This is a genomic window from Paraburkholderia sp. J7 (assembly GCF_905220155.1).
In the GTDB taxonomy this organism is placed as follows: domain Bacteria; phylum Pseudomonadota; class Gammaproteobacteria; order Burkholderiales; family Burkholderiaceae; genus Paraburkholderia.
The window spans coordinates 57672-114056 of record NZ_CAJMYZ010000010.1 but is presented as its reverse complement, the minus strand read 5'-3'; the positions used below and the strand labels follow the sequence as shown (position 1 = coordinate 114056).

Here is a 56385-nt window from a genome sequence, read left to right as displayed (position 1 = left end):
GTCGACGGGCACGACCGCGCTGTACGGCACCGGCCTCGACATGTCGAGCATGTTCCCGAAGCTGCTGAACCGCGTGCGTGCGACCATGCTGATCGGCACGCTCGCTATCGGCTTCATCTTCGTCGGCCGCTTCGCGTTCAATCTCGTGGAAAGCGTCTCGACGTTCTCCACGCTGATCTGCACGTTCAGCTGCCCGTGGATGGCGATCATGGTGATCGGCTTCCTCACGCGCCGCGGGCACTATCTCGCAGACGACCTTCAGGTCTTCAATCGCGGCGGCCGCGGCGGGCACTACTGGTTCACGCACGGCTGGAATCTGCGCGCGATGGGCGCCTGGTTGCCGGCGGCGTTCCTCGGTCTTTCGTTCGTGAATCTGCCGGGGCAATTCATCGGTCCGCTCGGCTCGCTGGCGGGTGGGCTCGATCTGAGCGTCCCGGTTTCGCTGGCAGTGGGCGGCATGATCTACGTCGTACTGCTCACGATCTTCCCCGAGCCGGACGCCGTGTATGGCCGGGAAGGGCGGCGCTTCGTGCGCGGCGGCGCGCGCGCTCATGTCGCTGCGCCGGTTCATGCGCCACGCAGGCACGAAGCGCAGACTGCCAGCGCGGTGCGCGAACTGCAGCGCAGCCCGGAGTACGCCGAGTAAGTCTGGAAGCACGGGTCGCTTCTTTGGCGGCCCGTGCGCGCAGACCGGGTAAGATCACGGCTTTTGCACACCGTGCAAGGAGACGATCTTGCTTCGTTCACTCGCAAGGGTCTGTGCCGGCGCAGTGCTCGTCGCCGTCGCGCTGAACCTTCCCGCCATTGGCGCAGAAGCCGAAACCGCGACCGGCAGCGACGCTCGAATACGCGAAGCCGCGCTCGCGTTCATGCGCGAGAACGGTATTCCCGGTCTCGCGATCGGGGTCGCCGTGAACGGCGCGGCGCGCTTCTACAACTTCGGCGTCGCGTCGAAGGAAACCGGCGCGCCCGTCACGAACGAAACGCTCTTCGAACTCGGGTCGATCAGCAAGACCTTCGCCGCAACGCTTGCCGGTTGGGCGCAGGTGAACGGCAAGCTCGCGCTCGATGCGCCGGTGAGCACGTATTTGCCCGGCATGCGCGGCACGCCGTTTGGCGCGCTTACGCTGATCAATCTCGGCACGCACACCGGTGGCGGCTTCCCGCTGCAGGTGCCCGAAGAAGTCACAAACGACGCGCAGCTGAAGGCGTGGCTCAAGGCATGGCGCCCGCGCTATCCGGCGGGCACGCAGCGCACCTATGCGAACCCGAGCATCGGCATGTTCGCGCGCATCACGGCGCAGCAGCTCGGCATGAGCTACGCAGACGCCGTGGAGAAAACACTCTTTCCGAAGCTAGGGCTGGCACATACGTTCATTCGTGTGCCCGACGGGGAGCGTGCCGCCTATGCGCAGGGCTACAACAGCAAGGATATGCCTGTGCGCCTGAACCCCGGCGTGCTCGCCGACGAAGCCTATGGCGTGAAATCGAATACGCGCGACATGCTGCGCTTTCTCGAAGCGAACATGGGCGAGGTCGAAGTGGAGCCGGAGTTGCAGCGCGCGCTGGAGGCCACGCATGTGGGCTATTTCCGCACGGGCCCGTACGTTCAGGACCTCGTATGGGAGCAGTACGCGCAGCCGGTGAGCCTGAATGATCTCGTGCAGGGCAACGCTAACTTCATGGTGCTGGAGGACAATCCGGCCACGGCGTTGATCCCGCCGCTGCCGCCGCAGGCCGATGTGTTGCTCGACAAGACGGGCGCGACCAACGGATTCGGCGGCTATCTCGCGTTCGAGCCCGCGCGCAAGACGGCCATCGTCATTCTTGCCAACCGCAATCACCCCACCGAATCGCGCGTGCGGTTTGCGTATCGCGTGCTGGAACTGGTGCAGGGCGCGCCTGCGCAGTGAGCCGCAGTGAGCGTGCGTGCGTGCGGCCTCAGGCCGAATCGCTCGTCGCCCGGGCGGCTCGGCTGGCGGGCGCATTCGTGCCGGTCACGGGCTCGTCGTTTGCGGGCAGCCCGCTCACCGCCGCCGTGAGCCCGCGACCACCCGGGTTGTTGCGCAGCGTGAACGTCAGGCCCTGACGCTGCGCGATGCGCGCCACGATCGACAGGCCAAGCCCGCTGCCGGTGCCCTGGGCATGATCGCCGCGAAAGAAGCGGTCGAGCACGCGTTCGAGATCGCCTTCGGGAATTCCGGGCCCGTTATCGATGACTTCGAAGCCGAGCGTGTCCTGCGAGCGCGTGAGCAGGAGATCGATCTTGCCGCCGGCTGGCGTGTAGCGGATCGCGTTGTCGAGCAGGTTGTTCAGCAGCGTGTTCAGTCCGTGCGCGTCGGCGCTCACGTTGCAGATGGACTCGGGTGTCACGGGCGGCCGCGATTCGAGGCCGAGGTCGATGCCTTTTTCCTCCGCGAGCAGCGAGAAGTCGCCGATGGCCTGCTCGCCCAGCCGCCGCAGGCTCACGATCGTGGCGGGCGCGCTCGCCTGCGCATCTTCGCGCGCGAGCGTGAGCAGTTGCTGCACGAGGCGTATCGTCCGGTTCAGGCGTGTTTGCATGCGCTCGAGCGTGCGCGGCTCGCCGTTGAGCGTGCCGTCGTGCAGCGCCGCCTGCCATTGCAGCTTGAGCGCGGCGAGCGGCGAGCGCAACTCGTGCGCAGCGTCGGCGATGAAGGTGCGCTGCGCCTGCGAGGCCGCATTCAAGCGGTCCAGCAGATCGTTGAGCGCGACGACGAGCGGGCGCAGCTCGACGGGCACCGAACCGTCGAGGCGCAACGGCTCCAGCGCATGAGCCGAGCGCGCAGCGAGCAGCGCCGACAGCGCGCGCACTGGCGCGAGCCCGCGCGTCACCACGAACAGCACGAGCACGATCGCCACCGGCACGAGCAGCGCGAGCGGCCACAACGTATGCAGCGCGAGGTGCAGCGCCAGCGAATCGCGCACGGAAATGGGCTGTGCGACCTGAACGAAGCGTTCCGGCTGCTCGATGCCGTACACGCGCCAATGCACTTCGTCGTCTTCGATCGTACGAAAGCCCGTGGACTGGCGCGGCAGGACAGGCGTTTCCTGCGAGCGGTAAATCAGCTTGCCTTCGCGGTCCCAGATCTGGATGAGAATGCGGTCGTCGGCGATCTCGTCGAAGCCGGGGCTGGACTGCTCGACCTCGCGCGCCGTTGCGACGTTCGCGGGCATGGAAAGCGCCACGGCATGCAGCTCGTAATCGAACAACTCGCCCGCTTCGTCGCGCGCGGTGTGAAAAATGCCGTAGCCCGCCACCAAGGAAGCGGCCGCGAAGCCGCAGATGAGCCAGCCCAGCAGGCGGCGGCGGATGGAATTCATTCCGGTCTCTTGAGCCGATAGCCCACGCCGCGCACGGTCACGATCTGGTCGGTGCCGATCTTGCGGCGCAAGCTGTGCACATGCACCTCGATCGCGTTGCTGCCGACTTCCTCGCCCCAGCCGTACATGCGCTCTTCGAGCTCGGCCTTCGTGAATACGCGCGCGGGCTGTTCGATAAGCACGCGCAGCAGCGCGAATTCGCGCGGCACGAGCGCGACGCTCTCGCCGTCTTTCGTCACTTCGTGCGCAGCGGGGTCGAGCGAGAGGCCGCTGTGCGTGTAGACCGGCTGCTTCTGGCCCGTGCGGCGGCGTAGCATGGCGCGCGTGCGGGCGGCCAGTTCGTCGAGATCGAAGGGCTTGATCAGGTAGTCGTCGGCGCCGGCGTCGAGCCCGGCGATGCGGTCCGTGACCGAGTCGCGCGCGGTCAGGATCAGCACGGCCGCTTCGCCGCCCTTGCGGCGATAGCCGTTGAGGACCTCGATGCCGTCTTTCTTCGGCAGCCCGAGGTCGAGCAGCACGAGGTCATAGACGTCGTTGTCGAGCGAAAGCTCGGCTTCCCGCCCGTCGCGCGCCCAGTCGACGGCATGACCCTCGCGGCGCATCGAGTCGAGCACCGTTTCGGCAATCATTTCATCGTCTTCCACCAGCAACAGGCGCATCGCTCGCTCCCCTTATTCCAGCCTTACATTGTCGCTCATCCCGGCTTAACCGGTGCTTAAGCGTCACGCGAGGGGAGCGCCCGGCAATCAGTCGAGGAGCTTCAGCACATCGTCGTAGAGCGCGCGCGGCACCTTCACGCCGTCGCGTTCGCTGCGCCCGCGCGCCTCGAACCGGCGCTGCGACGGCAAGCGCGCGCCCTGCGCGGTGATGGCGGCGAAGAGCCGCTCTGCACGCGCCTGGCCGGCTGCATAGCCGTCACCGCCAAAACGCCGCGGGTCGATCGCGATGACGAGCTCGCCGTGGCAAGGGCTCGCACCCGCGCCGCCGTCGAAGGCCTGCGACTCCATGCTCGTGAGGTCGCCGATCAGCGCGCCCGCAAGCAGCTCGATCATGGCCGCGAGCGCCGAGCCCTTGTGGCCGCCGAACGTTTGCATCGCGCCGTCCAGCGCGGCGCGCGCGTCGGTGGTGGGCTGGCCGTCGGAGTCGAGCGCCCAGTGCGGCGGAATGGGCTTGCCCTCGCGCGCGTGCAGTTCGATGTCGCCGCGCGCAATGGCGCTCGTGGCGAAGTCGAACACGAACGGCAGGCCGCCTTCGCGCGGCCACGCAAACGCGAGCGGATTCGTGCCGAACACGCCGCGCGTGCCGCCCGCCGGTGCAACCCAGCTATGGCTCGGGTTCATCGCGATGCCCACGAGTCCTTGTGCCGCGATGGCTTCGACCTCGGGCCACAGCGCCGAGAAGTGAAAGCAGTGGTTGATGGTCATCGCCGCGATGCCCTGGCTGCGCGCTTTCTGCGCGAGCGCGGGCAGGCCGGTTTCGAATGCGAGCAGCGAGAAGCCATAGTGCGCGTCCACGGCCAGCACGCCGGGCGCAATATCGCGCAGCGTGGGCTCGGCGCGCGCGTCGACCTTGCCGCTCTTGAGCGAACGCGCGCAAACGAGCAGACGATAAATGCCATGCGAGTGGCATTCGTCGCGCTGGCCTTGCGTGATGACGCGCGCGATTGCATCGGCATGCGCCTCGGACATGCCGTGCCGCAGCAGCACGTTGCGCGAGAGCGTGAAGACTTCGTCGAGCGTGAGGACGACCGGTTCGGGGGCGTCGTTCGTGACGGTGCTGGACATGGCATCCCGTGAAAAAAGACAAACCGGGCCAACGTGGCCCGGTTTCGGTGATCTGGAAAAAGCGCTGGAGAGAGGCGTGCTTACGTCAGTCTTATAGACCGACGTCCGGCAGGGCGGGGCGCGTCGCGAGCGCCTTCTCGACCACGGCCTTCACGTGCGCGAGCGCCTCGCCTTCGAGCGGCAGGCGCGGCGGCCGCGTGATCGCGCTGCCGCGGCCCACCAGCTCCTCGCACAGCTTGATGCACTGCACGAGGTCGGGGCGTGCGTCGAGGTGCAGCAGCGGCATGAACCAGCGATACAGCGCGAGCGCTTCGTCAAAGCGCTTTTGCTTCGCAAGACGGAAAAGCGTTTCGCCTTCCTTCGGGAACACGTTCGACATGCCCGAAACCCAGCCTTGCGCGCCCACGGCCACGCTTTCGACCACCACGTCGTCGAGGCCCGCGAACAGCACGAAGCGGTCGCCCACGGCATTGCGCAGATCGATGAAGCGGCGCGTATCGCCCGACGAATCCTTGAAGCAGACGATATTTTCGCAATCCTGAATAGCGATCAGGATGTCGGGCGTGACGTCGTTCTTGTAGATCGGCGGATTGTTGTAGACCATCACCGGCACGTCGGTGCTGGAGGCCACGGCGCGGAAATGCGCGGCCGTTTCGTGCGGCTTGGCGGAATACACGAGCGCCGGCATGACCATCACGCCGTCCACGCCCACGCGTGCCGCTTCCTTCACGGTTTGACGCGCGAACTCGGTGGTGAATTCGGCAATGCCCGCGATCACCGGCACCTTGCCGCCGGCGGCGTCGCGCGCGGCTTCGATCACGGCGATTTTTTCATGCGTCGCGAGCGAGGTGTTCTCGCCGACGGTGCCGCACACCACGAGGCCCGACACGCCGTCCTTGACGAGATTGCTCACCACCCGGTGCGTGGCGTCGATATCGACCGAGAAGTCCGCCTTGAACTGCGTGCTGACGGCGGGAAACACCCCGCTCCACTGGATAGCGCTCACTGTGACTCACTCCTTGAATGCGTAGCGGCTTGCGCCGCGGTACGTGTTGAATGTGAGTGCAGTATCGCTGTCCAAATCGTTTGGCGCTTGGGGCCTTTCGTGCTTCAAAAAGACGAAATCTGCATAGTCGGGCGTGGCCTGGGGAGAACCCTGGCCTGCACACGCGAGGCTTAGGCGCCGGGCGTCTGCGCGCTGGCGGGCGCTTGCAGCAACGCGCGATACTGGCTTGGCGTGACGCCCACGGTGGCCTTGAATTGCCGCGTGAACGCGCTGTGATCGTTATAGCCGCATTGCGTGGCGATGTCGGTGATGCTCAGGTCGCTCGCGAGCAAGACCGAAGCCGCGTCCAGGCGCGTTTTCAGCAGCATCTGGCGCGGCGTGAGGTGGAAGATCTTGTGGAAGTAGCGCTCGATCTGCGCGACCGACATGTTGATGAGCTTCGCCAGGTGCGCAAGCTTGAGCGGCTGCGCATAGTTGTCCTGGATGTACTTCGCGGCGACCGCGAGCCGCTGGTAAGCGGGATGCGTGCCTTCGGCGGCCTGCAGGTCGCGCGAAATGCCCGCCACGCCCAGCACGCGGCCGCGCGCGTCGTGCAGCGGGACTTTCGAGGTGAGGCACCAGCCCGGTTGCCGGCCCGGATACAGGTGCAGTTCGAGCTGGTCGATGAGACTGCTGTCCAGTCGCACGACGGCCTGGTCCTGCGCGGTGTAGCTGTGGCCGAAGCGGGACGGGAAAACCTGCTCGGCCGTCTTGCCGAGCAGCGCGCGTTTGTCCTTGAAGCCGCAGCGCGCGGCGAGCGTGGTGTTCGCGATCACGTAGCGCGCCTCGTCGTCCTTCACGAAGAACACCACGTCGGGCATGGCGTCGAACAACGGCTCGAGCATGGTGAAATGCGCGACCATCTGCGCAAACGTGGCGTTTTCGAGGGCGGCGGGCAGGACCAGTTCGGGCATCGCGTGGCGCTTGGGGCGGGATCGGCAGAAAACTCCATTGTGCCGATTTGCGCGCGGCCGCGCATCTGCAACAAAAAACGTGTGCGGTGCTTTTTCCGCGCTAAGGCGTCGTTTCCGCGTGCAGCAACGTGTCAATGCGCGCCGGCGAGAACGGCGGGCGCTGGCCGTTTTGCGGCCAGCCGAAGCAGAACGCCGCCGCTTCGCCGCAAATCTTGCCCTGGCAGGGGCCCATGCCGCAGCGCGTCTGCAGCTTGGCGTCGCGCCACGACGCATGGCGGGCAACGTCGCGATACGCGACGTCCTCGCACCGGCAAAACACGGTGTCGGGCTGCGGGAGCGCGCGCAACGCGGGAGCGAGTTCGAACGCCGCGTGCAGGCGCTCGGCGAAACGGCGGTAGCGTTCACGCTCGGCGAACAGCTGCCGGGCGTTCGTGTTGTCCCCGAGCGCGGCGTATGCGGCGATGCGGCCTTCCACCGCCGCGAGTTCCATGCCGCCCACGCCCGTGCATTCGCCAGCCGCGTAAATGGCTTCGGCGCAGGTCTGTTGCCATTCGTTCGCGGCGATGGCGGGAGCGTTGGCGTGGGTGTCCAACTTGCAACCGAGCGCTGCGCCAACGCCCGTATTGGGCACGAGGCCATAGGCGCACGCGAGCCGGTCGCAATCGACCAGTATTTCGTTGTTGCCGCGACGCACGCGCACCTGCGTCACGCGCGTAGTGCCGATTGCCTCGCTCACGTAGGCATCGCACCAGTACGGCGTGGCGCGCAGATCGAAGCGCATGCGAAGCGCCTGAGCGAGTTTCGCGGGCGTATGGACGAGGCCCGCCGCGAAGCGGCGCACCGCTTGCGGCGGCGCCTGTTCGACGATGGCGGCGATCGTCGCGCCATGCTGGCGCGCGGTCACGGCGGCGGCCCAGAGCAGCGGCCCGCTGCCTGCGATGACGATCCGCTCCCCGCGCACGGGCATGCCACCCTTGATGAGCGCCTGCAATCCGCCCGCGCCGGTGACGCCCGGCAAGGTCCAGCCGGGATAGGGCAAGAAGCGTTCGCGCGCGCCCGAGGCGACGATGAGCTTGTCGTAAGCGAGCGTGAGCGCCCGGTCGGGGCTTTCCGCGAGCAGTTGCCGCCCCGGCAGCGCTTGCACGATGCGGGTTCCGCTTAGCAGCGTGACGTTCGCGCGCGAGGCGAGGGTATCGAGCACGGCGCGCGCGGGGCCCGTGGCGCGATGGCCGGGACCCTGACGCCAGATCTGGCCGCCAGGCAGCGCATTGTCATCGACGATGCCTACGCGTTTGCCCGCCTCTGCGGCGACACGCGCGGCGTTCAACCCGGCCGGTCCGGCGCCAATGATCAGGATATCGAACTTCATGGCGCTGCATTCCCGGTGAGGACGTTCATGTCCGCGACACAAACCGTCTGGCATGCCAGTCGATGCGGCACGCCGTCGATGGTGACGCGGCATTCCTGGCAGATACCCATGCCGCACAACGGCCCGCGCAGCGCGCCGGTCACCGAACGCCGCGTGACGGTCGCGGCGTTTTCCACCTTTGCGGCAATTGCGATGGCTGCGGCCACCGAACTGCCCGCCGCGACGCTCACTTTGCGGCCGTCGATCGTCAACGTCGTACTGGTTTCAGACATGCACGGCCCCCTGGGCAGCGAAGCGCGCGGGGAGATACGGCGTCGCGTCGATCTCGGCGGGGCGTCCAAGCATTTGCGCGGCAATCAGCTTCGCGGTGCCGAGCGCTGTGGTGACGCCAAGGCCCTCGTGTCCGGTGGCGAGCCACGTGGACGGATGGCTGTCGTCATCGGCGAACGGGGCAGCGGGGCCGATCAGCGGCATGCCGTCGCTCGATGCCGGGCGAAAGCCCGTCCATGCACGAATCGCGTTGAGCGTGGGCAATTGCGGCAGATATTCGGCTGCGCGGCGCAGCATGCGCGCGAGAATCGCAGGCTCGACGGCGGGGTCCGTGCTGTCGAACTGGCGCGACGAGCCGATCAGCAATTGCCCGGTCGGCCGCGGCTGCACGTTGAACGCAACAGAGGTTCCGCTCGCGTTGTGCGCGCTCTTGATATAGCCGAGTTCGAGAATCTGATGGCGAATCGTGCGGGGGTAGCGGTCGGTAATGAGCAGGTGGCCCTTCTTGGCCTGCAGCGGCAGGCGCGGCAGTAAATCGAGCGCTTGCAGTCCGTTCGCGACCAGCACCGCGCCCGCGCCGATGACCTCGCCATCGGCGAGATGCACGCCCGCGCGGTCGATACGCGTGACTTGCGTTTGCGTGCGGCAAGTAATGCGCCCGCTAACCGGTTGTTCGAGCAACCATGTTGCTACGGCAGGCGCGTAGACCACGGCGTCGTTATCGACGATCATGCCGCCTACCAGGCCATGGCGCAGGCCCGGTTCGGCTTCGCGCAACTGTTGCGCGTCGAGCATCGAGCACGCCACGCCTTGCTGGTGCAGCGCCTGCTGGCGCGCTTGCGCGAGCGCCAGTTCCTCGTCGTCGGCTGCGACCCAAAGCGTGCCGCAGCGCAAGAACGCATGGCGCTCGTCGAGCTGCGGCGCGAGCGCGTGCCACAGCGCCAGCGACCACGCGCTCAGGGCGAATTCAGCAGGCGTGTCGTCCATCACGACTAGGTGGCCCATGCCGGCTGCTGTCACGCCGCCGCCCACGCCCGCGCGCTCGATCACGAGCACATTCAGGCCCTGCGCCGCGAGTTCATGCGCGCACGCCGCGCCCACGATGCCCGCGCCGATTACGACAACATCGACGACAACATCGTGTTGACCGCTCGAACCTTGCATCACGCGGGAATGCCCCACGCGAACGGATCGTCGTCGGCGAAAATCAGTTTGGACTCCGCGCTAATATGCGCGCTGCCGCGAATGCTCGGGCGCACATGGCCGGCGGGGAGTTCAGACGCGGTTTCATAGCTCGCCTCGAACACGCTGCCGATAATGCTTTCCTGGCGCCACTGCGCGCCGGGCGCGAGCGTGCCGTCTGCGGCGAGGCAGGCGACCTTCGCGCTCGTGCCGGTGCCGCACGGCGAACGGTCGTAGGCCTTGCCGGGACATAGCACGAAATTGCGGCTGTCGATGCCCGCAACGTCGGAGTGCGCGAAGAGTTCGATATGGTCGATCAACGCGCCGTCCGCGCCGGTGATGCCGTTCGCTTCGAGCGCCTGGCGCATGGCCCACGTGGCTTCGGTGAGCGCTTCGACGTTGCCCGCCTCGAGCGTGAGGTTGTGATCGGCGACGAGGAAGAACCAGTTGCCGCCCCAGGCGATGTCGCCATGCACTCGGCCGTAGCCCGGCACGTCGAGCGGCACGGCCTGGCGGTAGCGATACGCGGGCACGTTGTGCACGGTGACGCTGCCGTCGGCGTGCAGTTCGGCCTCGACGTTGCCCACCGGCGTTTCGATGCGATGCACGCCGGGCGCGATGCGCCCGAGATGCGCGAGCGACGCGATGAGGCCGATGGTGCCGTGCCCGCACATGCCGAGAAAGCCGACGTTGTTGAAGAAGATCACGCCGGCGGAGCAGGACGGATCATGCGGCTCGCACAGCAACGCGCCGACCATCACGTCCGAGCCGCGCGGCTCGTTGACGACGCCCGCGCGCACGCGGTCGAAGTCGCGACGGAAAGCGGCGAGGCGTTCGGCGAGCGGGCCGTGGCCCAACTCGGGGCCGCCTGCGATCACGAGGCGCGTAGGCTCGCCGCCCGTGTGGGAGTCGATAACGGTCAGGGTTTTCATGCCGACAATCGTAGGTCGCGCCATTTTGGCCGTCTTGCTCGAACGGCCCTTGCGCGGTGACGATTTCGGCATAGTGCGCCGCGTGTGAATGCGCGGCGCTCAGGGTGATCCCTGACGCATGCTTTCTTTAGTCTTTCAAGAGCGCCAGTTGCTCCAGCTGGCGCACCACTTCGGCGCGCAGGCGCGGCGGCATGTTCTGGTAGCCGAGCAGGTCGGAGATCCACAGGCCGTCCGCGGCGAGCCGGCAGATCATCAGGCGTGCGGCGGCTTCGAGCGGCAGCGGGTCGGGGCGCGTCCACTTGCGCATGGGCGCGGCGTAGCGCTCGCGAATCGCGGGGTCGGTCATCATCGCGGCCACCAGCACGCGCAGCACGTTGGTGCTGGCGGCGGGGCTTGTTTCGTCGATGGTCGTGTGCAAGTAGGCGCGCGCGGCGGCGCCGTGTTTTGGCGCGCCCTTTGCCTCGCCTTCTTCGATGCGCGCATGCATCTGCTGCTCGAATCGCTCCAGCGTCTGCTCGAAGAGCGCATCGAGCAAGCCCTGCTTGTTGGCGAAGTGATATTGCAACGCGCCCTTGGTCACGCCCGCGCGTTCGGCTACCGCGTCGAGCGTGACGGCAGGTACGCCCTGGTCGGTGGCGATATCGGAAGCCGCCTGCAGCAATTGCGCGCGCACCTGGGCCGGGGCTTTCTTGCGGCGCGTGCCGGCGGCTGGAGCGGCTTCCTCGCGTGGGGAAGGGGGCTTCGAGGCCGCGGGGGCTGATGGAGCCGCTGCGTCAGCCGCCTTCGCGCTGTGCCTTGTCGCGCGCGCGGGCGCCTTGACGGAGGAGTCTTTCATGGCGGCGATCATACCATTGCAGGCTTCGCGGCTAAACATTCCGTACGGATGGTATGATCCGCCGATGAAAAAAATCCCCCCGCCTTTTACCGCTTCCGCAGCCGCCATGGCGGCGCTCGACGCCTCGATCATTCGCGGCCGCGAAGCGCTCGTGCGACAGCAGGATGCCGATGGAAGCTGGTGCTTCGAACTCGAATCGGACGCCACGATCACCGCCGAATACATCCTCATGATGCATTTCATGGGCAAGATCGACGTGGTGCGTCAGGAGAAGATGGCGCGCTATCTGCGCGACATTCAGCGTCTGCAAACGCACGGCGCATGGGACCTCTACGTGGATGGTGCGCCCGATGTCTCGTGCAGCGTGAAGGCGTATTTCGCGTTGAAGGCGGCGGGGGACCCGGCGAGTGCGCCGCACATGGTGCGCGCGCGGGAAGCCATTTTGAAGCTCGGTGGCGCGGCGAAGTCGAATGTGTTTACGCGCATTCTCCTCGCCACCTTCGGTCAGGTGCCGTGGCGCGCCACGCCGTTCATGCCGATCGAATTCGTGCTGTTCCCGAAGTGGGTGCCCATTTCGATGTACAAGGTCGCCTATTGGGCGCGCACGACCATGGTGCCGCTGCTCGCGCTCTGTTCGCTGAAGGCGCGCGCGGCCAATCCTCATGATGTATCGATTGCCGAACTGTTCGTCACGCCGCCCGAAGAGGAGCGCGAATACTTTGCGCGCGGTAAGGGCATCCGCCGGTTCTTTCTCGCGGCTGATCGGGCGCTGCGCCATATCGAGCCGCTGCTGCCGCGCGCGCTGCGCCAGCGCGCCATGAAGCACGCCGAGGCCTGGTGCGCCGAGCGCATGAACGGCGAGGACGGCATGGGCGGCATCTTTCCGCCGATCGTCTACAGCTACCAGATGATGCAGGTGCTTGGGTATCCTGAAGATCATCCGCTGCGCCGCGATTGCGAGAATGCGCTGGAAAAGCTGCTCGTCGAGCGCCCGGACGGCAGCGTGTATTGCCAGCCGTGCCTTTCGCCGGTCTGGGACACGGCGTGGAGCACGATGGCGCTCGAGCAGGCGCGTACGGTCGTGCCCGCCGATCCGGCGTCGGCAACGATCACCGGGCACGAACTCGAGCAGCGCATTGCGCGCGCGTACGAGTGGCTCGCAGCGCGCCAGGTGGACGACGTGCGCGGCGACTGGATCGAGAACGCGCAGCCGGACACGCCGGTTGGCGGTTGGGCCTTCCAGTATGAGAACCCGTACTATCCCGACATCGACGACACGGCCGTGGTCGTCGCCATGCTCCATCGTCGTGGCCGCACGGAGGCCCGCAAAACGGGTGTGGACCCCTACGCGGCGCGCGTGACGCGAGCGCTCGACTGGATGCGCGGCCTGCAATCGCGCAACGGCGGCTTCGCCGCTTTCGACGCCGATTGCGACCGCCTCTATCTGAATGCGATTCCGTTCGCGGACCACGGCGCGTTGCTCGACCCGCCAACCGAAGACGTATCGGGCCGCGTACTGCTGTGCTTCGGCGTGACGGGCCGCACCGAAGACAAGGCGGCGCTCGCGCGCGCCATCGAGTACGTGAAGGCCACGCAGCACGCCGACGGCAGCTGGTGGGGCCGCTGGGGCACCAACTACATTTACGGCACCTGGAGCGTGCTGGCGGGCCTCGCGCTCGCAGGCGAGGACCCGACTCAGCCGTACATCGCACGCGCGCTCGCGTGGCTGCGCGCGCGCCAGCACGCCGACGGCGGCTGGGGCGAGACCAACGACAGCTATATCGACCCGCGCCTCGCCGGCACCAATGGCGGCGAAAGCACGTCGAATTTCACGGCATGGGCACTGCTCGCGCAAATGGCGTTCGGCGACTGGGAATCCGAATCGGTGCGGCGCGGCGTGGCGTATTTGCTATCCGTGCAGCAGGAGGACGGGTTCTGGTGGCATCGCTCGCATAATGCGCCGGGGTTCCCGCGTATCTACTACCTCAAGTATCACGGGTACACGGCGTATTTCCCGCTGTGGGCGCTGTCGCGCTACCGGCGGCTGGCGGGCAGTGCTGTCGAAGTGCGCGAAGTGGAAGAAGCCGCACTCGCATAGTGCATTCGACGCGGGGCGCAAGCGCCCCGCATTGCTGGCTTAACGTGACTTCGCCAGCGTAATCGTTTCGAACAACTCATAATTCCCGGTCGGCGTATGATCGGCGCCCGGCGCGTGATAGTAGTTCATCGTGATCGTCGTCTTGCCGCCGTGCGTGCCGGGATCGACGTCGAACACCGCAATGCCATAACCCGTGCCCGTATCGCGCTGCGCCGACCAGATCGCGTCTTCGAGCGCATCGGCAGTCGGGCGCGCGAAGGTCCCCGCGGTCGCGCCCGGCACCGGGTGGTTGGGCTTCGTGAACACCTGTGCCTGCGGATTGCCGTTGCCGGCATCCACGCCATACACGTCGAGCGGCGCGCTCGTGCCGCCGCCGCCGAGGATCAGGTGGATCGTGCCGTGGCTCGTGTCGAAGGTGTTGCCCGCGCCCTGGGCATGCGTGACGGGACGCGGCTGCAGCGTGTCGACGCTCACACCGGTCTTCGCGTCGACGCCCGCGTGATGATTGCAGCCGCGCACCGGGTAGCTGCGCTCGTAGTCGTGATCGTGGCCGCACACCACGAGATCCACGCCATAGCGGTCGAAGAGGGGCAGCCACGCTTCGCGTATGCCCTTGTCCGAGCCATTGCCGGTTTTCGACGAGCTGAGCGCGTCTTGGTGCATCTGCACCACGATCCAGTCGATATCGTCGTCGTGCTTCGCTTGCTTCAAGGTCTCTTCGAGCCAGCGCGTTTGCACGCCGTTGCTGTAACCGCGCACGTAGAACGACGAGCCGGGCTGGATGGGCGCGTTGCCCGTGCTCGCGGCGGGCACGAGCGGCGAGGGGCCGGCCACGAAGGCGGCGGCGTCCTGGTAGACCACGTCGTCGGCGTCGAGCGAGACGAACAGCACGTTGCTCACGCGAAAGCTGTACCAGCGGCCCGGAAAATGCGTGCCGTTATCGGGCAGCGTATAACGCGTGAGATACGAATTCAGGCCCTGTGCACCGTTGTAGAACTCGATCTCGTGATTGCCGGGGCACGGCATCCACGGACGGTTCGCCGCCGACGTCTGGTTGTTGTTGCCGAAGTCGCGCCACACATCGGTCTGGTGCGCGGGATTCAGGTTCGCGTAGCAGAGGTCGCCATTGAGCAGATGAAAAAGCGGCTGGAAGCGCTCCACGGCTTCCACGGCGAAGCGGCTTTGCGGCGACGAAAGCACCCAGCCGGTGTTCGGCGTGGCGAGGTCGCCGTAGCTCGTGAAGCGAAACGGCGCGCGGGCACGCGGCGCGGTGGCGAAGCTCGAACTGAACGGGCTGCTCGCGTGGCTGTCGTTGTCGGCGGTGACTTCGTAGCGGTAGGTCGTGGCCGGCTCGAGGCCGCGCAGCCGCGCGTGATACGTGAACACGACATTGCCCGTGAGCCCGTCGGTATAGGTGCGCTGAATCGCGTGCACGGTCTCGCGCTTGCCGCGATCGGCGCTGTAGATCACGCGCGGATTCGTGGAAGAGGCGAGCGATGCCCACGAAACGACGACTTCGCGCGTCGGGTCTTCGCCCCAGGTGAGGTGGATCTGCTCGGGCGTGCCGTCGGGTGTGGCGGCGTCGGCCTTCGCGCTGCCCGCAAACGCGCTGGCGGCGCTCGCAAAGCCGGAAGCGCCGGCAAGCTTCAGGAAGCCGCGGCGCGAGACACTGGCGCCGCTTTCGGTGGATGCATTCTCGGGGATGTCTTTTTTCGTCATGTCGTCTCGCCTTGGGAGCAGAAGGCGAAGCCTGCGCTAACGGACTTGCATGACTGACGCGCGCGGGCGCAAGCATCGCAGGGTGAGTGTCTGCGCAACGATGGCGCGCTTGCATGACCTGGCGATGACACCGCCCTTATTCTACGCAGCACAGCGGGCCGCGCTTTTCCCGCGCGGCCCGCTGCGACTTCTCGGTTAGCCGTTAAGCATGAGCTTAGAACTTCAGGCGCATCCCCGCCGCGACGACGGCTTGTGTATTGCTCGACGAAGCCGCGAGGTTATAGATCGACGCATTGCCGAGCACCGGAATGCCTTGCGCTCCGGAAACGCGCTGATACACGCCCTCCAGATACACATCGGTACGGCGGCTCAGCGCATAGTCGGCCTGGAGCATGAACTGGTTCCAGTGCGGCGACGCGTTGCCCTCTGCGCGACTGACCGAACCGTCCGTATAGGTATAGGACCCGCCCAGGCTCAGTTGCGGCGTGAGCGCGTAACGGCCGTTCAGTTCGAAGTTATTGAACGTCAGGTAGTCGGCGTCGAACGCGTTGAGCGAGCCGCCCTGGGCGATCTGCGTGGGTTCGGCAACCATCGTGCGCGTGAACACGAGGCCCACCTTGGCCGGCCCGATCGTATAGCTGCCGCCCGCGCCAAGCGTGCGGGTGCGCGCGGCCACGAACATCGGATCGTTGTCGGTGCCGCTGCCGGCGCTCAGCGCGCCGTTGGTGGTCGAGCCGGGCTCGTTGCCCTGGAAGTAGGCCACGGCCAGGTTGATCGGGCCGCCGTTCCACGAAGCGCCCATCGTGTAGGCGTTATTGTTCGAGAAGCCGCCGCCCTGGTTGCTGAACGCGTAGGCGCCTTCCACCTGGAAGCCCGCGTAGGTTGCGCTGCGGAACTTGACGGCGTTGTTCATGCGCACGTCGTTGTTGAGGTTGTCGTTGTCGAACGGGTGCATCGCGAGGTTGCCGCCGAAGCCGGAGCCCGTGGCCGACATGGGCGCGATCATGTCCACGAGCGCGTCGTACTGGCGCCCGAGTGTGAGCGTGCCGTACTGGTCGCTGCCTAGTCCCACCCACGCTTGCCGGCCGAACATATAGCCGCCGTTGGAGCCCTTGCCGTTGACGACCGAGAAGCCGTTCTCGAGGTCGAAGATCGCCTTGAGCCCGCCGCCCAGGTCTTCCGTGCCGCGCAGGCCCCAGCGGCTCGTGCTCACGTTGCCGGACTGCATGCCCCAGGTCGTGCCATGACCCGTGGAGGACTTCTGATTGCTGACGTAATCGAGGCCCGCATCGACCGTGCCGTACAGCGTAACGCTGCTTTGTGCGTGAGCGTTCGTGCAGGCGGCGGCCGCCGCGAGCGCGAGGATGTTCAACAACGCTTTTTTCATTTCGGTTCCGTAGAGAAGGAGAAATCTTCGTGTGTGGCGGAACCGGAAATTTAGGCGCGGGCAATGACGCAAACGTGTCGAAAATGGCCCTTAAAATGAAACTTCGTTTAGGTTCTTGATGCCTTCAGTTCATGGGGCGCGTTAGGTTTCAAATGATGGTTGATAATTCAACCAAATAGCAGAGAGCCGACGCTGACAGGCAGCCGGTCGAAATGACGCGTCAAGGCACTGAAAGGCTGACGTCAGACGATTTGACGATGGCAACGACCATCGCGCCGGCTTTCAGGCCGAGCTGGTCCAGAGTCCGGGTTTCGATGACGGAGGTGAAGATGCCCGCCGCCGTGGCGACATCGACCTCCGAATGCTCCGCTCCTCTGATGATGCCGACGATTCGGCCGGGGAACTGGTTGCGAACGCGGGACGCTGGAATATCCATGATTCGCAAACGTATGGAGGTTGGGTGGCGAAGCGCTGGACCATACCGCGCCGCCTGGCTTTCTGGAAATCAGGGTTTCCCGCAGCAGGGTAAGCTTATCGAAACTATCGGATTTCGTGATGGCTGGTATCCGGAATGCAAAGTTGAGTAGTCAATCACACAGGCCTACCATTTCTAGCGCATAGATGGCGTGCCGTGGCGGTTCCCGGACACCCGTCAGTCGTTATTGGAGGCCTCTAGTGGACCACGGCGCCCGAACTCAAGACGAAAAGCTGGAAATCAAGACCACGACCTGCTACATGTGCGCGTGCCGCTGTGGCATTCGCGTGCATCTGCGCGAAGGGGAAGTCCGTTATATCGATGGCAACCCCGAACATCCCTTGAACCAGGGGGTGATCTGCGCGAAAGGGTCGTCGGGCATCATGAAGCAGTATTCGCCGGCCCGCCTCACGCAGCCGCTCATGCGCAAGCAGGGTGCCGGGCGAGGCGAAGCGCAGTTCGAGCCCGTTTCGTGGGACGTGGCGCTCGAAACGATCGAGAAGCGCCTCGCCCATCTGCGGGCAACCGACCCCAAAAAGTTCGCGCTGTTCACCGGCCGCGACCAGATGCAGGCGCTCACCGGCCTTTTCGCCAGGCAGTTCGGCACCCCGAACTATGCCGCCCACGGCGGCTTTTGCTCCGCGAACATGGCCGCGGGCATGATCTACACCATGGGCGGATCGTTTTGGGAATTCGGCGGCCCGGACCTCGACCGCGCGAAACTTTTCATCATGATCGGCACGGCGGAGGATCACCACTCCAATCCGCTCAAGATCGCCATTTCGAAGTTCAAGCGTGCGGGCGGCCGCTTCATTGCGATCAACCCGATCCGCACCGGCTACGCGGCCATTGCCGACGAATGGGTGCCCATTCGTCCCGGTACGGACGGCGCGCTGTTCATGGCGCTGATCCACGAACTGATCGAGGCCGATGCGTACGATCACGAATTCGTCAAGCGCTTCACCAACGCGGGCGAACTGCTGGACATGCGCACGCAGAGCCACACGTTCGGCCTGTTCGTGAAGGACGCGAACCTCCCAGAGGGCAATCCGCTGTTCCCGCAAAACCATCTGTGGTGGGACGAGAACACCGGCCGTGCGGTGCAGCATCACACGCCCGGCGCGCAACCCGCGCTCGACGGCCGCTATGTGCTCGACGACGGCACGCCGGTGGCGCCTTCATTTGCGCTGCTGCGCGAGCGCTTCAAGGAGACGACGCCCGAATGGGCGCAGGAAATCACAGGCATCTCGGCCGACACGATCCGCCGCCTCGCGAGCGAGATGGCGCAAACGGCGCGCGACCACAAGATCACGCTGCCGATTGAGTGGACGGACGCCTGGGGCGTGAAGCACGAAAGCGTGACGGGCAACCCCATCGCTTTTCACGCCATGCGGGGGCTGGCCGCGCATTCGAACGGCTTTCAGTCGATCCGCGCGCTCGCCGTGCTGATGTCGCTGCTCGGCACGATCGACCGGCCCGGCGGCTTTCGTCACAAGTCGCCGTATCCGCGCGCGGTGCCGCCATCGGCCAAGCCGCCAAGCAGTCCGAACGATGTCAAGCCGAATACGCCGCTGCCGGCCGGGCCGCTCGGCTGGCCCGCGGCGCCGGGCGACCTCTTTATCGACGAAGCGGGCGAGCCGGTGCGTATCGACAAAGCCTTCTCGTGGGAATATCCGCTCGCGGTGCACGGCCTGATGCACAACGTCATCACGAACGCGTGGCGAGGCGACCCGTACCCCATCGACACCTTATTGATCTTCATGGCCAACATGGCGTGGAACTCGTCGATGAACACGAGCGAGGTCCGCAAGATGCTGACCGACCGCGGGCCGGACGGCGAGTACAAGATTCCGTTCCTCGTAGTGTGCGACGCGTTCCAGTCGGAAATGACGGCGTTCGCCGATCTGATCCTGCCCGACACGACCTACCTCGAGCGGCACGATGCGATGTCGATGCTCGACCGGCCGATTTCGGAGTTCGACGGGCCGGTGGATTCCGTGCGCGTGCCGGTGCTCGAGCGCACCGGCGAGTGCCGCCCGTTCCAGGAAGTGCTCGTCGAGTTGGGCAGCCGCCTGAAGCTGCCCGCATTCACGACGGCCGAAGGCAAGCGCAAGTACAAGGACTATCCGGACTTCATCGTCAACTTCCAGACCGCGCCTGATTCCGGCGTGGGCTTTTTGATTGGCTGGCGCGGGAAGGACGGCGACAAGGCGCTCGTGGGCGAACCCAATCCTCGCCAGTGGGAGGAATACGCGAAGCACAACTGCGTGTTCCATTACACGCTGCCGGAAGAACTTCAGTACATGCGCGGCGTCAATGGGCCTTACCTGCAATTCGCCGTGGAGAAGGGATTCCGGAAGTTCGCAGAACCCATCCTGATCCAACTCTATTCGGATGTCATGCAGAAGTTTCGCCTCGCCGCGCAGGGCAAGACGGATGCGCGCCAACCGCCCGAGCACTTGCGCGCGCGCGTTGAGCGCTATTTCGATCCGCTGCCTTTCTGGTATGCGCCGCTGGAACTCGCGACAACCGATCTCGAACGCTACCCGCTCGCGGCGGTCACGCAGCGCCCCATGGCGATGTATCACTCGTGGGATTCGCAAAATGCATGGCTGCGGCAGATTCACGGCGAGAACTACCTGTACGTGAATCCGCGTATGGCGCAGGAAAACGGCATCGAGGACGGTGGGTGGATCTACGTCGAATCGCAGTGGGGCAAGGTGCGCTGCATGGCGCGCTACAGCGAGGCGGTCGAGCCGGGCACGGTGTGGACGTGGAACGCCATTGGCAAGGCCGCCGGCGCATGGAATCTTGGCCCGGACGCCAATGAGTCGCAGCGCGGTTTCCTGCTCAATCACCTGATTACCGAAGAACTGCCTTTCGGCGACGGCCGGCGCGTTTCGAACTCGGACCCGATCACTGGGCAGGCCGCGTGGTACGACGTGCGTGTGCGTGTCTATCCGGCGGAGGCAGATGCCGACCACACACTGCCGCAATTCGCGCCGATGCAACCGCTGCCGGGTTCGACCAGCACGGTTGGCCGGATTCAGGCGTATTTCGCGGGCGGTGGCAAGTTTGCCGCGCGTTTGCGCAATGTTGTGACAGGCAAGTAAGGAGGAATCCGAAATGACGCAAATGGCGTTGGTGATCGACCTGAACGTCTGTGTGGGGTGCCACGCGTGCGTGACGAGCTGCAAGGAATGGAATACCTCGGGGCAGGCGGGGAGTCTTGCGGACGTGCGCCCCTACGGCGCGGACCCGTCCGGCACCTTCTTCAACCGCGTGCAGACCTATGAAGCCGGGGAGTTTCCGAATTCGGACACCATTCACTTCCCGAAATCGTGCCTGCACTGCGAGGACCCGCCGTGCGTGCCGGTTTGCCCCACGGGCGCGAGCTTCAAGCGCAAGGAAGACGGGCTCGTGCTCGTCGACTACGACAAGTGTATTGGCTGCAAGTATTGCTCCTGGGCCTGCCCGTATGGCGCGCGCGAACTGGACGAAGAGCGCAAGGAGATGACCAAGTGCACGCTGTGCGCGGACCGCATCTATAACGAGGCGCTGCCCGAGCGCGACCGCAAGCCCGCTTGCGTGCTCGCGTGCCCGACATCGGCGCGTATTTTCGGCGACATTCACGACCCCGAGTCGGATGCGTCCAAGGCGATTCAGGCGCGCGGCGGCTATCAGTTGATGCCCGAGTGGGGGACGAAGCCCTCGAACCATTATCTGCCGCGTGTGAAGACCGAAAGCAGTTGTGGCAGCGGTTCGTGCGGGTGCGGCGGTGGCGCATCGGCGGCGTCGCCGGTGAACATGCTCGAAGCCGGCGAGCCGATCAACCTCGCGAGCCTGGCGATCCGGCGCGGCACACCGGCCATGTCGCGCGATAAGCGACTCGACGCTCAACTGGATTCGGGCAAGCTGAATCTGGCCGCCTTTGCAACGCGAGTGAAGTCGCTATTCACGCGTGCGCGGCCGGTCGCGACGAAGGAGATTTGAATGAGACCCGCATTTTCGGTTGTTTTCCTGACCACGCTTTCAGGTGCGGGGCAAGGTCTGTTGATCGCGCTCTTTGGCGTCGAGTGGCTTGCGCGGATGCATCCCGAGTGGACGGCGTTGCAGGGAGTGCCGCAGCAGTTCTATATCTGCGGTGCGGGGCTCGCGGTTGCGCTCGGCGCGCTAGGGCTCTTCGCTTCGGTCTTCCATCTTGGGCACCCGGAGCGCGCGTGGCGCGCGATCGCCATGTGGCGCACTTCGTGGCTTTCGCGTGAGTGTCTCGCGCTGCCCGTGTTTCTCGCAACGACGTTCCTCTATGGTCTGGCGCATTGGATGCATGCACCGTGGTCGTTCACCATCGGCGCGATTGCCGCGCTTGCGAGCGTCAGCCTTTTTGTCTGCACGGCCATGATCTATGCGTGCCTGCGCTTTCTGCAGGAGTGGGCCACGCCGCTTACCCTGGTGAATTTCGTGCTGCTCGGCTGTGCCTCCGGCTTCACGATCGCAACCGCTAGTGCCGCGTGGCTTGCGCCCGGCGTCGTGCCGGGCCTCGGGTTCTCGGCAGGCGCGCTGATTGTGGTCGCCTGCGTGGCTCGCGTTGCCGCGCTCGCGCGCAATCAACGTTTGCATCCGCGTTCTACGTTGCAAAGCGCCACGGGCATCAAGGCCGGGAAAATCAGGCAGATTTCGCGCGGCTTTACGGCGAGCGCCTTCAATTTGCGCGAGTTCTTTCATGGCCAGTCCGACGCCGTGATGCAATGGGTCAAGTGGGGCTTTCTCGTGGGCGCGTTCGTCGTGCCGCTGGCGCTGCTTGCTCTGGCGCTGCATACGTCCTCCGCAACGTTGTTCGTCGCGGCATGCGTTATTCAGTACGCGGGACTCGTTGCGGAGCGCTGGTTTTTCTTCGCGCAGGCGCGTCACCCGCAGAACCTGTATTACCAGCGTGCGGCCTGACGGGGGCAAGAGGGCATCGGCACCGCCGATGCCTCGGTACTCGTTCACGCCCCGGTCAATCGACGATTTTCTTCGTGACCACGAGTGCGATCACGAGGAATACCACGCACAGCACCACGAAGATAAAGAACAGGATCTTGGCAATGGCGGCGGCGCCGGCCGCCAAGCCTGTGAAGCCGAACAAGGCCGCGATCACGGCGATCACGGCAAAGAACAGGGCCAGCTTGAGCATGGTCGATTTCCTCCTCGCGTGAGAGCGCAGCCATGTAGGCTGTGCTGCTTGATGGACTGACGGCGCACCTGGGCAGCAATCGATGTGCCCGAGCCGGATGGCGAATGAAAAACGGCCCGGCGTGTGGAGGTGCACGCCGAGCCAAAAACGGCGCTGCACAGGGGAGCACAGCGCCGTCGAGGGTCGATAGCGAACTTCGCGTTCGCGAGGAACTGCGCGTCGCGCTTACAGGTAGGAGGTTCCGTCGATATAGGCCTTGCGCCAGCGAACGATCTTCACGCTCTCGAACAGCCCGACATGTGTGAATGGATCTTGCGCGATAAAGTGCTCGGCTTCTTCACGGGTTTCGAGGTCGACGATATAGATGCCGCCGCCCGCGCTGCTGCCGTCGTCGTTGAGTTTCGCACCGCAGGCGAGCAACAGCGCTTTGTTTTGCGCGAGAAATTCCAGGTGCGCGTCGCGCTCGCGCACGCGCACCTCGGCGTGGCCGGGCTTGTCGAACGTTTCGATGAGAAAGGGCATGGCGCGTTCCTCTTAATTGGGCACGATGGCCGACGGATGCTGGGCGAGCGGCGTCACGCTGATCTTCATGAACGGGAAGAGCGGCAGCGCGGAAAGCAGCGTATGGAGTTCGTCGTTCGACTCGACATCGAACACGCTGTAATTGGCGTATTCGCCGGCCACGCGCCACAAGTGGCGCCATTTGCCTTCTCGTTGCAGCTTCTGCGAGAACGCTTTTTCTTCGGCCTTCAGGGCGTCGGCGAAGGCGGCGTCGGTGCCGTGCGGAATCTGCACCTGCATGTGCACGAGATACAGCATGAATCGTCTCCGTTAAAGGTATGGGTTCAGGGGCGGGTTCGTTTCAGGTCCCGTCAGCCCCAGGCGAGAATCGCAACCGAATAAACGATGCCGATCCAGAACATCATGATGACCGTGTAGCCCATGATGTCCTTGAGTTTGAGCTTCGAGAGCGCGAGGGCCGGCAAGATCCAGAACGGCTGCACGAGATCGTTCCATGCGTTGCCGAGCATCACGGCCGTCGACGTATGGCCCACGGAGGCGCCGATCGTCTTCGCCGCTTCGATCATGAATGGTCCTTGAATGACCCAGTGGCCGCCGCCCGAAGGCGCGAAGAAGTTGATGACGAACGAGCTGATCAAGCCCCAGAACGGCAGCGTGGCCGGTGTGGCGACCTTCACGAACGCTTCGGAAAGCGTATTCACGAGACCCGACGACGCCATGATCGCCATGATGCCGGCGTAGAACGGGTACTGCAGAATGATGCCGCTGATCGTCCGAATGCCTTCGTTGAGCTTCTCCACATAACGGATCGGCGTGCCGAGCAGCAGGATGCCGAGGAACAGAATGAAGAAGTTGATGAGGTTCAGGTCGATCGAGCCGCCCTGCACGAAGTGCAGCGCGACATAACCCATGCCGATCAGGCCGATCACATAGCTCAGAATGCGGCTGTTGTTCAGGCGGTTGGCGAGCGTGTTGCCTTCGTCGAGATCCACGCCGAGTGCGGCTGCCTTCTGCTGCTTTTCTTCCATGGCGCGGTCGATCTCCTTGATCGGCTGGCCGGGCTTCGGATGCAGCCATGCGTTCAGGAGCGGCAGCGTGATGATGGTCACGAGGCTCGTGATGAGCATGGTGGGCGAGAAAATCGTTTCGGAGAGCGGAATGACGCCCATTTGCGCTTCGAGCGGATGCCCCTTCGTCGAAATCAGCACGGGAATGCTCGCCGAAAGCCCGAGGCCGTAGAGCGTAAAGCCGCTATAGGCCGAAGCGATGATGAGCGGATAATGCACGCCTTTCACACGCAGCGCGAGTTTGCGCGCGACGATGCCGCCGACCACGAGGCCGAAGCCCCAGTTCAGATAGCTGCCGATGCCGCCCACCAGCGTCGCGACAATGATCGCCATGCGCGGGTCGTTCACGCGTGCGACGACTCGGTTCAGGAAGCGGTCGGTGAGCGGCGCTGTGGCGAGCACGTAGCCCATTGCGAGAATCACCGCCATTTGCGTGGTGAACGCGAGCAGCGCCCAGAAGCCCTTGCCCCAGCTCGTGGTGAGGGCCGTGACGGCTTGCCCTTGCACGATCACGGCAAGCGCCATCGTCAGCAGCGTGAGGCCGATCGCGAACACGAAGGGATCGGGCAAATACCGGCGCATCAGCTCGGTAAAGAAAGCGGTGACTTTCTGCATGGAAGTGTCTCTGTCTGAATCGTAATAGTTGTCGGGTCTCTTCGGCTCTCGGCGCGTGCGTTCGAGGCGCTTATGAGTCGTCGTGGCTTCGGGTCTTGCGATGGCGGGCGAGGTGCATGAGCTGGCGGTCACGCCAGCCCACACGCTCGTCCCATTGATCGAGCGGCAGCGCCGCGCGTCTTGCGGCCTCGACCTGTGCGACGAGTTCAGGCGTCCACGGGTCGTGCTGGCCGCGTTCGGCGCCCATGCGTGCGTACGATGGGCCCATCTTCTGCGCATGCGAGGCGATGCCGCCGCGCGTGTTCAGATCGACGGTCTCGAACGGACCGATCACCGACCAGCGCGGGCCGAGGCCTTCGCGCATCACGGTGTCGATGTCTTCCACCGACGCCACGCCGTCGCGCACGAGGCAATACGCCTCGCGCAGCACCGCGCCTTGCAGGCGGTTGAAGATGAAGCCTTCCACCTCGTGCTTCACGCGCACGGGCTTCATGCCCGCTTCGGCGTAGAGCGCGATGGCGCGCGTGGCTGCGGCTTCGGACGTGAAGGGGGCGGGCACGACTTCGATCACGGGCACGAGGTAGGGCGGGTTGCCGGGGTGAGCGACGAGGCAGCGCGCGCGGCCCGGCAGCGTTTCGTCCACGAATTTCGAAGTCGCGAGAAACGACGAAGCGCTCGCGAGGATCGCTTCGGCAGGCGCTGCGCGGTCGAGCTGCGCGAAGATCTCGCGCTTGAGTTCGGCGCGCTCGGGCGCGCATTCCTGCACGAGATCGGCCTGCGCCACAGCGGCTTCGAGCGTATCGAAAATCGCTACGCGCGCGGCGATGTCGCTCGCGCTTTCGTCGAGCAGGGCGTAGTGCGTGAGATCGCCAAGGCGCAGTGCAATCTCTTCAGGCGCGGCGGCGCGGCGCGCAGCGTCGGGATCGTAGAGACGCACGCGCCAGCCGGCCCGCGCGAAGCAGATCGCGAACGCCACGCCAATGCTGCCCGCGCCGACAATGCCGGCGCGCCGCTGCGTGGGCGTATCTGGGGCCGTCATCGTCAAACCCCAGCGACGCCAACGGTCATGCCGCCGCATACGTAGAGCACCTGGCCGGTCACGAAGCCGCTGCGCGCATCGAGCAGATACGAAGCGGCGTGCGCGACGTCGTCGGGCGTGCCGACGCGCTTCACCGGTACGGCATTGATGATCGCCTCGGTGCGCGGGGTGCCGGGCGGATTGGCGCGGTCGAACAGTTCGGTGCGGATGGGGCCGGGGCCAATGGCGTTCGCGGTCACGCCGAACGCGCCCAGTTCCAGCGCCCACACACGCGTCATGCCGATTAGCGCGGCCTTGGTGGCCGAGTAGGCCGTGCGCAACTCTTTGCCGAGCGCGGCGCGCGACGACATGTTGACGATGCGTCCAAAGCCCGCGGCCTTCATGCCGGGCAACAGCGCCTGCATGCACTGCTGGGCGCAGCGTACGTTCAGGGCCCAGGCGCGTTCGAGTTCTTCGAGCGTCTGGTGCTCGGCGTCGTTGGGCACGACCACGCCCACGTTGTTGATGAGGCGCGTGATCGGGCCGCCCTCCAGCGCGCGCTCGAGTGCGGCCGCCGTTGCCTGGGTGTCGGAGAGGTCGGCGATGATGCCGTCGCCCACGCGGTCGATGACGACGGCTTCGTAACCGTCGGCCTCGCAGCGCGCCGCGCACGCGGCGCCGATGCCGGCGGCGGCGCCGGTAATCAGGACTCTTTCTTTAGCCATGTTTTCTCGGGAAATCGGGTAAAACAAAGGATTGCGAATTAGTTCGTCAAACCGTTGCCACCGGCGTGACGGGCGAGCCCATCGCGCCCGGTAGCCGCAGCGGCGGCGCGGTGAGCATGAATCGCGAGCGCTTGTGTTCGCGCAGCCACAAAGCGAGATCGCGCAAATACCAAAGCTCGCCCAGCGGCAGGCCGAGCTTGAAGAGGCAGTGGTGATGCAGCGGCATGAGCGGGTGGTCGCCAGGTGTGGCCGGCGCGCGCGCGGGATAACGTTCGACGGCGTAGTTGTCGGCGGCGAGCGCGGCGATGCCTGAGTCGGTGATCCATTGCAGCAGGCGTTCGTCGCGTCCGTCGAGTGCGCTGCAGTGGCTCGACAAAACGGCCTCGTCGGGCTGGCGGTTCATTTCGAGCACCATCTCCGCGAAGCCGGTACGCAGCACGAGCATGTCGCCGCGCTCGACCTCCACGCCGTCCGCCTCGATCACGCGCATCAAATCGTCGTAGCCGACGGTGCGAAACTCGCGGCCAAAATGCGCGGCGAAATCGATCAGCACGCCGCGGCCTTGCATGCCCTTCACCGCAAGATGCTCGATGCCGAGCACATCGGCATGGCTATGCTCGCCGCCACAGGCGTGGGGCGCGAAGTTGTCTTCGGCGCGATATTCCATCGGGCCGACCACGTCCACGTTCGCGCGATAGCCGTTGTAGTAGACGCTCTCGGCCATACCGTCGCCGTTGGCGTCGAAGCGCGCGCCCACATGCGCGAGCGAATCCCACTGCGTGGAGTACTGGAGCGAGAGCAGCACCTGATCGTCGCTCACCACGTCGGTTGCGCCCGCAACGTTCCGCGCGAACGGGAAGTTCACATACGGCAGGCCGTCGCGAAAGGTGGGGCGCAGCACCGGCGGATGGCGGCGCACGTTGAGCTTGCTGTCACCGGGGAAGTCGAGCGGCAGAGAGAGCGTGAACGTGAGCCCGGCCCGAATTTCCTGCGCGCCCTTGAGCACCTGCTGCGCGCCGATGAGATTGGGGCGGCCCAATTGATCGTCGGGACCGAAATCGCCCCAGTTCGAGCCTTCCGGCCGGTTCTTCCAACGCATGCTTTTGCCTCCACTTCGGGATTTCCGCGCTCGCGCGACGCTACATCGGGTGCCCGAGGGGTCTCAGGCGGCGAGGAGCGACGGCGGGATTTGCGCGTACACCTCGAGCAGCGCCTTCACGGCGTTCTGCTCGTTGTTCAGAAGACGCGCCTTGGGCGCGCCGATGACGAGCGCAAACGCCTCGCCGTGAATCAGGAAACCGCGCGCGAGGCCGGCTACGTCCTCCACGCTCTCGCCCGTCGAGCGGTGCCAGCCTTCCGTCACGCCCTGTTCGACATCGCGCTCGAACGCGGCGCGGTCGATCGCTGCGCCACTGGCCGAGTGCAACTGCGGCTCGAGACTGTCGAGCAGTTTGCGGCGCGCGGTGGGGGCGAGCGCACCGAGCAGCGCCTTGCCCGCAGCGCTCGCGATGGTCATGAAGCCGCCCGGCTCGTCGCTGTAACGGATCTTCTGGCGCGACTCCATCACGTCCAGATAGACCACGCGGTTGCCCGCGAGCGTGGCGAGCGCGGCGGTTTCGCCAGTGGCGTCGCGCAGCGCGGAAAGCAGCGGCTGGAACATCAGCGTGAGCGGGTCCTCGCTGCAGATGTCGCGCGCCACGTGCAGCAGACGCTGCGTAGGGTAGTAGCCCGCCTTCACGCCCGGCGCGTACAGATAGCCTTTGGCCACCATCGTCTGCAACAGCGCGTGGCAGCTCGACAGCGGGATCTCGGTTCGACGCGCAATTTCGCTGTAGATCATCGGCTGCCGGACTTCGGCAAAGAGGTTGATCACGTCGAAGACGCGCACTGCGGTTTTCACATCCATGAGAGTATTATCGGCATACCGATAACAAGCTGACAATACGGTTACGGGTAAACACCTAAGTCGCCGCAATCGCGGCCCGCTCGGGCGGCGGGAGGGCTGAGGGTTATCCCTTGGTTGACGCTAGCGAACGACCGTTTCATAGTCCGCACCTTCTGGCGCTTTGTTCGATAAATGAAAGGTAGTTCGAAAGGCGAACGTGATCGCAAGGCACTTTCGAATCGGATAGGCCCGGGAAACGGCGCGTTTCGCTCTGGAAACCGCCGCTCGAAATCGAAATCTGGAGACGTCTCTTGGCAGCAACCTCCCTCGACACCCAGCATCGCCAGGCTCGCAAGGCGGGCATCGCATCGTTCGTCGGCACGACGATCGAGTGGTACGACTTTTACGCGTACAGCACCGCGGCCGCGCTCGTGCTCGGTAAGCTGTTTTTCCCATCGACGAATGCGCTGATCGGCACGCTGGCCGCGTTCGCCTCGTTCTGGGTTGGCTTTCTCGCGCGCCCGATTGGCGGCATCGTGTTCGGCCACCTCGGCGACAAGGTGGGCCGCAAGAAAACGCTGATCGTCACGCTCATGCTGATGGGCGGCTGCACCACGCTCATGGGCCTTTTGCCCACGTACAACCAGGTGGGCGTGCTCGCGCCGGTGCTGCTGATCCTGCTGCGTCTCACGCAGGGCATTGCCATGGGCGGCGAATGGGGCGGCGCGGTCGTGCTTTCCTCGGAACATGCGCCCAAGGGCAAGGAAATTTTCTATTCGGCGTTCGCGCAGCAGGGCTCGCCCGCGGGCAATCTGCTCGCCACGGTCGCGTTTCTCGTGATTTCCATGCTGCCCGACCACCAGTTCATGACCTGGGGCTGGCGCGTGCCGTTCCTGATGTCGGCGGCGCTGGTGGCCGTGGGGCTCTTTATTCGCATGAGCGTGGACGAGTCGCCCGCCATGAAGGAGTTGCAGGCGAAGAACAAGGTGGCGAAGCTGCCGATCGCCGAAGTGCTGCGCCATCACAAGGGCCTGGTGGCGATGGGCGTGGGCGCCTGCGTGATCGCGCTCTCGGCCACATACTTCAAGACGACGTTCGCACTTTCGTGGGCCGTGACCTCGATCGGCTTCGACCGCACGCAGTTCCTGAGCGTCATCACGTTTGCGATTGTCGTGCAGTTGATCGTGCAACCGTTCGGCGCTGTGCTCGCCACGAAGATGGACCTCAAGAAAGCGATCGTCTACATGCTCGTGCCTGAGATCGTTGCGCTGCCCCTGATGTTCTCGATGATCGCCACCGGGTCGACGAAGCTCGCGATGATCGGCATGGCGCTCGCCTCGATTCCGCATTCGCTTTACTACGCGGCCATGGCGGGCATGCTGGCGAAGGCTTTCCCCGCGCAGGTGCGCTACACCGGCATTTCGCTCGCTTATCAGATTTGCGGCATGGTGTTCGCGGGCACGACGCCGATTCTCGGCCAGTACCTGTTGAGCGCCACGGGCAGCATTCTTTCGGTGGTGGCGCTGGGCGTGGTGCATGTGCTCATCACGCTGGTCTGCGCGCTGATGCTGGTGGCGCGCATGCAGGGCGAAGGCACGCTGGAGGCGCAGCAGGTGGTGACTGAGCGGGTTTGATCTGCCGAATACCTGTGATGCGTGGTGAACGGGGCGGGGCGATTGGGTCCGCGCCCCGTTTGCGCTTGGCGTTAGCCACTCACCCCCGCGCCTTCTCCGCCTCCTGATACAACTCGCGCAGCGACTGCCCAAAGGTGGCGTCGACGTCGCGCAGCACGCCCGCGCGCGTGAACATCGCGACCGGCGGCAGCGTCCAGTCGAGCGTGTACGGCACGATGGCCACGCCCGCGAAGTGCACGAGTTCCTCGGCAATATCGGCGGGCACGATCGACACGGCGTTCTCGTTCGTGCTGATCATTTCGCCGATCAGCCGGGACGTGTAGCTCTCCACGATCGGCACGGGCGGCGCCACGCCCGCGTGCAGGAAAAGATCGGAAATCTGCTCGCGAATGGGCGTATGGGGCGCGCCCAGTATCCAGTCGAGTTCGACCAGCTTTTCCCAGTCGAGCTTGCCGCGCGCAAGGCGCGCCGCGAGCCGCCGGCTCGCGATGAGCCGCGGCTTTTGCTGATGCAGCACCTCGAAGCGCAACTGCGAGACATCGACGGCGGAAGACGCGCGGCCGATCACGATATCGAGCGTATGGTCGCGAAGCTGCGGCAGGAGCGCGTCGCTCGTGCCTTCGTGAATCGTCATGGTGACGCGTTGCGGCAGCCGTGACTGCGTGAGGCGAATGGCCGCGGCAAGCGTGCGCCCCGAGATGAACGGAATCACGCCCACGTGCACGCGCGTGGCGTGGCCGGCCACCACGGCTTCGATGTCGCGCGCGAGGTGGTCGAGGTCGTGCAGCATGGCCTGGGCGCGCGCGAGCACCACGTTGCCGAGCGCCGTGGGCGTCATGCCGCGCGGCGTGCGGTCGAAGAGCGGCGCGCCGAACATGCTCTCCATTTCAGCCAGCGCGTTGGTGACGGCGGGTTGGCTCGTCGCCATGTGTTCCGCCACGCGCGTGAGCGAACCGTGCTGGCGGATCTGCAGGAGCAGGACCAGATGGCGCATTTTCAGGCGCGTATTCAACCGCCTTGTCACGTCGTCAATGCTGAAAGACACGATTCCCCAGGGTATTACGAAAAAATGATGGCCCCATACTAAATCAAAATGGACACGTTATGAGGGCTCTCTAGAATCGCCTCATTCGAACACGCCAGGCCGCGCCAGCCCCGATCCAGGCTGGCCAGCGCGAGCCGGGCCCCGTCCATATCGAGTGAGGAACATGAACAAGACCGATCGTCAGGCCGCGCTGGAATACCACGAATTTCCCACCCCGGGCAAGATTTCGGTGACGGCCAGCAAGCCGCTCGTCACCCAGCGCGACCTCGCGCTCGCCTATACGCCGGGCGTGGCGGTGGCCTGCGAGGAGATCGTCGCCGATCCGCAGAACTCGTTCCGCTACACTGCGCGCGGCAATCTGGTGGGCGTGATCACGAACGGTACGGCCGTGCTCGGTCTCGGCAACATCGGCGCGCTGGCCTCCAAGCCGGTCATGGAAGGCAAGGCGGTGCTGTTCAAGAAGTTCGCCGGCATCGACGTGTTCGACATCGAAGTGACCGAAAGCGATCCGGACAAGCTCGTGGACATCATCGCGAGCCTCGAAGCCACGTTCGGCGGCATCAATCTGGAAGACATCAAGGCCCCCGACTGCTTCACGGTCGAGCGCAAACTGCGCGAGCGCATGAAGATTCCGGTCTTCCACGACGATCAGCACGGCACCGCCATTACCGTTTCGGCCGCGTTCATGAACGGCCTGAAAGTGATCGGCAAGGACATTACGAAGGTCAAGGTCGTGACCTCGGGCGCGGGCGCGGCGGCGCTGGCGTGTCTGGACCTCATGGTCGATCTGGGCCTGCCGCTCAAGAACATCTGGGTGACCGACATCGACGGCGTGGTCTATCAGGGCCGCACGACGCTCATGGACCCGGACAAGGAACGCTTCGCGCAGGACACCTCCGCGCGCTCGCTGTCCGAAGTGATCGAAGGCGCGGACGTGTTCCTCGGCCTTTCCGCCGGCGGCGTGCTCAAGGCGGAGATGGTCAAGAAAATGGCCGACAAGCCGCTGATTCTCGCGCTGGCCAACCCCACGCCGGAAATCTTCCCCGAGGTCGCGCTCGAAGCGCGCCCGGACGCGGTGATCGCCACGGGCCGTTCGGACTTCCCGAACCAGGTCAACAACGTGCTTTGCTTCCCGTACATCTTCCGCGGCGCACTCGATGTGGGCGCTACGACCATTACGCGAAACATGGAAATCGCGGCTGTGCACGCGATCGCCAAGCTCGCGGAAGAAGAACTGAACGACTCGGTGGCTGCCGCGTACGGCGCCTACGATCTGCGCTTCGGCCCGAAGTACCTGATTCCGAAGCCGTTCGATTCGCGCCTGATCGTGCGTATCGCACCGGCCGTGGCGAAGGCCGCGATGGAAGACGGCGTGGCCACGCGCCCCATCGACGACTTTGGTGCGTACACGAACGAGCTGCAGCAGTTCGTGTATCACTCGGGCGCGTTCATGAAGCCGATTTTCGCGGCCGCGAAGCAGTTCGTGCGTGACGGCGGCAAGTCGCGCATCGTGTTCGCCGAAGGCGAGGAAGAGCGCGTGCTGCGCGCGGTTCAGGTGATCGTCGACGAGAAGCTCGCGCGTCCGATCCTGATCGGTCGCCCCGAAGTGCTGCTCGCCCGCATCGAGAAGTTCGGCCTGCGCCTGAAGCTCGGCGAAGACGTGGAAGTCACGAACCCTGAGTACGACGAGCGCTTCCACCAGTACTGGACGACCTATTGGGAACTGCGCTGCCGCGACGGCATTTCGAAGGAAATGGCGCGCGTGGAAATGCGCCGCCGTCTCACGCTGATCGGCGCGATGATGGTGCGCCTGGGCGACGCGGACGGCATGGTGTGCGGCACGGTGGGCGCGTATCACGACCACCTGCGTTTCGTCGACGAAGCGATCGGCATGCACCCGAACGCGAAAACGTACGCGGCGATGAACATCCTGCTGCTCGACAAGCGTACGGTCGCGATCGTCGACACGCACGTGAACGACAACCCGAACGCGGAGCAGATCGCCGAGTTCACGCTGGCGGCTGCGCGCCAGATGGAATGGCTGAATCTGCAGCCTAAGGTTGCGCTGCTCTCGCGTTCGAACTTCGGTTCGGGCAGCTCGGCTTCGGGCACGAAGATGCGTGAAGTGCTCAAGCTCGTGACCGAGAAGAATCCCGATCTGGAAATCGACGGGGAAATGCACGGCGACTGCGCACTGGACGAAGCACTGCGCCTGCGCATCCTGCCGCATTCGAAGCTCAAGGGCGCGGCGAACCTGCTCGTGTGCCCGAACGTGGACTCGGGCAACATCGCCTACAACCTGCTCAAGACGGGTGCGGGCAGCAACGTGGCGGTCGGCCCGTTCCTGCTGGGTGTGAATGCGCCGGTGAACGTGCTGACGTCGAGCTCGACGGTGCGACGCATCATCAACATGGCCGCGCTGACCGTGTTGCAGGCGAACCGCGACTGAGCGTAGACAGAGGACGCACGACCTGCGTCCTGATTAAAAAACGCGCGATGGCTTGAAGCCACCGCGCGTTTTTTCTTTGGCGGATCAGGCCGCGTTTTCGGCCAGCCGTTCGTCGATCAGGCGGCAGGCCGCGCTGTAGCCGCCCATCAAGGCGTCGATATCGGAGCTGAAGGGAAGGCCGGCGGCATTCTCGATTTTCAGGGGTGAGGGCAACGCGCACTTGTCGTTGGCTGCGATGCTCACCACGGCCGCGTAGCGAGGACGTTCGATTTCCGGACGTTCGAGCGGGAGAGTGCCGTTCGCTTCGACGCCAACGCGGATTGCGTAGCCGCGATATTCATAGGTGCGATTCATGACTGCATTGCCGTACAGATTACAGCTTGCAAGGGTACGGCACGCGAGCTTAAGTCAACCTTACGTAAGCGCTGAATGAGACGCCAGGTGGTAAGTCGAAAGGCGATGAAAGGCGCTGGTTAGTAAGGTGCGCAAAGGATTATCTTCCGATGAAAAAAGCGTATGCGCAGGCACCTTTCCTTAAGGTTCTCTTCAGCTTCGAACAGGCACGATCTCAAAACTCCGCCCCGCGTCGCACGTTGCCATGTGCGTGACATTCGCGAGGCGTAGGGTGGAACCAGTCAGACTGGATATCGTTGTCAGCGCAACTTTCTTGAGTGCAGCCCCCATGAAGCCGCCGACCGATCGCCTGCACGCGTACCTGTTCGTCGCTTCGCTTTCGGCGATCCTGATTCAGGTCGCCGTGTTCATCTCGATCCTGCTGCTGCACGTGCCCGAACGCGCCTTCGAGTCGTCGCCGTTTCGCGTCGCCGTGCTTGCGGTGACAGGCTGCGTGCTGCTCGCCGTGCGCCTTTTCGTGCGCGGGCAATCGCGGCGTGCCACGCGCGAAGCCGAGTCCCGCAACCGCAGCCAGGCGAAGCTACGTGCTACGCGAGCGGCGTGCGCTTCAAAGCGCGCGGCTCGCGCGCCGCTGCGCGCACGCCATCTCCGCAATGCCATGACCGCGGCTGCGGCCCGGTCGATCGCACGGTAACGCGCTTATCGCAGGCATTGCGCGCGAAGTTCAGCCATCCACGGGCGGGGCGGGCATCTCGAGGTTGAGCTGGTAAAAAGCGGCGTCGAGCCAGCGTCCGAACTTGAATCCCGCTTCCTTGATCGTGCCCGAGTGCGTGAATCCCAGCTTGGCGTGCAGCGCAATGCTGCCGGCATTGGTGGCGTCGATGCAGCCCACGAGCACGTGAATCTGTTCGCCACGGGCGCGGCGGATCAACTCCAGCAGCAGGCGTTCGCCGAGGCCGCGGCCGCGCTGGTCGCGGTGCACGTAGACGCTGTGCTCGACCGTGTACTTGTTGGCGGGAAACGCGCGGAATGTGCCCCAGCTCGCGAAGCCGAGCAGCGTGCCGGCTTCATCCACGGCGCCCACTACCGGAAAGCCGTTCGCGCGCTTGGTGCCGAACCATGTGGCCATAGCCTCGGGCGCGCGCGGCTTGTAGTCGTAGAGCGCGGTTGAGTTGACGATCGCGTCGTTGAGGATCTCGAGAATCGCCGACGCATGGTCCGCTTCGTTGCAATCGATGAAGCGCACGCCATCGCTCTGTGGGTTCGAATTCATAGGGAATCCTCTTTAAATGAAAAGGGTGGCAGATTCAGACGCATCAGGCGCATTCAGATACCGTTGACGTCGCAAATGGCAACGACATAGTGCGCGGCGTGCGAGCCTGGATTGCTGAAGATCAGCGGCTGATCGAGCCGCATGGCGAGACAGTCGCCCGCATGCAGCGAATGCCGCTCATTGCCCAATTCCACGTCGATGCTGCCTTCCATCACCCAGACCTGCTGGTGAATCACATTCTCGCGGCCGCCCGTTTCATAGGCGACGCGCGCGCCGGCGGGGAAATCCACTTCGACCAGCTGGATCGGCGAAGGCCAGTTGGGCGGCGACACGCTCCGGCGCATATAGCCCGACTGCGGGTCGCGCCACTGCGCCTGCTGTTCGCGGCGCACCAGGGGCTCGGCGGGCGTGCTCTCGCCGCTTGCGCCGAAGAGGCTCGCCATCGAGACCGACAGCCCCGCCGCGAGCTTTTCGAGCACCACTGCCGTGGGGCTGGCGGCGCCGCGCTCGATCATCGAGATCATCGAGCGGCTTACGCCGCTGCGCGTGGACAGCGCGTCCAGCGTCAGGCCGCGCGTGGCGCGCAAGTCGCGCACGCAGCGGGCGATACGCTCGTTGATTCCGGCGTCGGTCGGGCTGTCCATTGGGTTTGCTTCCAAGATGATGGAGTCATTATCCAGTAAATTGGAAATTACGGTCAATAAAAAAGCGCACGGCCCGGCGTCGGGGCCGCACGCTCGGCGCGTTAGCGCGTTTCCGGCAGGAACCAGTTCATCACGAGCGCGCAGATGCCGCCCGTTGCGACGCCCGACTCCAGCACGTTCTTGAGCGCATGCGGGAGGCTGGTCAGGATCTCCGGCACTTGCGAGACGCCAAGGCCCAGCGCGAGCGACACCGCGATGATGAGCAGGGCGCGGCGGTCGAGGCGCGTGCCCGCGAGAATGTTGATGCCCGAAGCGGCCACCGCGCCGAACATGACCATGGCCGCGCCGCCCAGCACGGGCTCGGGCACGGCCTGCAGCACGCCGGCCACGCTCGGGAAGAGGCCCAGCACGACGAGCATGCCCGCGATCCAGAGGCCCACGTGGCGGCTGGCGATACCGGTGAGCTGGATCACGCCGTTGTTCTGTGCGAACACGGAGCTGGGGAACGTGTTGAAGAAACCGGCGATCAGCGAATTGAAGCCGTTGACCAGCACGCCGCCCTTGATGCGCCGCATCCACACGGGACCTTCCACCGGCTCTTTCGAGACCTTGCTGGTGGCAGTGACGTCGCCGATCGCTTCGAGCGAGGTCACGAGGTAGATGATCAGCATGGGGACGAAGAGCGACCACGAGAAGCCCAGGCCGAAATGCAGCGGGGTCGGAATCTGGAACAACGCGGCTTCGCGCGCGCCGGTGAAGTCGAGCCGACCCATTGCGCCCGCAACGATATAGCCGATGGCGAGGGCGATGACGAGCGCCGTGCTGCGCACCCAGACAATGGGCACGCGGTTGAGCACGATGATGGTGCCGAGCACGAGTCCCGAGAGCGTGAGGTTCTGGACGCTCGCGAAATTGCCCTTGGCGATGGCGCCATAGCCGCCGCCCATGCTGATGAGGCCGACCTTGATGAGCGTGAGACCGATCAGCAGCACGACGATGCCGGTGACGAGCGGCGTGATGAGCCGCTTGATGAAGGGCAGGATGCGCGACACCGCCATTTCGACAAACGAGCCCGCGATGACAACGCCGAATATCGCAGCCATTACGGTTTCGACCGGCGTGCCCTGCTTGACCATGAGGCTGCCGCCCGCGATGAGCGGGCCGACGAAGTTGAAGCTCGTGCCCTGGACGATGAGCAGGCCCGCGCCGAGCGGCCCGACGCGCTTGCATTGCAGGAACGTGGCGATGCCGGAAATGACCAGCGACATCGAGACGATCAGCGTAGTGTCGCGGCTGGAAACGCCCAGCGCCTGGCAGATCAGGAGTCCCGGCGTGACGATAGGCACGAGGATCGCGAGCAGATGCTGGAGCGCGGCCACGAAGGCGATGGTCGGCGCGGGGCGATCGTTCGGGCCGTAGACGAGGTCGTGGGTGGTTTCGTTTTCGTCGGCGCCGTGGGAGGCGGCGCGCGGGGTTGATGAGGCGGATTGCATCGGGAGCGGCGGGTGAGCGGAGAAAGCGCAGCATTTTAACGGAAGCGCAGGGGGAACCCCGGGGGCGCTCGCAGCCCTGATTAATCGATGAGTAACCGGCTTTCTCCTGAATCAGGTGGGCGAGCCTTTACAATAGGCCAAGTCCTCATACGTCTGCCAAAAGAGCCAATGACACGAGATCCTCGCCTCACCCTGAACGCGCGCCAGCAGGAAATGCTCGAATGGGTGCAACGCGACGGCTTCGTCACGGTCGACGATCTCGCCTCGCATTTCGATGTCACGCCGCAAACCATTCGCCGCGACGTGAACTGGCTCGCCGACATGAATCTGCTGCGCCGCTATCACGGCGGCGCGAGTTTGCCCACGAGTGCGGAAAACGTCTCGTACAGCGCGCGGCAACACATGTTTCATGAGGAGAAGCGCCGGATCGCGGCGCTTGCGGCCCAGCACATTCCCGATCAGGCGTCGCTCTTCATCAACCTAGGCACCACGACCGAGGAAGTCGCGCGCGCGCTCAATCGTCATCAGGGCCTGCGCGTCGTCACGAACAACCTGAACGTGGCGAGCGTGATGAGCGGCTATCCCGACTGCGAAGTCATGATCACCGGCGGCGTGGTGCGGCCCTGGGACAAAGGCATCGTCGGCGAGCACACCATCGACTTCATCCGCCAGTTCAAGGTGGATTACGCGATCATCGGCACCTCGGCCATCGAAACCGACGGCACGCTGCGCGACTTCGACACGCGCGAGGTGCGCGTGGCGCAGGCCATCATCGAGCATGCGCGCACGGTCTATCTCGTCGCCGATCATTCGAAGGTCGGCCGCCCCGCGCTCGTGCGCCAGGGGCATCTGAGCCAGGTTCACGCGCTCTTCACCGACCAGCCGCTGCCCGAGGAAATGAACGAGGCGGTGCTCGCGGCGGGCACGCAGGTTCACGTCGCAGCGTAAGCCGCGGGATTTGCGTACGCGCTTTATCTGAGGCGCGCGCAGTCCGCGTGTTTTCTTCCTTTCTGATCTGAAATCCGGCGCGTTGCCTCTCGGGAACGTGTTGGCGCCCCGTTTTCATTCGCGCATGACGAACGTTCGATACATGTTCGTAGCATGTTCGTTTACGCGCGCCTTTCCATTCTTTTGTCCCGAAATCGAACCTTTACTTTTTCGTTCATGTTCGATAAATTTCGAATTCGAACATTCCGAGGTTCGTTTTTCTTTCAGGGACACAGCAGGGTGACTCAACAGAACCGGTACGATCTGCTCGTCGTGGGCGGCGGGATCAACGGCGCGGGTATCGCGCGCGACGCGGCCGGCCGCGGATTGTCGGTGCTCCTTTGCGAGCAGGACGACCTCGCCTCGCATACCTCGTCGTCCAGCACCAAGCTGATTCACGGCGGGCTGCGCTATCTCGAGTACAAGGAATTCGGGCTCGTGCGCAAGGCGCTGCAGGAGCGCGAAACGCTGTTGCGCGCGGCGCCCCACATCATGTGGCCGCTGCGTTTCGTCATGCCGCACATGCCGAACCTGCGCCCCGCATGGCTCATTCGCATGGGCCTGTTCCTCTACGATCATCTGGCGAAGCGCGAGCTGCTGCCGGGCTCGCGCGGCATCGACATGCGCCGCCATGCGGCGGGCGAGCCGCTCATCGATTCGATCCAGCGTGGCTTCGTTTATTCGGACGGCTGGGTCGACGACGCGCGCCTCGTCGTGCTCAACGCGCTCGACGCGCAGGAGCGCGGCGCGGACATCCTCACGCGCACGAAGCTGGTTTCCGCCGTGCGCACGAATGTCGCGAACGGTGCGGGTGGTGAATGGCAGGCGCTCTTGCGCCGCCCGGACGGCGGCACCTTCGACGTGCGTGCGCGCGCCATCGCCAACGCGGCCGGCCCGTGGGTGGGCGACGTGCTGCACGGCGCGCTCGGGCGCGGCGCGCAGCACAGCGTGCGGCTCGTGAAGGGCAGCCATATCGTCACGAAGCGCCTGTTCGATCACGACCACGCGTACATCTTCCAGAACCCCGACAAGCGCATCATCTTCGCGATTCCGTACGAACATGACTTCACGCTGATCGGCACGACCGACGTGGAGTATCACAACGACCCCGCGAAGGTGTCGATCGACGGCGACGAAACGCGCTATCTGTGCGAGTCGATCAACCGCTATTTCAAGCGCAAGATCTCGCCCGCCGACGTGCAATGGACCTACTCGGGCGTGCGTCCGCTGCTCGAGGAAGAGGGCGCGGAAAATGCGTCCGCCGTCACGCGCGACTACAAGCTCGAACTCGACGAAACCGCTGGCGCGCCGCTGCTTTCGGTGTTCGGCGGCAAGATCACGACCTTCCGCAAGCTCGCGGAAGAAGCTTCGGACATGCTGTGCCGCGCGCTCGGCCACGCCGCGCCTTCGTGGACCGCGGGCGCGCCGCTGCCCGGCGGCGATATCGCGAACGCGCGTTTCGAGCCCTTTGCGCAGGCATTCGCGAAGCGCCACGCGTGGCTGCCTGCCGCGCTTGCGCGCCGCTACGCGCGTGCGTACGGCACGCGCGCCGAACGTCTTCTGGGCAACGCGAAATCGCTCGCAGACCTCGGCGCCGAAGTCGCGCCTGGCATTTACGAGGCCGAATTGCGCTATTTGCGCGCCGCCGAATGGGCCACGCGCGCCGAAGATGTGCTGTGGCGCCGCTCGAAGCTGGGCCTGCATGTCGAACCGGGCACGCTCAATGGCGTGACCGCCGCAATCGATCACTGGTTTGCCGCATCAAGCGCGACGGCGACCGCGCAGCACTGAAGTTCGCCGGCACCACGCAAGCGTTTTTACGTAATACCAGGCACGTACCCCCCCGCGCCGTCCCCCACGGCGCACAATCACAACTAGTACACACGGAGATGAGAGACATGCAGGAACAGTACATTCTTGCGCTCGACCAGGGCACCACGAGTTCGCGCGCCATGCTGTTCGACCGCCAGGGCAATATCGTTTCGGTCGCTCAAAAGGAATTCGAGCAGATTTATCCGCAGCCGGGCTGGGTCGAGCACGATCCGCAGGAAATCTGGTCGACGCAGGCCGGCGTGGCCGCCGAAGCCGTCACGCGCGCGGGCCTGAACGGCACCAATATCGCTGCGATCGGCATTACGAACCAGCGCGAGACGACCATCGTCTGGGACCGTGAAACGGGCCATCCCATCTATAACGCCATTGTGTGGCAGGACCGCCGCACGGCCGACTTCTGCGACTCGCTCAAGGAGCGCGGCCTCGAAGAAAAAGTGCGCGCGAAGACCGGCTTGCCGATCGACTCGTACTTCTCAGGCACCAAGATCCGCTGGATTCTCGACAACGTGCCCGGCGCACGCGAAAAAGCGCGTCAAGGCAAGCTGGCGTTCGGCACCGTGGACAGTTGGCTCGTGTGGAACTTCACGAAGCACGAACTGCACGTGACCGACGTGACGAACGCGTCGCGCACCATGCTCTTCAACATCCACACGCGCCAATGGGACGACGAGCTGCTCGACGCGCTCGAAATTCCGCGCAGCATGTTGCCCGAAGTCCGTTCGTCATCCGAAATTTATGGTCCTACCAAGACCACGGTGTTCGCCTCGAAGATTCCGCTGGCCGGCATCGCGGGCGACCAGCAGGCCGCGATGTTCGGCCAGATGTGCACGAGCACGGGCATGGTGAAGAACACCTACGGCACGGGCTGCTTCCTGATGATGAACACGGGCACGAAGCCCATCGAGTCGAAGAACAACCTCGTGACGACGATCGCCTGGCAGATCGGCGACGAGGTCAACTACGCGCTCGAAGGCAGCATCTTCATTGCGGGCGCGGTGGTGCAGTGGCTGCGCGACGGCATGGGGATCATCAAGAGCGCGCCGGAAATCGAAGCGCTCGCCGCGAGCGTGCCGCATACGGATGGCGTGTACCTCGTGCCGGCCTTCGCGGGCCTCGGTGCGCCGCACTGGAACGCGCACGCACGCGGCACGCTGTTCGGCGTGACGCGCGGCACGACCTCAGCGCACCTCGCGCGCGCGGCGCTCGACTCGATCGCGTACCAGTCGCTCGACGTGCTGGCTGCGATGGAAGCGGATTCGGGTATCAGCGTGGGCGAGTTGCGCGTGGACGGCGGCGCGAGCGCGAACAATCTGCTCATGCAGTTCCAGGCAGACCTGCTCGGCGTGGATGCGGTACGCCCGAAGATCACCGAAACCACGGCACTCGGCGCCGCCTACCTCGCAGGCCTTGCAACGGGCTACTGGCAGAACGTGAGCGACTTGCAGAGCCAGTGGAAGCTCGACCGGCGTTTTGCTCCCTCGATGCCGGCCGCGCAGGTCGACGCCTGCCGTGCGGGCTGGCAGCGTGCGGTGCGTGCGGCCAAGGCTTGGGCAGACGACTCGCACTGAGCCGCGCGATCTGCTTTTCCAACAAATAAGCATAACTAATTAACATAACCCGCAGCGGGATCGCATGCGCTACGTGCGCATGCACCGCGCGGGCAGAGAGAGACTTCGACAATCATGTCACCCTATCTTGCGGAATTCATTGGCACGGCCATTCTCGTGCTGCTAGGTAACGGCGCCGTTGCGAACGTGCTGCTCGCTAAAACGAAGGGTAAGGGCGCCGACCTCATCGTCATCGTGATGGGTTGGGCCATGGCCGTGTTCGTGGCGGTCTACGTGACCGCCTCGTTCAGCGGCGCGCACCTCAACCCCATCGTGACGATCAGCCTCGCGCTGGCGGGCAAGTTCGCCTGGTCGAAGGTCGGCGGTTATATCGCGGCGCAGATGCTCGGCGGCATGGCGGGCGCACTGCTCGTGTGGCTTGCCTATCGACAGCACTTCGCAAACGAAGCCGATCCGGATATCAAGCTCGCGGTGTTTTGCACGGCGCCCGCCATTCGCAGCAAGCGGCACAACGTGTTGACGGAAGCGATCTGCACCTTCGTGCTGATCCTGGGCGTGCTCTATCTGGCCTCGCCGCAGGTGGGCCTCGGCGCGCTCGACGCGCTGCCCGTGGGTCTGCTCGTGCTCGGCATCGGCATTTCGCTCGGCGGCCCGACCGGCTATGCGATGAGCCCGGCGCGCGATCTCTCGCCGCGCATCATGCACGCGCTGCTGCCCATTCCGGGCAAGCGTGACAGCGACTGGCGCTATGCGTGGATTCCGGTGTTCGGCCCGCTCGCCGGCGGCGCGGCTGCGGCCGGTCTCTATCATTACCTGCACGCAATGCACTGATGCCCGTTGCGCCTGTCTCGCAGGCGCGTTGCAGTGCACAAAGCCCGCGAACGTCAAGGCGTTCGCGGGCTTTTGTTTATCTGCGTATCCATAGCGCATGACGTTTGAAAGGGCGCGATCCGGTTTCGCTATCGCCTCATGCGGCTTTCGGATTGTTCGGCTATCGCGGTGCACCTATATTGGCTGTCAACGATGCATTCCAATATCAGGAGACGCCGCATGAAGCTGGTCCGCTGGGGCAGTAAAGGGGCTGAAAAGCCGGGTGTGATCGACAACGAGGGGCGCGTGCGCGACCTCTCCGGCGTCACGCCAGACGTGGCCGGCAAGCGCCTCGGCGCAGCTGCGCTGCGCGAAATCGCGGCACTGGATCTCACCACCTTGCCGCTCGTTCCCGGCAACACCCGCCTCGGCCCGTGCGTGGGCAGCGTCGGCAAGATCGTCTGCGTGGGCCTCAACTATTCCGACCACGCCGCCGAATCGAATATGCCCGTGCCCAAGGAGCCGGTGCTCTTCCTCAAGGCAACGAGTTCCATCACCGGCCCCAACGACGACGTGCTGATTCCCCCGGGCGCGAAGAAGGTCGACTGGGAAGTCGAGCTAGGCGTGGTGATCGGCGAAGAAGCGCGCAATGTGCCGCGCGAGCGTGCGCTCGATTATGTGGCCGGTTATTGCGTGGTCAACGATGTTTCCGAGCGCGAATGGCAGATCGAGCGCGGCGGCCAGTGGGACAAGGGCAAGGGCTACGACACTTTCGCGCCGCTCGGCCCCTGGCTCGTCACACGCGACGAAGTCGCCGACCCGCAGGCGCTCGACATGTGGCTCGAAGTCGACGGCAAGCGCTACCAGAACGGCAACACGCGCACGATGATCTTCGACGTGGCCACGCTCGTTTCCTATATCAGCCAGTTCATGAGCCTGCAGCCCGGCGACGTGATCTCGACCGGCACGCCGCCGGGCGTGGGAATGGGGCAGAAGCCCGAGCCGATCTATCTGCGCGCGAGCCAGACCATGCGCCTCGGCGTGAGCGGGCTCGGCGAACAACAGCAACGCCTCGTGGCGGAACAAGGAGGGCAGGCGCAATGAATCAACTGGATCTGAAGAATCGCGTGATGGTGGTGACGGGCGGCGCACGCGGTCTGGGTTATGCCGTGGCACAACGCGCACTGCGCTCGGGCGCGGCGGTCGCGTTGTGGGACATCGACGCCGAGCGGCTCGAGCGCGCGCGCAGCGAGTTGTCGGAGCTTGGCAATGTCTCGGTGGTGACAGTCGAGTTGACCGATGAAGCGTCGGTCGAGGCCGCCGCGCAGCAAACGGTGAAAACGCACGGCGCGATTCACGCGCTCGTGAACAGCGCGGGCATTACCGGCGGCAACGGACTCACGTGGGAATTGCCCGTAGACGTATGGCGCCGCGTGATCGAAGTGAATCTGATCGGCAGTTACCTCACGTGCCGCGCCGTCGTGCCGCGCATGATCGAGCAGGGGTATGGACGCATCGTCAATATTGCCTCCGTGGCCGGCAAGGAAGGCAATCCGAATGCTTCGCACTACAGTGCATCGAAGGCCGGAGTGATCGGGCTCACCAAGTCACTCGGCAAGGAGCTTGCCACGAAGGGCGTGCTCGTCAATGCCGTGACGCCGGCGGCGGCCAAGACCGAGATCTTCGATTCGATGTCGCAGCAGCATATCGACTACATGCTCGCCAAGATCCCGATGAACCGCTTCCTGATGCCGGACGAGGCCGCTTCGATGATCGTGTGGCTCACCACGGAAGACTGCGCATTCAGCACCGGTTCGGTGTTCGATCTTTCGGGCGGACGCGCGACGTACTGAGGCGGCAAGCATGACCCGCGCGCATGGGTCTGATTGAGCGCGCGGGAACACGATAACGGCGCAGCGGTAACAGACAAGCGCCGACAGGAGACATTGATGTCGATCGAGGCACCTGGCTTGGCACCCACCCTGGCAGAAGCCGCTGGCCGCAAGGCCATGCGCCGCCTCTTGCCGTTCCTGCTCTTGATGTACGTGCTCGCGTTTCTCGACCGCGCGAATATCGGCTTCGCGCAAAAGGCGCTGCAGCACGATACGGGCCTGTCGGATGCGGCATTTGCCTTCGGCGCCGGCGTGTTCTTCGTCGGCTACGCGCTGTTCGAAGTGCCGAGCAATCTCGCGCTGCACCGCGTGGGCGCGCGCATCTGGATGTGCCGCATCATGGTCACGTGGGGCCTGATTTCCGCGGCCATGGCGTGGGTGCAGTCGCCTACCTCGTTCTACGTGCTGCGATTCCTGCTGGGCGTGGCCGAAGCGGGGTTCTTCCCCGGGATCATCTATTACCTCACGCAGTGGTTCCCGCAGTCCTCGCGTGCGCGCGCGATCGGCGTGTTTTATTTCGGCGCGCCGCTTGCGTTCATCTTCGGCGGGCCGTTGTCAGGACTTCTGATCGACATGCACGGCACCTTCGGGCTCGCGGGCTGGAAATGGCTCTTTCTCGTAGAGGGCGGCCTTGCCTCGGTCGTGGGCGTGTGGGCTTTCTGGTATCTCGTCGACAAGCCCGAGGACGCGCGCTGGCTGAACGCCGACGAACGCCGCGCGCTATGCAGCGCGATCCAGCTCGATGCGCGCGAGGCCGCCGCGCATGGTCCGCGCGATGCGCTCGCTGCGTTGTTCGACCGCCGCGTGCTCGCCTATGCCGGCATCTACGCGCTGATCCAGATGAGCGTGTACGGCATGATCTTCTTTTTGCCGCAACAGGTGGCCTCGATCGTGGGCGCATCCGTGGGATTGAGGGTGGGCCTGCTCGCGGCGGTGCCCTGGCTGTGCGCCGTGGCGCTCACGTGGATCGTGCCGCGCCGCGCGGACCGCCTGGGCGGTCATCGTGCGTGGGCTGCGCGCCTGCTCGTGATGTCGGGTGCCGGCATTGTGGTCTCGGGCCTGGCGGGCGGTCTTGGCGGCACGGCGGGCGCGATCGTCGCGATGGTCGGCCTGTGTTTCGCTGCAAGCGGCTTCATTGCGGCGCAGCCGCTCTTCTGGACCTTCCCGGCGCGCGACCTTGCGGGCGCGGCCTCGGCCAGCGGTATTGCGCTCATCAACTCGCTCGGCGGTCTGGGCGGTTTCGTCGCGCCGATGCTGCGCGCCGCCGCCGACCGGAACTTCGCTTCACACGCGGCGGGCCTCGAACTGCTCGGCCTTGCGAGCATTGCCGCCGCGCTGCTCATCCTTATCGTCGCGCCGCGCGCCGTTACCCCGGCGGCTCGTTCGTTCGAGCCGCCCGTGCGGCGCGCGCGTTAATCCACTACACAGGAGCTACGTCACATGGCCATGCCAACCATCAAACACGTGCGAGCCTTCACCGTGCGCGGCGGCGGCGCCGACTATCACGATCAACCCGACGGCCACTGGATCGACGACCACATTTCCACGCCCATGGCGCGCTATCCCGAGTATCGCCAGAGCCGCCGCTCGTTCGGCATCGACGTGCTCGGCACGCTCGTCGTGGAAGTGGAGGCGAGCGACGGCACCGTGGGTTTTGCCGTGACCACGGGCGGCGAGATCGGTGCGTTCATCGTCGAGAAGCATCTCGCGCGCTTTCTCGAAGGGCAGGTCGTTACCGACATCGAGAAGATGTGGGATCAGATGTACTACGCCACGCTCTACTACGGCCGCAAGGGCGTTGTGCTCAACACCATTTCGGGCGTCGATCTCGCGTTGTGGGACCTGCTCGGGCAGATCCGCAAGGAGCCTGTGTATCAACTGCTCGGCGGCCCGGTGCGCGACGAGCTGATGTTCTACGCGACCGGTGCGCGGCCCGACCTCGCGAAGGAAATGGGCTTCATCGGCGGCAAGCTGCCTTTGCTGCACGGTCCGGCCGAAGGCGAGGAGGGCCTCAGGAAGAACCTCGAACTGCTCGCTACGATGCGCGAGCGCGTGGGCGACGACTTCTGGCTCATGTACGACTGCTGGATGAGCCTCGACGTGCGCTATGCCACGCGGCTCGCGCAAGCCGCGCAGGAGTACAACCTCAAGTGGATCGAGGAATGCCTGCCGCCCGACGACTACTGGGGCTATGCCGAACTGCGCCGCAACGTGCCACGCGGCATGATGGTCTCCACGGGCGAACACGAGGCCACGCGCTGGGGCTTTCGCATGTTGCTGGAAATGGGCTGCTGCGACCTGATCCAGCCCGACGTGAACTGGTGCGGCGGCATGACCGAACTCATCAAGATCTCGGCGCTCGCCGACGCGCACAACGTGCTGGTGGTGCCGCACGGCTCGTCGGTGTACAGCTATCACTTCGTCGTGACGCGCCACAACTCGCCGTTCGCGGAATTCCTCATGATGGCGCCGAAGGCCGACAAGGTGGTGCCGATGTTCACGCCGCTGCTGCTCGACGAACCGGTGCCGGTGAAGGGCCGCCTCAAGGTGCCGGATGCGCCTGGCTTCGGCGTGCGGCTAAATCCGGACTGCAAACTGTCGCGTCCTTATACACATTAAGCGCAGCGAAAGCGCGCTGATCGAGGCTCATCGAAAGCTACGAGGAGAAACACGTGCTGCTCAAGGACAAGGTGGTGATCGTCACCGGCGGGTCGCGCGGCATCGGCCGCGCCATTGCGATTGCCAGCGCCCGTGAGGGCGCCGATGTCGCGATCAACTACTGGGGCGACAACGACGCCTCGTACGGCCGCCGCTCGGCGATCGACGAGGTGGTGGGCGAGATCGAGCGGCTAGGGCGCCGCGCAATTGCGCTGGAAGGCAACGTGGCCGCGCCGCAAACGGGCGTGGACCTCGTGCGCCAGACGGTGGAGCGCTTCGGCAAGGTCGATGTGCTCGCAAGCAATGCGGGTATCTGCCCGTTCCACTCGTTTCTCGACATGCCGCCCGCCGTGCTCGAACGCACGATAGGCGTGAACCTGAACGGCGCGTTCTACGTGACCCAGGCCGTTGCGCGTCAAATGAAGGAGCAGGGCACGGGCGGCGCGATCGTGGCGACGAGTTCGATCAGCGCGCTCGTGGGCGGCGGCATGCAAACGCACTACACGCCGACAAAGGCCGGCGTGCATTCGCTCATGCAGTCTTGCGCGATTGCGCTGGGACCCTATGGCATACGCTGCAATTCGGTGATGCCGGGCACGATCGCCACCGACCTGAACGCCGAAGACTTGAGCGACGAAAGCAAACGCGAGTACTTCGAAAAGCGCATTCCGCTCGGGCGCTTGGGCGCGCCGGAGGACGTGGCCGAATGCGTGGTGTTTCTCGCCTCGGACCGCGCGCGCTACGTGACGGGCGCGGCGTTGCTCGTCGACGGCGGGCTCTTCGTGAACCTGCAGTGAAAACGCATCAATGAGGAGCGAGCGCGGCTGCGTGCGAACCACCGTGAGCGATATCGTCCATCTTGAAGGGCTGCGAAAAGCGCCGCAGCAAGCCGACGAAATGTTCGGCGGGCTCCGCAAGCGGCTCGTTCTTGCGCGTGAGCACGCCGTAGCCCGGCAGGCTCTTGCCGATTTCGAGCGGCAGCACGACGAGCAGCTTGCCGCGCACATGGTCGCGCACGACCGGCTCGGGCAGCATGGCCACGGCGTCGAAGCTTTCGAGCAGTTGCAGCGTGGCGAAGATCGAGGCGGACTCCGTGAGATTGGCGGGCGTGCCAAGACCGGCGCGCGCAAGTTCGCCTTCGAACAACTCGCGCGCGGGGCTCGCAATGGGCTGCGCCACCCATGGCCAGTCCATCAGCTCCGCAAGCGTGACGTGTTCGCGCCGTGCAAGCGGATGGCGCGCGCGCACCACGAGCACGAGCGTTTCGCGCGCGATGGGCTCGAAGCTGAAATCGTTGTGCTGCAGCGGCGTGGTGAGGCGCCCGAGCGCGAGATCGACTTCGCGGCGATGCAGCAGCTGCACGACCTGGTCGCTCGTTTCGCCGAGGATGCGCACGTGCAGCAGCGGCCGTTCGGTCTTGAGCGTGGCGACGGCTTGCGCAAGCAGGTCCGGCGCGGCGCCCATGATCGCGCCCACGGTCAGCTGGCCGTGGCCGCCGCGGCGCTTCACGTCGAGATCTTCGGCAAAGCGCGTGAGTTCGGCGAGCGCGCGGCGCGCGTAGGCGAGCGTGACGACGCCAAGCGCGGTGGGCTGCATGCCGCGCGCGTTGCGCTCGAAGAGCCGGAAGCCGAACGCTTCTTCGATGTCGCTCAGCATGCGGCTTGCGCTGGGCTGGGCGACGTTGATGGCGTCGGCGGCTTGATGAACGTTGCGCGCGTCGTCGAGTGCGACGAGCAAGGCGAGGTGTTTGAATCTGAGCCGGTTGACGAGTGCGACGACGGCAGTTTGATGATTCATGGAGCGATCCGGTTTGTGCATCGCCCGATCCCAACATCGGATTGGTTGGCTATCGATGCGGGAATTATAGTCGGATCACAACGCGGCTAACTACGTAAAAACGCGTGCGGTTGCGCGCTGCGAAGCCAGGGCAAACACCGAGGCAACGCGCGCGAGGCGCAATGAAGCGCACGCCGAAACAAGGCTGGACGGAGACACGATCATGGAGACAATTGCGTTTCGCATGCAGCTCGATCCCGGCAAGCGGGACGAATACGAGCGGCGTCACCGCGAAATCTGGCCCGAACTCGCGAGCGCGCTGCGCGATGCGGGCGTGAAAAATTACCGCATATTTCTCGACGAGGCGACGCACCATCTCTTCGCCGTGCTCGAACGCCGCGACGATCACAGCATGGACGCGCTGCCCCAGTTGCCCGTCATGCGCAAATGGTGGGATTACATGGCGGACATCATGCAGACGGACGCGCACAACGTGCCGCTGCAACAGCCACTCGTGCAGGTTTTCCATTTGCCTTGAGCACACGCGAGGAGCATGCCATGCAGGTCGTCGATCCGCACGTCCACTTCTGGAACCTCGATACGCATCATTACCCGTGGCTCGCGAATCCGGGCACGTCGTTCGTGGGCGATGCGCGCGAGCTCAAGCACAACTATCTGCCTGACGACCTGCTGCGCGAGGCGGGCGACATCGACGTGCTCAAGGTCGTGCACGTCGAGGCGAATCACGATCCTGAAGATCCGGTGGAGGAAACGCGCTGGCTGGAGTCGATTGCGGACAACGCAGCGAACTCGGGTGAAGCACGCGCATTGCCTGACGCCATCGTGGCCGCATGCGACCTGAGTGCGCCGAACGCGGCCGCCGTACTCGAAGCGCACGCCGCCTTCGCTCGCACGCGCGGCATTCGCCAGATTCTCAACGTCCACGAAAACAAGCTCTACGACTACGTGGGCCGGCACTACATGCGCGAGGCGACATGGCGTGAGAACTTCGCGCTGCTGGAGAAGCATGGGCTTTCGTTCGACCTGCAGATTTATCCCTCGCAGATGGAGGAGGCGGCCGCACTCGCGCAAGCGCATCCTGGCATTCAGATCGTGATCAACCACGCGGGCATGTTCGTCGACCGCAACAGTGTGGCGGGCTACCGTGCGTGGCGAGAAGGCCTGCGCTTGCTCGCGGCGTGCCCGAACGTAGCCGTGAAAATCAGCGGGCTGGCAATGTTCGACCATGAATGGAGCGTCGAGAGCCTGCGCGCTTATGTGCTGGAAACGATCGATGCGTTCGGTGTGGACCGCGCGATGTTCGCCTCGAACTTTCCGGTGGACCGCCTGTTCGGCGGCTATTCGAAGCTTTGGCACGCGTACGCGTCGATCGTGAGCGGCGCGAGCGAGAGCGAGCACGCGGCGCTATTTCGCGGCAACGCTGAACGTATCTACCGCATTTGAGTGTGCGCGCAACGACATGGAGACAGGTGTGGAAGCAGAAAAAGTCACGGCCGGCGGCACTCCGCGGCTCGAGTTGCGTAACGCGAGCAAGTCGTTCGGGCGCGTGCGCGCGCTCATCGACGGCAGCTTGAGGCTCATGTCCGGCGAGGTGCACGCGCTGCTCGGCGAGAACGGCGCGGGCAAGTCGACGCTCGTGAAGATTCTCGCGGGCGTGCACCAGCCCGATGGTGGCGAAATGCGCATCGACGGCGTGGCGTGCGCGTTTGCAACGCCTGCCCAGGCCCGCGACGCCGGCATCGCGGTGATCTATCAGGAGCCCACGCTGTTCTTCGATCTTTCGATTGCGGAGAACATCTACATGGGCCGTCAGCCCGTGGATCGCGTGGGCCGCATCGACTACGACACGATGCATCGCGAAGTGGCGGCGCTGCTCGAATCGCTCGGTGTCGAACTGAAGGCAGAGCGGCTCGTGCGCGGCCTTTCGATTGCGGACCAGCAGGTGATCGAGATTGCGAAGGCGCTGTCGCTCAACGCGAACGTGCTCATCATGGACGAGCCGACTGCCGCGCTTTCGCTGCCCGAAGTCGAGCGGCTCTTTACGATAGCCCGCACGTTGCGCGACCGGGGCGTGGCGATTCTCTTCATCACGCACCGGCTCGAAGAAGTGTTCGCGCTCACGCAGCACGTGACGATCATGCGTGACGGCGCCAAGGTGTTCGACGCACCCACGGCCACGCTCAAGACTCAGGACATCGTCGCGAAGATGGTCGGGCGCGACCTCGCCACGTTCTATCCGAAGGCCGACGTGCAGCCAGGCGACGTGATGCTGCGGGTGCGCGGGCTCACGCGCCGCGGTGTATTCAAGGACATATCGTTCGACGTGCGCGCGGGCGAGATCGTCGCGCTTGCGGGGCTCGTGGGCGCGGGGCGCAGCGAAGTGGCGCGCGCCATATTCGGCATCGATCCGTGTGATGCGGGGCAAGTCCAGATCGCGGGCAAGCCGCTCGCGTCCGGCATGCCCGCCGCTGCCGTGAAGGCGGGCCTTGCCCTCGTGCCGGAGGACCGGCGTCAGCAAGGTCTTGCGCTCGAACTGAGCATTGCGCGCAATGCGTCGCTCACGGTGCTCGGGCGGCTCGTGCGCTTCGGCCTTATCTCCACGGGGCGCGAAGTGCAGCTTGCCGGGCAGTGGGGCACGCGCCTGCGCCTGAAGGCGAGCGATCTGAACGCGCCCGTGGGCACGCTTTCGGGCGGCAATCAGCAGAAGGTGGTGCTCGGCAAGTGGCTCGCCACGGGGCCGAAGGTGCTCATCATCGACGAACCGACACGCGGCATTGACGTGGGCGCGAAGGCGGAAGTCTACGGCGCGCTCGCGGAACTCGTGAAGGAGGGCATGGCCGTGCTGATGATTTCGAGCGAACTGCCCGAAGTGCTCGGCATGGCGGACCGCGTGCTCGTCATGCACGAAGGCCGCATTACGGCCGATATTGCGCGAGCCGACGCCAACGAAGAGCGCATCATGAGCGCCGCGCTCGGCGAGACCAACATTCATCTGGGGCACGCCGCATGATGCGCCATTCCACTTCTCCTCATCCCTTGCACGGCGGCGAGCCGCGCGCGCAGCGGCGCAACGCGGGCGCGTGGGCTGAAGCGCTGGCGCGCAGCCGCGAGACCACGCTCTTCGTCGTCCTGCTGCTCATCGTGGGCGGCACGGCGCTCGCGCGGCCGCAATTCCTTAACCTGCAGAATCTGCGCGACGTGCTGCTGAACGTCTCCATCGTGAGCTTGCTCACGGCGGGCATGACGATCGTGATCCTGATGCGCCATATCGATCTGTCGATCGGGTCGACGGTCGGCATCAGCGCCTATGGCGTGGGCAGTCTTTACGTGGCGTTCCCGCATATGCCCGTGCTCGTCGCGCTCGTCGCGGGGCTTGCCATCGGACTCGTTGCGGGCGCAATCAATGCGTTGCTCGTGGCCGTGGGGCGTGTGCCGTCGCTCGTCGCGACGCTCTCCACGCTCTACATTTTTCGCGGTGCCGATTATGCGTGGGTGCACGGCGGGCAGATCAACGCCACGAGCCTGCCCGATGCGTTTTCGCGGCTCGCCACAGGCTCGGTGCTCGGCATTCCGGTGCTGGCGCTCATCGCACTCGTGCTGCTTGCCGGGCTTTCCGTGTATCTCAAGCAGTTCCGGCCGGGACGCGAGTACTACGCGATTGGCTCGAACCCGGAAGCGGCGCGGCTTGCGGGCATCAACGTCGAGCGCCGTGTCGCGACGGGCTTTCTGATCAGCGGCGCGATAGCGGGCCTGGCTGGCGCGCTGTGGCTCTCCCGCTTCGGCACCGTGGACGCAAGCACCGCGAAGGGCATCGAACTGCAGGTGGTCGCGGCCGCCGTGGTCGGCAGCGTGGCGATCACGGGCGGCGTGGGCACGATACTCGGCGCGACGCTCGGCGCGCTCGTGCTGGGCGTGATCAGCATTGCGCTCGTGGTGCTGCATGTCTCGCCATTCTGGGAACAGGCGATTCAGGGCGCGCTGATCGTGGCCGCCATTGCCGCCGATACGCTGCTCGCCCGCTCCGTGGCAAAACGCATGATGAGGAAACGCGACCATGGCTAAGAACGCCCCGAAACCCGACGCCGCGCTGCTCACGCGCAAGCCCGGCCTGCCGCTTAGCTGGGAAGCGCTGCTCGTCGTCATTCTCATTGCCTCGCTGGTGGTGGGACGTGTGCTCTCGCCTGTGTTCCTCACGGGAGCGAACATCAGCAACGTGCTCGCCGATCTCACCGAAGTCGCGCTCATGGCGTTGCCGATGACGCTCATCATCGTCGCCGCCGAAATCGACCTTTCCGTGGCCTCGGTGCTCGGCGCATCGAGCGCGTTGCTGGGCGTGCTTTGGCACATGGGCTTGCCGATGCCCCTCGCCATGGCGCTCGTGCTCGTGGCGGGCGGCCTCGCGGGCCTCTTCAACGGGCTCGTGATCGTGAAGCTCAATCTGCCTTCGCTCGCAGTGACGATCGGCACGCTCGCGCTCTTTCGCGGGCTGGCTTACGTGCTGCTCGGCGACCAGGCGATTGCCGACTTTCCGCCGGGCTATACGCTCTTTGGCATGAGCAACCTGGGCAGCACCTTCATTCCGCTGCCGTTCCTGATCGTCGCGGCATGCGCCATCGTGTTCACGATCCTGTTGCAGGCGACCGCTTTCGGCCGCAGCCTCTACGCGATCGGCGCGAACAGTACGGCCGCATCGTTCTCGGGCATCGACGTGCCGAAGATCAAGCTGCGCCTGTTCGTGATGTCGGGCGTGATGAGCGCGCTCGCGGGCATTGTCTATACGCTGCGCTTCACGAGCGCGCGCGGCGACAACGGCGAGGGCTTCGAGCTTTCGGTGATCGCGGCGGTGCTGTTCGGCGGCGTGAGCATCTTTGGCGGGCGCGGGTCGATGTATGGCGTGCTGCTCTCGCTTCTGATCGTAGGTGTACTGAAGAATGCGCTCACGCTCGTCGATGTCTCGAGCGAGACGCTCACGATCGTGACCGGAGCGCTGCTGCTGGCGTCGGTGCTGATCCCGAATCTCGCGGCGCGCTGGCGCACGCTGCGCGACAAACGCGCGCTCGCACGGGCGGCTTGAGCATGGTGTGAAAGAGGGCAATGAAGTCAAGAGGCAGTCAATCAACCGGACGCGTCCGGTACCCATCGAGGAGACGATTCATGAGAAAGCCAGTACGTCACGTGTGCACGGCCTTGCTGTGCGCGATGCTAGTGGGAGGCGGTGTCGCGGCGCATGCGGCCGGCATCAAGGAGGGGCTGAAGATCGCGTTCGTGCCCAAGCAGATCAACAACCCCTATGAGGTGATCGCCGATAACGGCGGCCTGGACGCCATCAAGGAGTTCAAGGGCGAAGGCAAGGCGGTGGGGCCTTCGGACGCGGGCGCGTCTTCGCAGGTCTCGTACATCAACACGCTCACCACGCAGCACCAGGACGCGATCGTCATCGCGGCCAATGACGCGAACGCGCTCGTGCCGTATTTGAAGCGCGCGATGGATCAGGGCATCAAGGTCGTCACGTTCGATTCGGACACGGCGCCCGAAGGACGGCAGATCTTCGTGAACCAGGCGAATGCGGAAGGCATTGGCCGCGGCCAGATCCAGCTCGTTTCGAAGCTGATGGGCGGCGAGGGCGAGTTCGCGATTCTCTCGGCCACGCCCAACGCGACGAACCAGAACACCTGGATCAAGTGGATGCAGGAAGAGCTGAAGAAGCCCGAGTATTCGAAGATGAAGCTCGTGAAAATCGCCTACGGCAACGACGACGACCAGAAGTCCTTCGTCGAAACGCAAGGCTTGCTGCAGGCGTATCCGAACCTGAAGGCGATCGTTGCGCCCACATCGGTCGGCATCGCGGCGGCGGCGCGTTACATTTCCTCGTCGCCGAGCAAGGGCAAGGTGGTGGTGACGGGCCTCGGTACGCCTAACCAGATGCGCGCGTTCGTGAAGAACGGCACCGTGAAGGCGTTCCAGCTTTGGGACCCGGGTGCACTCGGTTATCTCGCTGCGTATGCCGCGGCCAATCTGGCTTCGGGCACGATCACGGGCAAGGAAGGTGAGTCCTTCGATGCGGGCAAGCTCGGCAAGCGCACGATCGGCAAGAGCGGAGAAGTGATTCTCGGGCCGCCCACGACGTTCGACGCTTCGAATATCGATAACTTCAACTTCTGATTGGCGTTGCCTGCGGGTTGACGCGGAGTGCTGAACGACCCGGCTTGCCCGGGTCGTTTTTTATTTGTCGTTCGATTTGTCGTTCGTTTCGGGCTTCGCCGTGGCGCGCGGCGGCATGGGCTGAGGCTCGGCCGCCATCCCGTCAGCCGGGTAAAGATTGAGAAACGATCTCGCTTCGTCCATCGAGCGGCTAGCAAGCCAGTTTTCATACTCGGAAGGCGGCACGATCACCACCGAACGTTTCTCGTCCCCGGGCTTGTGAAAGCGTTTCATGAGCGGATGCTCGTTTGCATTGACCGTGAGCATCGTGAACGAGTACGCGCGGCCGACCTCGCCTTCGTCCCACTCGCGCCATAAGCCGGCAATGGCGAACGGCGCGCCATCGGCAAGACCAATCCGCCAGCGCACCACCTTGCCGGTTTCGTAGCTCGGCTCGAAAAACGCCTCGCACGGAATTAAACACAGTTGCAGCTTTTTCCACGCGCCGCTGAAACTGCGCTTCTCACCCACCGATTCGGCGCGCGCATTCATCGTGTCGAACACTTTCACGCCGGGTGGAATGTGCTTGCGCGGCACCATGCCGAAGGTCGCGAGCAGGGCTTCGCGCGCGTCGGGCTCATCCGGCACCTCGCTCGCCCGGCGGATCACCGGCGCGGCATAGTCCTTGTAGATTTCGTCGCGCCAAGGGTCGTCCGGCGGCAGGACGCCGTAGTGCCTGAAGAGGTAGTCGCGGCGTGCGGCGGCGTAGTTCGTGCACATGGTCGTCTCTCCGTCCCGTCCTTCAGAATCATTCTGACATGTGATAGGCTGTATAAATATACAGTGTTTTGGGGCGGAAAATGGGACGGGATCATCGTCACTTCCCTCCGCTCACGGCAGCGGAGCTGGCTGAAATCTACGACCGGCATCCCTTGCCCGTCGTATTGCGGTTGCTTTGGGAAATCCACCGGTTGCGCTCCACCATCAGCCGGGCGAACCAGATCCGGCTGACGATCGGCAAGCGCGTGGGCACGGCGAATACGCCTGCAGGCATGTGGGAGCGTTTCGAGCAGGACCTCGACGCGGAGCCGTGTTTGACCGATCCGCTCACGGCGCGCCAAAAGGGTTTGCTGCATGAGGGCGAGCCGCAGGGGCGGCTGCGACGCAGGCGGCGCAATGGCGATTGAGCGTCTCCCATCATGTGGGCTCCCCCACGTTTGTGAACAATTCGCAATAAATCGTATGGCACGTTGAAATTTGGTTGTAAGTGGCCCTTGTTAGAGTCCCTGAAAGCAGTTGTCTTTCGTGGCAGTCAACACAAGAGCGACTTCTCATGGCTATTGTCCGCGCATGCTGGTTCGTTCTGGCGCTGCTTCTCAGTGCTCCCGTCTGGGCATACCAGACGCGTATCGTCTCGATCCCGAGCGCCGCGATGCAGCGCTCGTTC

54 protein-coding genes (2 of these 54 running past the window's edge) are annotated in these 56385 nt (G+C 64.8%); 26 read left to right on the top strand and 28 right to left on the bottom strand.

Annotated features, from left to right (window positions below; genetic code table 11):
• Positions 1-646: the end of a purine-cytosine permease family protein gene (locus U5A58_RS17865; RefSeq protein WP_321962439.1), read on the top strand. 923 nt of this gene lie to the left of the window's left edge; the window shows 646 of its 1569 coding nt (coding positions 924-1569); its start codon lies beyond the left edge, outside the window; the stop codon is at positions 644-646.
• Positions 647-734: 88 nt separating this feature from the next.
• Complete coding sequence (gene ampC, locus U5A58_RS17860; protein ID WP_321962438.1) at positions 735-1913, top strand: class C beta-lactamase; 1179 nt, start codon at positions 735-737, stop codon at positions 1911-1913.
• Positions 1914-1941: 28 nt separating this feature from the next.
• On the opposite strand, the gene U5A58_RS17855 is transcribed toward ampC, so the two are convergent.
• The 10 genes from U5A58_RS17855 to U5A58_RS17810 form a co-directional block, all read right to left on the bottom strand.
• Positions 1942-3342, bottom strand: coding sequence for an ATP-binding protein (locus U5A58_RS17855; RefSeq protein WP_321962437.1), 1401 nt, complete (start codon positions 3340-3342; stop codon positions 1942-1944).
• Positions 3339-4001, bottom strand: coding sequence for a response regulator (locus U5A58_RS17850; protein WP_201696283.1), 663 nt, complete (start codon positions 3999-4001; stop codon positions 3339-3341). Before U5A58_RS17850 ends, U5A58_RS17855 begins: the two co-directional genes overlap by 4 nt.
• Before the next feature lie 87 nt (positions 4002-4088).
• The gene (locus tag U5A58_RS17845) at positions 4089-5126 is read right to left on the bottom strand and encodes an Ldh family oxidoreductase (RefSeq protein ID WP_321962436.1); all 1038 of its coding nucleotides are present in this window, start codon (positions 5124-5126) and stop codon (positions 4089-4091) included.
• A gap of 91 nt (positions 5127-5217) precedes the next feature.
• A complete protein-coding gene (locus U5A58_RS17840) occupies positions 5218-6132 on the bottom strand; it encodes a dihydrodipicolinate synthase family protein (protein WP_321962435.1) in 915 nt (304 codons plus the stop codon).
• Positions 6133-6302: 170 nt separating this feature from the next.
• Positions 6303-7085, bottom strand: coding sequence for an AraC family transcriptional regulator (locus tag U5A58_RS17835; RefSeq protein ID WP_321909521.1), 783 nt, complete (start codon positions 7083-7085; stop codon positions 6303-6305).
• 100 nt (positions 7086-7185) lie between these two features.
• A complete protein-coding gene (locus tag U5A58_RS17830; RefSeq protein ID WP_321962434.1) occupies positions 7186-8454 on the bottom strand; it encodes an FAD-dependent oxidoreductase in 1269 nt (422 codons plus the stop codon).
• Complete coding sequence (locus tag U5A58_RS17825) at positions 8451-8726, bottom strand: 2Fe-2S iron-sulfur cluster-binding protein (protein ID WP_321962433.1); 276 nt, start codon at positions 8724-8726, stop codon at positions 8451-8453. Before U5A58_RS17825 ends, U5A58_RS17830 begins: the two co-directional genes overlap by 4 nt.
• Positions 8719-9888 carry an FAD-dependent oxidoreductase gene (locus U5A58_RS17820; RefSeq protein WP_321962550.1) on the bottom strand — a complete coding sequence of 390 codons (1170 nt, stop codon included), beginning with the start codon at positions 9886-9888 and terminating at the stop codon, positions 8719-8721. Before U5A58_RS17820 ends, U5A58_RS17825 begins: the two co-directional genes overlap by 8 nt.
• Positions 9888-10847 (bottom strand): 4-hydroxyproline epimerase, encoded by a 960-nt coding sequence (locus U5A58_RS17815; protein ID WP_321962549.1) that lies wholly within the window; start codon positions 10845-10847, stop codon positions 9888-9890. The genes U5A58_RS17820 and U5A58_RS17815 overlap by 1 nt, the downstream gene beginning before the upstream one ends.
• A gap of 118 nt (positions 10848-10965) precedes the next feature.
• On the bottom strand, positions 10966-11673 hold the full coding sequence (locus U5A58_RS17810) for a TetR/AcrR family transcriptional regulator (RefSeq protein ID WP_321962432.1): 708 nt from the start codon (positions 11671-11673) through the stop codon (positions 10966-10968).
• Positions 11674-11737: 64 nt separating this feature from the next.
• Between U5A58_RS17810 and shc the strand changes: the two genes are divergently transcribed.
• Positions 11738-13771, top strand: coding sequence for a squalene--hopene cyclase (gene shc / locus U5A58_RS17805; RefSeq protein WP_321962431.1), 2034 nt, complete (start codon positions 11738-11740; stop codon positions 13769-13771).
• Between the two features lie 39 nt (positions 13772-13810).
• Here the strand turns inward: shc and U5A58_RS17800 are convergent, their stop codons facing one another.
• From U5A58_RS17800 to U5A58_RS17790, 3 genes are all read right to left on the bottom strand, one after another.
• Positions 13811-15490 (bottom strand): metallophosphoesterase family protein, encoded by a 1680-nt coding sequence (locus U5A58_RS17800; RefSeq protein WP_321962430.1) that lies wholly within the window; start codon positions 15488-15490, stop codon positions 13811-13813.
• 214 nt (positions 15491-15704) lie between these two features.
• Complete coding sequence (locus U5A58_RS17795; RefSeq protein ID WP_321962429.1) at positions 15705-16877, bottom strand: porin; 1173 nt, start codon at positions 16875-16877, stop codon at positions 15705-15707.
• A 220-nt stretch (positions 16878-17097) separates the two neighbouring features.
• On the bottom strand, positions 17098-17313 hold the full coding sequence (locus tag U5A58_RS17790; protein WP_321962428.1) for a TOBE domain-containing protein: 216 nt from the start codon (positions 17311-17313) through the stop codon (positions 17098-17100).
• A 299-nt stretch (positions 17314-17612) separates the two neighbouring features.
• On the opposite strand from U5A58_RS17790, the gene U5A58_RS17785 reads away from it, so the two are divergent.
• The 3 genes from U5A58_RS17785 to U5A58_RS17775 are packed head-to-tail and all read left to right on the top strand — an operon-like array spanning position 17613 to position 22296.
• Positions 17613-20465: a molybdopterin oxidoreductase family protein gene (locus U5A58_RS17785; protein ID WP_415774249.1), complete on the top strand. Its 2853-nt coding sequence runs from the start codon at positions 17613-17615 to the stop codon at positions 20463-20465.
• A 13-nt stretch (positions 20466-20478) separates the two neighbouring features.
• The gene (locus U5A58_RS17780; RefSeq protein WP_321962426.1) at positions 20479-21345 is read left to right on the top strand and encodes a 4Fe-4S dicluster domain-containing protein; all 867 of its coding nucleotides are present in this window, start codon (positions 20479-20481) and stop codon (positions 21343-21345) included.
• Positions 21346-22296 (top strand): dimethyl sulfoxide reductase anchor subunit family protein, encoded by a 951-nt coding sequence (locus tag U5A58_RS17775; protein ID WP_321962425.1) that lies wholly within the window; start codon positions 21346-21348, stop codon positions 22294-22296. It abuts the gene before it with no gap.
• A 55-nt stretch (positions 22297-22351) separates the two neighbouring features.
• On the opposite strand, the gene U5A58_RS17770 is transcribed toward U5A58_RS17775, so the two are convergent.
• The 8 genes from U5A58_RS17770 to U5A58_RS17735 form a co-directional block, all read right to left on the bottom strand.
• A complete protein-coding gene (locus U5A58_RS17770) occupies positions 22352-22528 on the bottom strand; it encodes a DUF1328 family protein (RefSeq protein WP_321933658.1) in 177 nt (58 codons plus the stop codon).
• A gap of 225 nt (positions 22529-22753) precedes the next feature.
• Positions 22754-23050, bottom strand: coding sequence for a YciI family protein (locus U5A58_RS17765; protein WP_321962424.1), 297 nt, complete (start codon positions 23048-23050; stop codon positions 22754-22756).
• A gap of 12 nt (positions 23051-23062) precedes the next feature.
• Positions 23063-23347 (bottom strand): muconolactone Delta-isomerase, encoded by a 285-nt coding sequence (gene catC, locus U5A58_RS17760; protein ID WP_158760386.1) that lies wholly within the window; start codon positions 23345-23347, stop codon positions 23063-23065.
• Positions 23348-23400: 53 nt separating this feature from the next.
• Complete coding sequence (locus tag U5A58_RS17755) at positions 23401-24732, bottom strand: short-chain fatty acid transporter (RefSeq protein WP_321962423.1); 1332 nt, start codon at positions 24730-24732, stop codon at positions 23401-23403.
• Positions 24733-24802: 70 nt separating this feature from the next.
• A complete protein-coding gene (locus tag U5A58_RS17750) occupies positions 24803-25771 on the bottom strand; it encodes a 3-hydroxyacyl-CoA dehydrogenase (protein WP_321962422.1) in 969 nt (322 codons plus the stop codon).
• Between the two features lie 2 nt (positions 25772-25773).
• Positions 25774-26475 (bottom strand): SDR family oxidoreductase, encoded by a 702-nt coding sequence (locus U5A58_RS17745; RefSeq protein ID WP_321962421.1) that lies wholly within the window; start codon positions 26473-26475, stop codon positions 25774-25776.
• A gap of 46 nt (positions 26476-26521) precedes the next feature.
• Positions 26522-27574: a cyclase family protein gene (locus U5A58_RS17740; protein WP_321909492.1), complete on the bottom strand. Its 1053-nt coding sequence runs from the start codon at positions 27572-27574 to the stop codon at positions 26522-26524.
• A 63-nt stretch (positions 27575-27637) separates the two neighbouring features.
• The gene (locus U5A58_RS17735; RefSeq protein WP_321962420.1) at positions 27638-28381 is read right to left on the bottom strand and encodes an IclR family transcriptional regulator; all 744 of its coding nucleotides are present in this window, start codon (positions 28379-28381) and stop codon (positions 27638-27640) included.
• A gap of 290 nt (positions 28382-28671) precedes the next feature.
• Between U5A58_RS17735 and U5A58_RS17730 the strand changes: the two genes are divergently transcribed.
• Complete coding sequence (locus U5A58_RS17730) at positions 28672-29994, top strand: MFS transporter (RefSeq protein ID WP_321962419.1); 1323 nt, start codon at positions 28672-28674, stop codon at positions 29992-29994.
• 79 nt (positions 29995-30073) lie between these two features.
• On the opposite strand, the gene U5A58_RS17725 is transcribed toward U5A58_RS17730, so the two are convergent.
• Positions 30074-31039 carry a LysR family transcriptional regulator gene (locus U5A58_RS17725; RefSeq protein ID WP_069266119.1) on the bottom strand — a complete coding sequence of 322 codons (966 nt, stop codon included), beginning with the start codon at positions 31037-31039 and terminating at the stop codon, positions 30074-30076.
• A 163-nt stretch (positions 31040-31202) separates the two neighbouring features.
• Here U5A58_RS17725 and U5A58_RS17720 point away from each other — a divergent pair, with 163 nt between their 5' ends.
• Positions 31203-33488, top strand: coding sequence for an NADP-dependent malic enzyme (locus U5A58_RS17720; RefSeq protein WP_321909483.1), 2286 nt, complete (start codon positions 31203-31205; stop codon positions 33486-33488).
• Positions 33489-33572: 84 nt separating this feature from the next.
• Here the strand turns inward: U5A58_RS17720 and U5A58_RS17715 are convergent, their stop codons facing one another.
• Complete coding sequence (locus tag U5A58_RS17715; protein WP_321962418.1) at positions 33573-33842, bottom strand: hypothetical protein; 270 nt, start codon at positions 33840-33842, stop codon at positions 33573-33575.
• Between the two features lie 328 nt (positions 33843-34170).
• Between U5A58_RS17715 and U5A58_RS17710 the strand changes: the two genes are divergently transcribed.
• Positions 34171-34536, top strand: coding sequence for a hypothetical protein (locus U5A58_RS17710; protein ID WP_321909479.1), 366 nt, complete (start codon positions 34171-34173; stop codon positions 34534-34536).
• Positions 34537-34566: 30 nt separating this feature from the next.
• Here U5A58_RS17710 and U5A58_RS17705 read toward each other — a convergent pair whose 3' ends face one another.
• From U5A58_RS17705 to U5A58_RS17695, 3 genes are all read right to left on the bottom strand, one after another.
• On the bottom strand, positions 34567-35115 hold the full coding sequence (locus tag U5A58_RS17705) for an N-acetyltransferase family protein (protein WP_321933648.1): 549 nt from the start codon (positions 35113-35115) through the stop codon (positions 34567-34569).
• Positions 35116-35168: 53 nt separating this feature from the next.
• Positions 35169-35759, bottom strand: a complete 591-nt coding sequence (locus U5A58_RS17700) for an XRE family transcriptional regulator (protein ID WP_321962417.1) — start codon at positions 35757-35759, stop codon at positions 35169-35171.
• A 101-nt stretch (positions 35760-35860) separates the two neighbouring features.
• Complete coding sequence (locus tag U5A58_RS17695; protein WP_321962416.1) at positions 35861-37252, bottom strand: nucleobase:cation symporter-2 family protein; 1392 nt, start codon at positions 37250-37252, stop codon at positions 35861-35863.
• A gap of 168 nt (positions 37253-37420) precedes the next feature.
• Here U5A58_RS17695 and U5A58_RS17690 point away from each other — a divergent pair, with 168 nt between their 5' ends.
• From U5A58_RS17690 to U5A58_RS17650, 9 genes are all read left to right on the top strand, one after another.
• On the top strand, positions 37421-38200 hold the full coding sequence (locus tag U5A58_RS17690) for a DeoR/GlpR family DNA-binding transcription regulator (RefSeq protein WP_321962415.1): 780 nt from the start codon (positions 37421-37423) through the stop codon (positions 38198-38200).
• Positions 38201-38479: 279 nt separating this feature from the next.
• Positions 38480-40030 carry a glycerol-3-phosphate dehydrogenase gene (glpD, locus tag U5A58_RS17685; protein WP_321962414.1) on the top strand — a complete coding sequence of 517 codons (1551 nt, stop codon included), beginning with the start codon at positions 38480-38482 and terminating at the stop codon, positions 40028-40030.
• 107 nt (positions 40031-40137) lie between these two features.
• On the top strand, positions 40138-41640 hold the full coding sequence (gene glpK / locus U5A58_RS17680) for a glycerol kinase GlpK (RefSeq protein ID WP_321962413.1): 1503 nt from the start codon (positions 40138-40140) through the stop codon (positions 41638-41640).
• A 114-nt stretch (positions 41641-41754) separates the two neighbouring features.
• The gene (locus U5A58_RS17675) at positions 41755-42471 is read left to right on the top strand and encodes an MIP/aquaporin family protein (protein ID WP_042261976.1); all 717 of its coding nucleotides are present in this window, start codon (positions 41755-41757) and stop codon (positions 42469-42471) included.
• A 219-nt stretch (positions 42472-42690) separates the two neighbouring features.
• Positions 42691-43554: a fumarylacetoacetate hydrolase family protein gene (locus U5A58_RS17670; RefSeq protein ID WP_321962412.1), complete on the top strand. Its 864-nt coding sequence runs from the start codon at positions 42691-42693 to the stop codon at positions 43552-43554.
• Positions 43551-44303 carry an SDR family NAD(P)-dependent oxidoreductase gene (locus tag U5A58_RS17665; protein ID WP_321962411.1) on the top strand — a complete coding sequence of 251 codons (753 nt, stop codon included), beginning with the start codon at positions 43551-43553 and terminating at the stop codon, positions 44301-44303. Before U5A58_RS17670 ends, U5A58_RS17665 begins: the two co-directional genes overlap by 4 nt.
• Before the next feature lie 96 nt (positions 44304-44399).
• Positions 44400-45758 (top strand): MFS transporter, encoded by a 1359-nt coding sequence (locus tag U5A58_RS17660; protein WP_321962410.1) that lies wholly within the window; start codon positions 44400-44402, stop codon positions 45756-45758.
• A 24-nt stretch (positions 45759-45782) separates the two neighbouring features.
• Complete coding sequence (gene rhmD / locus U5A58_RS17655; RefSeq protein WP_321962409.1) at positions 45783-46961, top strand: L-rhamnonate dehydratase; 1179 nt, start codon at positions 45783-45785, stop codon at positions 46959-46961.
• 53 nt (positions 46962-47014) lie between these two features.
• The gene (locus tag U5A58_RS17650; protein WP_158760364.1) at positions 47015-47797 is read left to right on the top strand and encodes an SDR family NAD(P)-dependent oxidoreductase; all 783 of its coding nucleotides are present in this window, start codon (positions 47015-47017) and stop codon (positions 47795-47797) included.
• 7 nt (positions 47798-47804) lie between these two features.
• Here U5A58_RS17650 and U5A58_RS17645 read toward each other — a convergent pair whose 3' ends face one another.
• On the bottom strand, positions 47805-48797 hold the full coding sequence (locus tag U5A58_RS17645) for a LysR family transcriptional regulator (RefSeq protein ID WP_321909461.1): 993 nt from the start codon (positions 48795-48797) through the stop codon (positions 47805-47807).
• Between the two features lie 202 nt (positions 48798-48999).
• Between U5A58_RS17645 and rhaM the strand changes: the two genes are divergently transcribed.
• From rhaM to rhaS, 6 genes are all read left to right on the top strand, one after another.
• Positions 49000-49314 (top strand): L-rhamnose mutarotase, encoded by a 315-nt coding sequence (rhaM, locus tag U5A58_RS17640; protein ID WP_321962408.1) that lies wholly within the window; start codon positions 49000-49002, stop codon positions 49312-49314.
• A 20-nt stretch (positions 49315-49334) separates the two neighbouring features.
• A complete protein-coding gene (locus U5A58_RS17635) occupies positions 49335-50240 on the top strand; it encodes an amidohydrolase family protein (RefSeq protein WP_321962407.1) in 906 nt (301 codons plus the stop codon).
• A 28-nt stretch (positions 50241-50268) separates the two neighbouring features.
• Positions 50269-51807, top strand: a complete 1539-nt coding sequence (locus U5A58_RS17630) for a sugar ABC transporter ATP-binding protein (protein WP_321962406.1) — start codon at positions 50269-50271, stop codon at positions 51805-51807.
• Complete coding sequence (locus U5A58_RS17625) at positions 51804-52859, top strand: ABC transporter permease (protein WP_321933639.1); 1056 nt, start codon at positions 51804-51806, stop codon at positions 52857-52859. Before U5A58_RS17630 ends, U5A58_RS17625 begins: the two co-directional genes overlap by 4 nt.
• Entirely contained in the window at positions 52852-53871 is a 1020-nt protein-coding gene (locus U5A58_RS17620; protein WP_321909455.1) for an ABC transporter permease, read from the top strand. Before U5A58_RS17625 ends, U5A58_RS17620 begins: the two co-directional genes overlap by 8 nt.
• Positions 53872-53951: 80 nt before the next feature.
• The gene (rhaS, locus tag U5A58_RS17615) at positions 53952-54959 is read left to right on the top strand and encodes a rhamnose ABC transporter substrate-binding protein (protein WP_321909454.1); all 1008 of its coding nucleotides are present in this window, start codon (positions 53952-53954) and stop codon (positions 54957-54959) included.
• Between the two features lie 60 nt (positions 54960-55019).
• Here rhaS and U5A58_RS17610 read toward each other — a convergent pair whose 3' ends face one another.
• Positions 55020-55718: an SOS response-associated peptidase gene (locus tag U5A58_RS17610; RefSeq protein ID WP_321962405.1), complete on the bottom strand. Its 699-nt coding sequence runs from the start codon at positions 55716-55718 to the stop codon at positions 55020-55022.
• An 80-nt stretch (positions 55719-55798) separates the two neighbouring features.
• Between U5A58_RS17610 and U5A58_RS17605 the strand changes: the two genes are divergently transcribed.
• Together U5A58_RS17605 and U5A58_RS17600 are read left to right on the top strand one after the other, a co-directional pair.
• The gene (locus U5A58_RS17605) at positions 55799-56125 is read left to right on the top strand and encodes a hypothetical protein (protein ID WP_321909451.1); all 327 of its coding nucleotides are present in this window, start codon (positions 55799-55801) and stop codon (positions 56123-56125) included.
• A 146-nt stretch (positions 56126-56271) separates the two neighbouring features.
• Positions 56272-56385: the 5' end (the start) of an alpha/beta hydrolase family protein gene (locus tag U5A58_RS17600; protein ID WP_321962404.1), read on the top strand. Its footprint extends 732 nt past the window's final position; the window shows 114 of its 846 coding nt (coding positions 1-114); the start codon lies at positions 56272-56274; its stop codon lies beyond the right edge, outside the window.

What these genes read in the sequence shown, in the direction of transcription:
- U5A58_RS17795 (WP_321962429.1), bottom strand. Translation starts at nt 16,877, where the DNA reads ATGAAAAAAGCGTTGTTGAACATCCTCGCGCTCGCGGCGGCCGCCGCC.
- U5A58_RS17755 (WP_321962423.1), bottom strand. Translation starts at nt 24,732, where the DNA reads ATGCAGAAAGTCACCGCTTTCTTTACCGAGCTGATGCGCCGGTATTTG.
- U5A58_RS17645 (WP_321909461.1), bottom strand. Translation starts at nt 48,797, where the DNA reads ATGAATCATCAAACTGCCGTCGTCGCACTCGTCAACCGGCTCAGATTC.
- U5A58_RS17845 (WP_321962436.1), bottom strand. Translation starts at nt 5,126, where the DNA reads ATGTCCAGCACCGTCACGAACGACGCCCCCGAACCGGTCGTCCTCACG.
- U5A58_RS17750 (WP_321962422.1), bottom strand. Translation starts at nt 25,771, where the DNA reads ATGACGGCCCCAGATACGCCCACGCAGCGGCGCGCCGGCATTGTCGGC.
- U5A58_RS17610 (WP_321962405.1), bottom strand. Translation starts at nt 55,718, where the DNA reads ATGTGCACGAACTACGCCGCCGCACGCCGCGACTACCTCTTCAGGCAC.
- U5A58_RS17735 (WP_321962420.1), bottom strand. Translation starts at nt 28,381, where the DNA reads ATGGATGTGAAAACCGCAGTGCGCGTCTTCGACGTGATCAACCTCTTT.
- U5A58_RS17665 (WP_321962411.1), top strand. Translation starts at nt 43,551, where the DNA reads ATGAATCAACTGGATCTGAAGAATCGCGTGATGGTGGTGACGGGCGGC.
- U5A58_RS17780 (WP_321962426.1), top strand. Translation starts at nt 20,479, where the DNA reads ATGACGCAAATGGCGTTGGTGATCGACCTGAACGTCTGTGTGGGGTGC.
- U5A58_RS17690 (WP_321962415.1), top strand. Translation starts at nt 37,421, where the DNA reads ATGACACGAGATCCTCGCCTCACCCTGAACGCGCGCCAGCAGGAAATG.
- U5A58_RS17670 (WP_321962412.1), top strand. Translation starts at nt 42,691, where the DNA reads ATGAAGCTGGTCCGCTGGGGCAGTAAAGGGGCTGAAAAGCCGGGTGTG.
- U5A58_RS17820 (WP_321962550.1), bottom strand. Translation starts at nt 9,888, where the DNA reads ATGCAAGGTTCGAGCGGTCAACACGATGTTGTCGTCGATGTTGTCGTA.
- U5A58_RS17740 (WP_321909492.1), bottom strand. Translation starts at nt 27,574, where the DNA reads ATGCGTTGGAAGAACCGGCCGGAAGGCTCGAACTGGGGCGATTTCGGT.
- U5A58_RS17620 (WP_321909455.1), top strand. Translation starts at nt 52,852, where the DNA reads ATGGCTAAGAACGCCCCGAAACCCGACGCCGCGCTGCTCACGCGCAAG.
- glpK (WP_321962413.1), top strand. Translation starts at nt 40,138, where the DNA reads ATGCAGGAACAGTACATTCTTGCGCTCGACCAGGGCACCACGAGTTCG.
- U5A58_RS17710 (WP_321909479.1), top strand. Translation starts at nt 34,171, where the DNA reads ATGAAGCCGCCGACCGATCGCCTGCACGCGTACCTGTTCGTCGCTTCG.
- rhaM (WP_321962408.1), top strand. Translation starts at nt 49,000, where the DNA reads ATGGAGACAATTGCGTTTCGCATGCAGCTCGATCCCGGCAAGCGGGAC.
- U5A58_RS17835 (WP_321909521.1), bottom strand. Translation starts at nt 7,085, where the DNA reads ATGCCCGAACTGGTCCTGCCCGCCGCCCTCGAAAACGCCACGTTTGCG.
- U5A58_RS17770 (WP_321933658.1), bottom strand. Translation starts at nt 22,528, where the DNA reads ATGCTCAAGCTGGCCCTGTTCTTTGCCGTGATCGCCGTGATCGCGGCC.
- U5A58_RS17715 (WP_321962418.1), bottom strand. Translation starts at nt 33,842, where the DNA reads ATGAATCGCACCTATGAATATCGCGGCTACGCAATCCGCGTTGGCGTC.
- U5A58_RS17705 (WP_321933648.1), bottom strand. Translation starts at nt 35,115, where the DNA reads ATGAATTCGAACCCACAGAGCGATGGCGTGCGCTTCATCGATTGCAAC.
- U5A58_RS17790 (WP_321962428.1), bottom strand. Translation starts at nt 17,313, where the DNA reads ATGGATATTCCAGCGTCCCGCGTTCGCAACCAGTTCCCCGGCCGAATC.
- U5A58_RS17605 (WP_321909451.1), top strand. Translation starts at nt 55,799, where the DNA reads ATGGGACGGGATCATCGTCACTTCCCTCCGCTCACGGCAGCGGAGCTG.
- U5A58_RS17800 (WP_321962430.1), bottom strand. Translation starts at nt 15,490, where the DNA reads ATGACGAAAAAAGACATCCCCGAGAATGCATCCACCGAAAGCGGCGCC.
- U5A58_RS17775 (WP_321962425.1), top strand. Translation starts at nt 21,346, where the DNA reads ATGAGACCCGCATTTTCGGTTGTTTTCCTGACCACGCTTTCAGGTGCG.
- U5A58_RS17765 (WP_321962424.1), bottom strand. Translation starts at nt 23,050, where the DNA reads ATGCCCTTTCTCATCGAAACGTTCGACAAGCCCGGCCACGCCGAGGTG.
- U5A58_RS17635 (WP_321962407.1), top strand. Translation starts at nt 49,335, where the DNA reads ATGCAGGTCGTCGATCCGCACGTCCACTTCTGGAACCTCGATACGCAT.
- U5A58_RS17675 (WP_042261976.1), top strand. Translation starts at nt 41,755, where the DNA reads ATGTCACCCTATCTTGCGGAATTCATTGGCACGGCCATTCTCGTGCTG.
- U5A58_RS17720 (WP_321909483.1), top strand. Translation starts at nt 31,203, where the DNA reads ATGAACAAGACCGATCGTCAGGCCGCGCTGGAATACCACGAATTTCCC.
- U5A58_RS17810 (WP_321962432.1), bottom strand. Translation starts at nt 11,673, where the DNA reads ATGAAAGACTCCTCCGTCAAGGCGCCCGCGCGCGCGACAAGGCACAGC.
- catC (WP_158760386.1), bottom strand. Translation starts at nt 23,347, where the DNA reads ATGCTGTATCTCGTGCACATGCAGGTGCAGATTCCGCACGGCACCGAC.
- rhmD (WP_321962409.1), top strand. Translation starts at nt 45,783, where the DNA reads ATGGCCATGCCAACCATCAAACACGTGCGAGCCTTCACCGTGCGCGGC.
- U5A58_RS17745 (WP_321962421.1), bottom strand. Translation starts at nt 26,475, where the DNA reads ATGGCTAAAGAAAGAGTCCTGATTACCGGCGCCGCCGCCGGCATCGGC.
- U5A58_RS17660 (WP_321962410.1), top strand. Translation starts at nt 44,400, where the DNA reads ATGTCGATCGAGGCACCTGGCTTGGCACCCACCCTGGCAGAAGCCGCT.
- U5A58_RS17785 (WP_415774249.1), top strand. Translation starts at nt 17,613, where the DNA reads ATGTGCGCGTGCCGCTGTGGCATTCGCGTGCATCTGCGCGAAGGGGAA.
- U5A58_RS17700 (WP_321962417.1), bottom strand. Translation starts at nt 35,759, where the DNA reads ATGGACAGCCCGACCGACGCCGGAATCAACGAGCGTATCGCCCGCTGC.
- rhaS (WP_321909454.1), top strand. Translation starts at nt 53,952, where the DNA reads ATGAGAAAGCCAGTACGTCACGTGTGCACGGCCTTGCTGTGCGCGATG.
- shc (WP_321962431.1), top strand. Translation starts at nt 11,738, where the DNA reads ATGAAAAAAATCCCCCCGCCTTTTACCGCTTCCGCAGCCGCCATGGCG.
- U5A58_RS17855 (WP_321962437.1), bottom strand. Translation starts at nt 3,342, where the DNA reads ATGAATTCCATCCGCCGCCGCCTGCTGGGCTGGCTCATCTGCGGCTTC.
- U5A58_RS17625 (WP_321933639.1), top strand. Translation starts at nt 51,804, where the DNA reads ATGATGCGCCATTCCACTTCTCCTCATCCCTTGCACGGCGGCGAGCCG.
- U5A58_RS17850 (WP_201696283.1), bottom strand. Translation starts at nt 4,001, where the DNA reads ATGCGCCTGTTGCTGGTGGAAGACGATGAAATGATTGCCGAAACGGTG.
- U5A58_RS17825 (WP_321962433.1), bottom strand. Translation starts at nt 8,726, where the DNA reads ATGTCTGAAACCAGTACGACGTTGACGATCGACGGCCGCAAAGTGAGC.
- U5A58_RS17695 (WP_321962416.1), bottom strand. Translation starts at nt 37,252, where the DNA reads ATGCAATCCGCCTCATCAACCCCGCGCGCCGCCTCCCACGGCGCCGAC.
- U5A58_RS17830 (WP_321962434.1), bottom strand. Translation starts at nt 8,454, where the DNA reads ATGAAGTTCGATATCCTGATCATTGGCGCCGGACCGGCCGGGTTGAAC.